Origin of the sequence: Leptospira haakeii (assembly GCF_002812045.1) — a bacterium.
Taxonomy (GTDB): Bacteria; Spirochaetota; Leptospiria; order Leptospirales; family Leptospiraceae; genus Leptospira_B; species Leptospira_B haakeii.
Genome location: NZ_NPEG01000001.1, coordinates 288,358 through 346,028, shown reverse-complemented (window position 1 = coordinate 346,028; position 57,671 = coordinate 288,358). Strand labels below are relative to the sequence as shown.

Here is a 57,671-nt window from a genome sequence, read left to right as displayed (position 1 = left end):
GCAAGAAGTGTCACACAAGAATAAATATAGGGACCTTTTATAAAATGTTTGGAGATTAACTCTATTTCATCAAGGTTAGCTTCTGGACTTCTGAGATATTCTTTTTTAACTCCATATCTCCAAACTAGATTAAAGGGAATTCCTCCCAATGCGATCCAACCGCCGTAGATTACAGCAGCAATTTTTGAATTCTCGTTTCCCAGAAGAATGTATTCTCCCAGCATTTCGGAACAAAAAGGGATAATGATTATATTCAATAAAAGTAAATTGTTTAGAATGGTTAAGTTATGATCCACATACTTGACGTATCTGAATATTGTGTGATGGTTTGTCCAGATAACGGTAATTATCATAAAGCTGATCAAAAAACTTAAGTAAGCCGGCCAAGCTTCTCCCAAGGCGATCAATAGATTTCTGGAGCCGATCTGTTCTGGAGTAGGGATCTTTATTTCAAGTGCCATTAGGGTTAATGCAATAGAAAAGATCGCGTCGCTATAAGCAACAGTCCGCCCTGATTCTGTCAAAACGGGTGCAGGTTGTGGAGTTTCGATCGTCTCCGTTTGTTTTTTCGGGTTATTTTTTTTAGCGCCCATCTTTTTCCTAAAAGCCGAGTCTCCTCGGCTTTGCTAAATTATTATTTAATGTAGGAACAGCAATAGTCGCTTAGTTTTTTAACGTTCAGTTTGAATTTGGAATTTGCAGGAACTTCAAAAGATTGTCCTCCTTTGATTTCCTTCCATTCAGGATTCCCAGGTAGTTGGACCAAAAGATCTCCGTCTAAAATTTCCATAATTTCTTTATCATCAGTTCCGAACTCGTATTCTCCAGGCATTAGGATACCTAGTGTCTTTTTTTCTCCATTCGAGAATAATACGGTTCTGCTAGTGACCTTGCCGTCAAAGTATACGTTCGCTTTTTTAACTACTGTTACATTATCGAATTGTTGCATTATTAGAATCAAGCTCCGAAACTAAAATTTAAAACGGAGCTTAGAACGATACCAAATAATTTCTTATTTAGAGGTCAACCAACGCATTCCTTCTTCTCTGGAAGGAGTGTTGATCAGGTCTATATTGCCTGCCTTCATTGATTTAGTATCTATAGAAAGTTCGGATAATACAGATTGAGGGATCACTATTGCGATCTTCTTTAAAGGAGAAGCAATTGCTTTAGGAAACCAGGTTTCGTTCACCCAGGTTTGTGCTTCTGCAGAAACGATTCCCATATTGGAAGTGTCCGCCATCCATTTGGTTACTTGTTTTTCCCTTACAAGTTCCAAACCCTTTTCCAACATCTCCCGATAACCTTCGTAACTGAAATTTTCGGTCCAGACAATCTCTACCAGATCATACTTCTTAACGTAATATAATTTTCCGATTGCAGCTGTGTACTTAAGTTCGTGAGTTTTGGAATCCAGTAACTTCTCGGTTACTTTTGCTTTCGTAGCTATCCGGAACATCTCCACAGTATTTCCAAGTTTATTTGCGGTATTAGAAATACCTAAAATTCTTTCGGCTAAAGTATCACTATTTTCCGAATTATTCACTGCCAAGGCGCTGATAGAAGAAACCGAATCCACAACTTCTCTGGTTGCAGTATTATGTTCTGTGACTGCATTTCTGATCTCGTCCGAACGTTTGAATACAAAGTCGGCTTCTTTTAAAACTGAGTTTCTGAGTTCTTGTTGGGAATTGACTGCGGCTCGGACTTCCGTAATTTGCGCGGACATTCTATCTATTGTTTCTATAATTTCTTGGATCTCTTTCGTGGTGATCTGGATCCTTTCCAAACCTTGGGTCATATCGTCCTGGTTTTTTTTCACCAATTCGTTGATACTTCTTACACTTAAAGCGGTTCTTTCCGCAAGTTTGGAAACCTCATCTGCAACTACAGCAAAACCTCTTCCTGCTTCTCCTGCTCTTGCAGCTTCGATAGAAGCGTTAAGTGCTAACATATTAATTTTTTCGCTGATATCGGCTATATTCCCGATAGTCTTAGTGATCTCTTTAGAACTTTTAGAAAGATTATCTATTGCCTGCCCCATATAATTTAAGGACTGGGAACCCTTCTCTGCACGTTTAGAAATATCTTCAAAAGAAACTAAGGTCTCATCTACTTGGCCTTTCGTTTTTTCGATCGCAGAAGAAAGTTTCTCCACTTCAGAAACTAAATTGCTCATGCTGTTCGCGTTCTCCCCTGCTATGGAAGAGATAGAAGTTGCGACACCTGAAATTTCTTCGATAGATGCGGAAACTTCTTCCGTGGCTGCAGATTGGGATTGTATATTGGAGCCGAAATCTAAAACAACAGTTCTCATTTCTCCAGATTCTGTAGAAAGATTTTCTGCTGTGCTTCGGATCAGGCCGATCAACTCGGATTGGCCTTGTAACATTCTATGAAAACTTTCGTAAAAATCAAAAAGTAGATCTTTTGAATTTGTTTCTATTCTAGCGGTTAGGTCTCCTTTGCTGACCTTCTTGAATGAATCTTGAATGATTTGGAATGTGCTAGCAAGCCAGGTACCAGAAAAAATTCCCATACACAAAGAAAAGAAAACTCCGACTCCAGCAGAGATGGAAGAAGCAAATCCTAATTTTTCAGTAGGAAGAATTCCTAAAATATAGAATAGCCCGAGTATGGATCCCAGGACCAGAGAAGTGAAAATGGAATAAGAGAAAAAATAATAAAGCCTGAGTTTGAATAACATTGAGATTCCTTTCTATATAGGACGGAGATCTTTTTTTGGAACCTATTCTAAGTCAGTCTTAAATTGAAAATAGATCCGAATCCTACAGGCCTTCTTCCTTTGTTTTGAAAGTATAATGGCAGAAGTTCCACTGGATGGAAATTCAAATTTTATCCCTTATGGGATAGTTCTTTGCATATTTTTTCTGTCAGACGAGCTCTAAGACTGCTTAAAATCCAAAATTCTTGACTTTTTTGGAATCTTACGGAAACTTGAGAGGTGCTTTAGCACTCTAACTTGCAGAGTGCCAATGAGAATAGATATGGAACTATCCCAAAGACATAGGATGATCCTGAAAGCCACCGTGGACGAGTTTATCCAAGAGAACCGTCCAGTTGGCTCTAAAACCTTATTCGACAAACATGATATAGGTTTGTCCCCGGCCTCTATACGTACAGTTCTTAAAGAACTAGAAGAGATGGGGTATCTTGCTTCTCGCCATACTTCTGGGGGAAGGATCCCGACAGAGATAGGATACCGATTCTATGTGGATTCATTGGTGGTTCTTTATGAGCTAACCATTAAGGAAAAGCAAAGGATCCAAGAAGAATATCTGAAGATGCAGTTCAAGCTGGATCAGATCCTGAAAGCTACTGCAAGTGTTCTGGCAAGTCTTTCTAATTCTGCTGGGGTTGTATTAGGACCAGCAAAAAGTTTGGATACTCTCAAACATGTGGAGTTGATCCACGTTCATGGGGACGAGGTCCTGATGATCATGGTAATGAGATCCGGTGCGGTACTAAACCGGAGCGTATTCTTGGATCGGAATTATAGCCAGGAAGAGTTGTATCAGATCTCAAAGTATCTGAACGATAACGCAAAAGGTTATGATATGTTCGAGATCCAGGAGAAGGTGATCCCTTCTCTATTACTGAGAAAAGACGGGCCATTAGATTTTTATAAAGTGTCAGGAGTGATCTCTTCTGCAATGACTCCGGATAACTCCGAAGTGTCTTTGTATATCGACGGCCTTAAAAATTTATACGGAAGATTTAAGGACGAAGAGGAAAAACTCAACCAGGTTCTCTCCCTACTGGATGATAAAAGATTCCTCACCGGGATGTTCGGAGATTATCCAGAACATGACGGAGTATATACCGTTATAGGAAAGGACGGAGACGGAAGAATGGGCGGTGTGAGTATCATTACTTCCGGATATAGAATGGGAGAAAAAAGGATAGGCGCCATGGGAATCATAGGTCCTCAAAGGATGGATTATCATAGAGCGCTTCCGCTTGTAGATTTTACTTCGAAACTGGTTTCGGAGATGATCACGCGTATTAGTAAGTAGTAATGAACCATGCAAGGAAATGATAGAGAGATGAGTCAAGAAGAAGCGGTCGCAACTCCTACCGGAGAAAATTCGGAAGATTCCAAAAAACCGGAAAGTGTAGAAGAAACTTTACGTAAGGAATTGGATATTGCGAAAAAAGAGATCGAATCTTTAAAAGATTCTTGGACAAGAGAAAGAGCCGAGTTTCAGAATTATAAGAGAAGATCTGCACAAGAATTTTCTAATATTAAAAGGGAAGCAGTCAAATCTTTGGTAACGGAGTTTTTGAACCCGATCGATAATTTGGATCGTGTAGGCTCGGGTGTAAATGTTACGGAAGAATTAAAACCTTTCGTGGACGGAGTCACAATGATCTTAAAGGAATTTTATTCCGTACTGGAAAGGTCCAACGTATTCAGACAATATCCTCAGGGTGAGGCATTTGATCCAACTTTGATGGAAGCATTGTCTTCTGAAGAAGGGGACCAATACAAAGAGGAAACCGTGATCGAAGTTTATCAAGCAGGGTTCTATATTAAGGAAAATGAAGATAAATTCTCCTTAAGACCTGCAAGGGTGAGAATTGGAAAACCTAAAGCTTAATCGCTTTGGGCCTTAGGCGCAATAACGCCTGAATAGAGAACGTATTAAATCATGAATAACCGCCGAGGGAAGGATCCAATGGCGGAAGGAGAACCAAAATGTCAAAAGAGAAGATTATCGGAATCGACTTAGGGACCACAAACTCTTGCGTTTCCGTTATGGAAGGTGGAGACCCGGTTGTAATCCAAAACTCCGAAGGTGCTAGAACTACTCCGTCTATCGTTGCTTTTACCGCTAAGGGAGAAACTTTGGTAGGCCAGTTTGCTAAGAACCAGGCAATTACGAACGCGGTAAATACTATTCGTTCCGCAAAAAGATTTATAGGACGCAGATTCAACGAGACCGAACAAGAGATGAAGCACGTTTCCTATAAAGTGATCCGCAGCGGTAACGACGGATTAAAATTTGAAACTGCTACCGGAGAATTCACTGCTCAAGAGATCTCCGCTCGAGTACTTCAAAAGATGAAACAAACTGCAGAAGATTATCTTGGTCAAAAAGTGACCAAGGCGGTCATCACTGTTCCTGCTTATTTTAATGACGAACAACGTCAGGCGACTAAGGATGCAGGTAGGATTGCTGGTCTAGAAGTAGAAAGGATCATCAACGAGCCTACCGCAGCTGCACTGGCTTACGGTTTCGATAAGAAAAAAAGTAACGCTAAGATCGCAGTTTATGACTTGGGAGGTGGAACCTTCGACGTTTCTATCCTTGAGTTAGGTGATGGAGTATTCGAAGTAAAATCCACTAACGGTGATACTCACTTAGGTGGGGATGATTTTGATATGGTCATCATGGAATGGATGATCGAAGAATTCAAAAAACAATACGGAATCGATATCTCTCAAGATAAAAATACCGTTCAACGTTTGAAAGAAGCTGCAGAGAAGGCGAAGATAGAACTTTCCGGAACCATGTCCACACAAGTGAATCTTCCGTTCATCACTGCCGATGCAACTGGACCAAAACACTTGGATATGAATCTTACTAGAGCTAAGTTCGATCAGTTGACTGGTCGTCTAGTGGACAGAACTCGTATTCCATGTGAGAACGCGTTACGTGATGCTGGACTGAAAGCTTCCGACATTGACGAAGTGATATTAGTGGGAGGATCCACTCGTATCCCTGCAGTTCAAGAACTTGTAAAAGGAATTTTCGGAAAAGAACCGAATCGTTCCGTAAACCCAGACGAAGTAGTAGCAATCGGTGCTGCTATCCAAGGTGGAGTTTTAGCGGGAGAAGTTTCAGACGTTCTTCTTTTGGATGTAACTCCACTTTCACTCGGTATCGAGACTTTGGGTGGTGTGATGACCAAATTGATCGAAAGAAACACTACGATCCCAACTAAAAAATCCCAGGTGTTCTCTACTGCTGCGGATAATCAAAATGCAGTGTCTATCCATGTTCTCCAAGGAGAAAGAGATATGGCTGCCGGTAACCGTACACTTGGAAGATTCGATCTGATCGGAATTGCACCTGCACCTAGAGGAGTTCCTCAAATCGAAGTTACATTCGATATTGATGCGAATGGTATCGTGCATGTTTCTGCAAAAGATCTGGGAACCGGTAAAGAGCAGAAGATACGTATTGAATCTTCTTCCGGACTAAGCGAAGACGAGATCTCTAAAATGGTAAAAGATGCAGAAGCTCATGCTGCTGCAGACAAAGCCGCTAGAGAACTTGTAGAAGCTAAGAACGAGCTGGATACGATCACTTATTCTTTGGAAAAAGCGGTTACTGACGCTGCGGATAAACTTTCTGACAGTGAAAAACAATTGGCGAATGACGAGATCAAACGTGCAAGAGAAGCGATCGAATCTGGTGATATCGGTCGTATCAACGCTGCGAAAGAGTCCATCACCAAGAGGGCTTCGGAAATAGGTACTAAAATTTATTCCCAAGGTGCTCCAGGTCAGGAAGAAGGTCCAGGACCTAACGGTGCAGGGCCAGGAGAAGGCGCAGACAATTCCCAAGCTAAGGGAGAAAAGGTCGTGGACGCCGACTATACCGTAGTGGACGATGAGAAAAAGTAACTAAGACATGAGTGACAAAAGTTACTACGATATCCTCGGAGTTTCCAAATCCGCGACTGATGAAGAGATCAAGTCCGCGTATCGGAAGTTAGCTATTAAATATCACCCTGATAAGAATCAGGGTGATAAAGCTGCTGAAGAGAAATTTAAGGAAGCTACCGAGGCCTACGAAGTTTTAAGAGACGCCAATAAACGTCGCATGTACGACCAGTACGGCAAGGCCGGAGTGGGTGCAGGCGCTCAAGGTGGATTTGGTGGAGGAGCATATACTGACTTCTCCGATATCTTCGGTGATTTCGGAGATATTTTCGGTGATTTCTTCGGAGGAGGAAGAGGAGCTGGTGGCGGTGCTCGCAGATCCGGTCCTCAACGCGGTTCAGATCTTCGTTATAATCTAGAAGTTTCCCTCGAAGATGCAGCTCTAGGCAGGGAATATAAAATCGAAATTCCAAGACTAGAAACCTGTACAGATTGTGGAGGCTCCGGTGCAAACAAGGGAAGTACTCCTGCTACTTGTCCGGACTGTGGAGGTTCAGGACAGATTCGTAGATCTCAAGGCTTCTTCTCCGTTGCAACTACCTGCGGTACTTGTCGTGGAAAAGGTACAATCATTTCCAATCCATGCAAGACCTGTCATGGACAAGGCCTAGTAGAAAAAAGACGTACTATCAATATTAAGATCCCACCTGGTATCGAATCCGGCAGCAGATTAAAAGTTTCCGGAGAAGGGGAAGCAGGACCTAACGGTGGTCCTCATGGAGATCTATATGTAGTAACACATATTAAGAAACATGAATTATTCGAACGCCAAGCAAACGACTTGATCTTGAATAAAAAGATCAGCCTTACGCAAGCTATCTTAGGTGGAGACATTGAAGTCCCAACCATAGACGGCAAAAAGGTGAAGATGAAAATTCCGGAAGGAACCGAGTCAGGCCAAGTGTTCCGTTTAAAAGGTCATGGTATTCCGTATCTAGGCGGATATGGAAAAGGGGACCAGCATGTGATCGTTCGCATTGAGATCCCTAAAAAACTGACTAGACGACAAAGAGAATTGATCGAAGAATTTGCCCGTGAGTCCGGAGAATCCGTTTCCGGTTCTAAGGGTAAAATTTTTACGAATAAGTAATATCCACAAAAAGGAAGTTTCATGACTAACAAAGTCAAGATCGGAGTAATCGGGACAGGCCATATGGGCCAATACCACGTAAACGTGGCGAAAACATTAAGCGATGCGGAGTTGATCGGTATTTACGACTCCGATTCCGAAAGAGCATCTCAGATGGCGGAAAAACATAAAACTTCCGCCTTCTCTACTGTAGACGATCTGATTAAACATACTGATTCTGTGATCATCGCAGTGCCTACATTCTTACATCATGAGATAGGTAAGAAGGCGCTTCTCGCAGGCAAACATGTTTTGGTAGAGAAACCGATTGCGGAAACTTTAGAGCAAGCAAAAGAGCTAGTGGATCTTGCTTCTAAAAACAATTTAGTTTTACAAGTAGGTCACGTTGAGCGTTTTAACGGAGCGGTTCTAGAACTTGGAAAGATAGTGACTGAGCCTCTGTTAATCGAATCCAGAAGATTAGCCCCTTTTAATCCTAGAATTAAGGATGTGGGAGTAGTTCTGGATATGATGATTCACGATATAGATATCGTTTTGAATCTTGTAAAATCTCCCGTCAAATATCTAAGTGCAGTAGGGACCAAAGTGGTTTCAGCTCACGAGGATATTGCTTCCGTTGTTCTTCATTTCGAGAACGGCGCGATCGCGAATATTTCCGCGAGTAGAAATACACAATCCAAAATTCGGACCCTGAATATCACTCAAAAAGACGTGTACATCACTTTGGACTTTAGCGACCAAGAGATCGAGCTTCATAGACAAGCGACTTCGGACATTCTACTTAGGACCGGAGAGATCAAATATCGCCAAGAATCCATCGTTGAGAAGATCTTTGTTCACAAGGATAACCCTTTAAAACAGGAACATGAACATTTTGTAAAATGTATCCTGAAAGAAACGGAACCTCTGGTAGATGGAAGATCCGATATCCAAACTTTGGAAATCGCGTACAAAATTTTGAAAGAGATACATAAAAACTGATCGGGTAGTATGGAAAACGGATTCAGCGGAAAAGTATTAATCTCTAATTCATCTATCGTTACGGATTATTTCAATCGTACAGTGATCCTAATGGTCGAACACGATCAATCAGGTGCGTTCGGACTTGTACTGAATAAGAAAATGGATGTTGCATTGAGCGAAGTGATCCAAGGAATTCCGGAAGGGATAGACGGTTCTTCACCGATCTATTCTGGAGGCCCGGTGGATCCTACATTTGTCTCCATTCTTCATGATAATCCTAAATTAAAACAACCAGGGATAGAAGTTATCCCTGGTGTGTTTCTCGCCAGAAGTTTCGAAGCCCTGGTGGAATTATTAGAACATCCTGATAAAACAAAGTTTAACGTATACCAAGGATATTCCGGTTGGGGAGCTGCCCAATTAGAAGGTGAGATGGAACGTAAATCTTGGGTGGTTCACGATCCGAATGCAGAGTGGATCTTTACTGAAGATCCTGAAGCAACTTGGCAAGAAGCCTTGAAAAGCAAAGGTGGATTGTATAAGTATTTCGTGGAACATACGAAAGATCCAATGTTAAACTAGAGCTATGCTTTCTTCTTTGATCGGAACGGAAATTTTAGCTGGCATGATCACACCGGCCGTTTTGATCTCGGCCAGTGCTAGTTTAATCTTTTCAACCGCGAATCGTTTGGGTAGAATATTCGATCGAGTTAATTTACTTAAAACTGAGATAGAAGGCGTCGTGGACGGAAGACTTTCTTTTCCGGAAGAACGACTTGCCTATCTCAGAAGACAATTAAAAGTCCAAAAGAAAAGAGCAAATCTGATCCAAAGATCTATGGCAGCACTTTATACTGCAACTTTGTTTTTTGTTTCTTCCAGTTTGAGTTTGGGGATTATTGTAGCGATATCAAGTCCTGCTTCTTGGATTGCTACCGGACTTGCATTGATAGGTGGAATTTTTTTGTTTATCGCAAGTAGTCTTTTGCTGTACGAAAGCCGTTATAATTTGAATTTTATCCAAGGTCAGATAGAATTTGCGGAATTTTTGGAAGATAAAGTGGAGAAGAAGTCCAACAATTTCCAGAAATAAATAAAAGACCGCCAGTGGTCTTGAATTCCGGGCCGAGGAGTTTCATTTGAAAAAAGTAATATATTCATTTTCTATCATGTTCTTTTTTGTGTTCTTGGGCTTTACTCAAAGCCTATCTGCGGACGGATGTTATCTTTGTTCCGTGAATAGTTCAGACGCTTGTAGAGATTATTGCAGGTTTTCCGGATCTGATTCCTTCGATACCAGGAAACGTTGTGAAACTAAAGGGTGTAAGATCACTGGGACTGCTGCATGTCCAACCGCTTCCAATTATAAGGTTTGTTCCGTGAGAGTTGATTTGAAACCGGCGGATCTGTTAGCGGGCCGTTCGAAATAATTTATTTCATCCTACAAGGGCGCCTTCTGATTTATCAGGCGCTCAAGCATTCTTCAGATTATATATATCGTCCCTAAACTTCTTTCAGATATAAAGTAGGACTTCTTTTCCATTCGTTCCTTAAGGCTCCGAAATACATTCCTACTACTGCAATATTCAGGGAAATATAAAAAATCCCTATTTCCAACCAAGGAACACTCGCCTGTATCTCGAATATGATCTCGGACATATAAGAAGAAACTCCCCAGACTAAAACAAAAGCCAATACGAAAGATAAATTAGCTAAAAGTAAAGACTCTGCCAAAAAGTATTTTCGTAAGAATGTTTTGGTTCCACCTATGATCCTGAGAAGAGAAGTTTCTTCCAATCTTTCCTTTCTACTTAGTTCTAGAGAAGAAAGTATCAATAATAAAGAAGATAAAACGATCAGCCCTGTCATCCAACGGATTGCGAAGGACATCTTTTCTAAAATCCCTAAGAAAGACTGAACCGCTTTTTCAGTATCTACGATCGTAAGGTTTGGGAATTCATTTGATAATTCTTTTTGGAGGGAGTACCTGGAATCAGAAGATTCTAACAAAAACGAACTTAAATAGAACTTAGGAGCCTTCTCTAAGATCCCTTTCGAAAATAGGACAACGAAGTTCGGCCTCATATCAGACCAGTTGACTGTCCTGAAATTTCGGATAGTTCCGGTAACTTCTACCCCGCCAATGGAGAAGGAAAGTTTATCACCTAAACCCACTTTTAAGTTTTTAGAAAATTCTTTTTCGACAGAGATCTGATCTTCTTCTCCTTTTCTCCAAAAATCTCCATCGGTGACTTTTTCAGTAGGGTATAAATTTTCTCTATAAGATAAGAAATATTCTCTGGTCCTTGCAGTGGATCTCCAATCTCTTCTAAGAGCGGAAAGTTCCATATCTTCTTTTTTAACAAGCTCTCCGTTTACATGAGTGAGTCTTGCTCCGATTACGGGTGCAGTTAAAAGTTTTTCCACTTTATACTTTTCCGCTGTTTGTTGGAAACTTTCCAGTTGTTCCGGTCGTATATCCAACACGAACATATTCGGTCTTCTTTCCTTATCTTTTGCGCCGCTATATTCTAATAAGCTATCACTTAAAAAAATACTAAGTAATAAAACGAAAACTGAAGAACCAAGTCCTACAGAAACCCATGAAAGTCCTGTTCTAGGTCTATCTAGTTTTCTTAATGCCATTCTTACGCTTGCGGAAAATTCAGATCTTTGTAATAAAAACCGGATCACAAAACGAATCCCTAAAATCCCAAGATACACGACCACAGGTAAGAAAAGTAGAGTCGCACATAATATCAATCCTTTGATCCAATCTCCGGTTTCCCACCAAGCTAACGCGAAAAATAATCCGAAGACCGCGATAAATGAGATCGACTGTTTTAATTTTAGCTTTGGAACAGAAGAAAGTTCATTCGCGAAATCTGACTTAAGAGCATACATCGGACTTAGGTTTCGAGTAGTCGAAAGACTTTCCCATGCAGAAACTAATGGGACTACCCAAGCCAAAACGAATGCCCAGAGAAATGCTTTTAGATCAGGAATTAGCTTCGGTTCAAAAAGGAATTCTTTATCCGCCATATTCGGGATCTGGGTTTGTAAAAAACTTCCGAATAAAAATCCTAATATAGCTCCGATCGTTGATAATATTAGAAGTTCAGAAAGTACGAGTCCCAAAACTAAGTTCGGCCCTGCTCCTAAACATTTATAAACGGCGAATGTAGTGGATTTTGATCTTACGACTGCTCTACTTGTGAGAAGGATGGAGATCCCGCCCAAGAAGAACGCACATAATGCCAATAAGGAAAAGAAATCCAATGTGTTTGTGAGGAATTTTTGGGATCCGGAGTTTGCTTCCGTGCTTTCGTATAAGATCAGGTCGTTTTTGGCGAATTCTGAAAATTTACTTTTTTTGAAAACATTTGCGTCCATTCCGTTAGGAAGAAGGATAGGTACCTGGTAACTGATCCGAGAACCTCTTTGTTCTAATCCCGTTTCTGCTAACGATCCCTTTTTTATAATAGAGCTAGGAGCCATGGAGAGAAAGTTTCCCGCCATTCCCGGTTCTTTTAAGATACTTCCCTTTAATACGAAATTACTTTCTCCTAATTGAACCTTTGAACCTATCTTAAGTTTTAAGTTTTTGATCAGTCCACTTTCTAAGAGTATTTCACCCGGTTTTAGTTTACGAAAAAGTCCTTTTGGTTCCGTTTCTAATTCACCAAAATAAGGATAATCCCCCTGGATTGCTTTAATTAAAGATAAGCTGGAATCCTGAGAATCAGGGTTTCGTAGCATAGAAGGGAATTGTACTAATTCGGATAATTTGCTTCCTTTTGGCAATTCCTTCAAAAGAAACGCTGTTTGTTCAGGGGTAAGTGGAGAAGGGCTCGTTACAACCAGATCCGAACCCATGATATTTTTGGCCTCTCTGATAATAGAAGAAGTAAATTGGTCCCTATAAGAATGAACTGCAAGAACTGCACCAGTTCCGATTGTGATCGCAAGAATGATTTGTAAGGAAGAAGTCTTTTTGGAAAAGATTTCTCTGAACATTACCCTTAGAAAGAATCTAATATTCATTTTTTCTTCCTAGATGCAGTCTTCTTCGCAGAGGTTTTAGGCTTTGCACCGCTTAAGATAACTCCATCTCTCATTTCCAAGATCCTATCCGCCATGGATGCAACCTTAGGATCATGAGTAACAACTAATAAAGTGGATTTACGGTCTCTATTTAGTTGTTTCAGAAGAGACATGATATTCTCACCATTCTTCTTATCTAAGTTAGCAGTAGGTTCATCTGCAAAAAGAAGTTTAGGTTCATGTATAAAAGAACGAGCTATAGCCACTCTTTGTTCTTCCCCGCCTGAAAGTTGGCTTGGGAAGTTATGTGCTCTATGCGCGATGCCAACCTTTTCCAACCAATACATAGCTTTTTCATGTATCACTTTTTCCGAAAGGTTTGTAGTCAAAGCAAGAGGAAGGGAAACATTCTCTAAAGCGTTTAATGTCTTGATCAGCTGGAAATTTTGGAATACAAAGCCTATTTGTTCTCCTCTGATCTTTGCTAATTCATCTTCTGACTTATCAAATAGGGAGATTCCATCCAAAAGTACTGTTCCTGAATCAGCTTTATCTAATCCAGCCGAAACGGCGAGTAACGTGGACTTTCCTGAACCGGAAGGACCAATCACAGCAACGAATTCGCCAGGCTTTACCTGGAATGAAACATCTTTTAATACATTAAATGTTTGGTCTGCAACTGTGTAAGACTTGTTTAAGCCTGATATAGATAACAAATTATCACCTTCCTTTCGTTTTGACTGACCTAAACTCGGCACTTGACAGGAAATTAATTTTTACCTGAAAAAAACTGCACTTGAAAATCTATTCCAAATAAAACCGCGCTAAGAATTTTTTTCAAAAAAATTGCAGTCATTTTCACAAACTTCCAACCTAATTTTTTTTGACTCTAGAGTGAGCCGATTTTATAAAGTAACTCTCGACGTACGGAGAGAAGTTCCGAAAGCAAGAATCAATCTTCGGACTTATTTACACTCCGTAAATAAAAAGACAATCGATGGAATTTTCTGGGAGCAAAATGCAATTATTAGCAGTGACGGATTTGAACGAAGAAGAAGCGGAACTTACACAAGCGCAAAGTAAGCAATATACGTGCAAAGGATGCGGTAAAGAAACACCGAATCTCTTTCAGTATGACCTCTGTCGAGATTGTTTAAACTTAACATTTCGTCGACTTATCAAGGTTATTGACTCAGTACGTAAATAAGTCAGAGTTTCATCCAATATTTTTGTCCGTTTTCTAAGCAAGAGCTTAGAATTTCACTCCCAGAGAAAGCCGGTATCCCTCCGGCTTTCTTCATTTCGGACCCGAATCTAACTCTTTGGTTCCCTATAATTTAAAAACACTTCTTCTAGTAACAATTTATAATGCCTTTTTTCTTCCTAAAAAGAAAGAAACCTCTCTTGTTCTAGAATTTCAGCTCTATAATCGCCTTCCAGTATAACAAAAAAGAATTGGATTCTAGGCCTGAGGAAAAAACTTCACGGTATGGACTATCCGTTTCGGAAAATTGAATCAAAATGGCAAGATTATTGGGAAAAGAATTCTTCCTTTCGAACGGATCTACGCTCTTCTAAACCAAAGTTCTATTGTTTAGATATGTTTCCTTATCCCTCGGGTGCGGGATTGCACGTCGGTCACCCTGAAGGTTATACAGCCACAGACATTATTTCTCGTTATAAAAGAATGAAAGGTTTCGAAGTTTTGCATCCAATGGGTTGGGATGCATTCGGTCTGCCTGCAGAAAGATACGCAATGCAGACTGGGATCCATCCAGCTATCACTACAAAGCAGAATGTGGACAATTTCAGAAGGCAGATCAAATTAATCGGTCTTTCCTATGATTGGGATAGGGAAATTTCGACCACAGACCCGAAATATTACAAATTTACCCAGTGGATCTTCCTGAAATTATACGATTCCTGGTATGATTTCCAGGCTTCTAAAGCAAAACCAATCTCTGAATTGATCCAAAAGTTAGAATCCAAAGGTTCAGAAGGTTTTGAGGACCTCGAGACCTTCTCCGCAAAAGATTGGAAAGAATTTTCAAACGTAAAGAAAGAAACCATCTTATCAGGATTTCGCTTAGTATATCAGGCAGAAATTCCAGTAAACTGGTGCCCGGGCCTTGGAACAGTTCTCGCAAATGAAGAAGTAGAGGAATGGGTCGGAAAAGGTTACGAAGTAGTTCGTAAACCAATGAGGCAGTATATGATGCGTATCACTGCATACGCGGAAAGACTTTTAGAAGATCTGTCTTTGGTTTCTTGGCCAGGTTCCACTCTCGAAATGCAGAAAAACTGGATCGGAAAGAGTGAAGGTTTAGAACTTATATTTCCTTTTGATAGTTCTTCTCCAGGGAACGGGATCAAAGTATATACTACTCGTCCTGATACCGTATTTGGGGTAAGTTATATGGTGCTTGCTCCGGAACATCCTTTGGTGGACTCGATTACTACTAAAGAACAATGGGAGAAGGTGCAGGAATACAAAAAGGTTTCCGCTTTAAAGAGTGATCTGGATAGAACCGAACTTTCCAAAGAGAAATCAGGTGTGTTCACAGGAGCTTATGTTTTGAATCCTGCTGATCCGTCTAAAAAGATCCCAGTGTGGATCGGTGATTATGTTTTATATGGTTATGGAACCGGTGCTATCATGGCGGTGCCTGCTCATGACCAAAGAGACTATGAATTTGCAAAAGCATTCGGGTTGGATATCCTACCGGTAATTGAAGGAGATCTCTCTCAAGGTGCTTTCGATTCTAAAGAATCAGTTTGTATTAATTCTTCTTCCTCCGAAGTTTCCATTAATGGTCTGAAATATAAGGAAGCTTTTGCTAAAACTGCTGATTGGGCGGAGAAAAAAGGGATCGGAAGAAGAAAAACCCAATTCAAACTTCGGGATTGGTTATTTGCTCGCCAAAGGTATTGGGGAGAACCTATTCCTTTAGTCCATTATCCTTCCGGAATTACAAAGGCAATTCCTGAGTCTGAACTTCCATTAGAACTTCCTAATTTATCAGAATTTAAACCTTCCGGAACCGGAGAATCTCCTCTTGCTTTAGCGGGAGATTGGTTGAAGTATAAAGATCCTGAAACAGGTGAGATCGGGACCAGAGAAACGAATACTATGCCTCAGTGGGCAGGTTCTTGTTGGTATTATCTACGTTATATCGACCCGGAAAACCCGGTCAAGTTTGTAGATTCGAATTTAGAAAAGGCTTGGATGCCGGTGGATCTATATGTAGGTGGAGCAGAACATGCAGTTCTTCACTTACTCTATTCACGCTTTTGGCATAAGGTATTATTCGATCTAGGTTATGTAACCACTCCCGAACCTTTCAAAAAATTGGTTCACCAAGGTTTGATCTTAGGTGAGGACAAAAGAAAAATGTCCAAGTCATTAGGGAACGTGATCAATCCAGACGAGGTAGTTACGAATTTCGGGGCGGATAGTTTACGTCTTTTTGAAATGTTTATGGGGCCGTTCGAAATGGTAAAACCTTGGAGCACCAGAGGTGTAGAAGGTGTGTTCCGTTTCTTAAATCGTGTTTGGAGATTATACCATTCAGGTGCAGAAGAATCTTTCCGTTTGGAAGATATTGAACCGAATGAAGATGAATTGAAGATACTTCATAGAACTATCAAAAAAGTGGATGATGATATTAATAATTTCTCATTCAACACTGCTATCTCTCAGTTAATGATCTTTGTAAATGAGTTAACTCCAAGCCAACGTAGGCCTCGCAAGATTTTGGAACCTTTCTTACTTTTGATCGCTCCATTTGCTCCTCACTTAGCAGAAGAACTTTGGTCTTTAGCAGGAAAATCCGACTCTTTAACTTACCAGGCTTTCCCAGGTTATGAGGAGAAGTATCTAACTGACGATGAGATAATGATCGTTGTCCAAGTAAACGGAAAGTTAAGAGCAGAATTCAAGGCGGCAAAAGAGATCGCTGGGGACGAAGCCATTAAGATTGCAAAATCCTTGGATAAGGTACAAGTCTTCTTGGATGGAAAACAGATCCGTAAAGAGATCTATGTTCCTGGAAAGCTGGTCAATCTAGTAGTCGGATAGACGTTCTTATTTCAAAAGAATAAACGCAAGCAGTCCAACTAGTAGAACTACTCCAACTAAAATCGCGTAGTTGAGGGTATTATTACCTTCGGATTGTTTTGCACCCATACCTGCAGGTCTAGGAGCATTTGCAGCTGTTTTAGGTCTAGCAAGACGAACTGGTCTTTCTTCGAATGCTTGTAAAAGAACTCCTGCAGGACCTTTTGCAAAAATATGATATTCATTTTTACCGGAAGCGATTGCTACGAAAGAACCTACCACAGGTTTTACGTTTCCGTCTTTGTCCATAGCGCCTAAAGTTTTAGCTAAAGCTTTTTCTTCAGGAGAAACGGAAGGAAGTTGTAGGAGGATCTTGTCTCCTTCGTTTAGATCATCGAAATCTATTCCGTTTACTGGGGATAAAATTGTTTTAGCTAATACCACTCTTCCGAAACCTTTTCGGATAGTTTCAATTTGGCGCATGACCGCAGCTTTTTCTGGGTCTAAATTTTCTACCGGAGCGCCTGCTCCTTCTGCAGGTTCTTCCGGCGGTTTAGGAATAGATTGGATGATACCTGCAAAAAAACTTTTGCCTCTACATTTTAAACTAGATACGTATTCCACGTCTGCTTGTACACGTATCATATTGATCTTCATAGTAGTCTTGATCTGATTCTCCAGCATATTTACTAGAGCTGCAGTATCATTACGATCCCACATTGGATAATATTGTTCTAATATTTGTTTTGTTAATTTAGTATGAAGAATTCTTCCTATCGCGTCGGACAGACCCGGATCAGGAGCTTCTTGTCTCGCAGCTTCTGCGATATCATGGGAGATTTGACCGAAATCTTCGAAGGTTCTGATCTTTCTGATCACAGAAGAGTTGGAGAATAAGGAATATAATTCTAGAAATTCGTTCTTATATCTGGATAATAATCCTAAAACAACACCCGCTTTGTTTTCTACATCGATCCTTAATTTTAGAAGATAGGCGTCTTTGATTTTTCCTTGGATAAGTTCGATTGCTTGTTCTTCGGTATGAACGGATTCCAAGGCAAGGTTCATTTGGTTTGCTTGTTCTTGGAGTTTACTTGTCTGAGGATTCTGTTCCATATTGCTAAAGACCTAACTGAAGTAAGGAGAACTTTAGGTCATGTTAAGCCGCTAGCCTTTTCTTGTAACCATTTTTGGTATCTTTGCCTTCTGGGTACATAATTCTGATCCAAAGGGATTTCGACTCTAGCAACTGTTCTATTTTCGGCCTGGCGACTATAGATCGTAAACAAATGGCGGTCATAGCCGCTTTGGGCTACCAAAATTTCCACCATTGTGATACCCATACCTGCACCTTCTGTGGTATCACCATATTTCATATAGTATTCGAATAAATTGTCAAATTCTTTAGAATGAACGAACTTCTCCCGGATCCGTTTCTCTTCACGGACTGCGAGAGTGAAATTATTTTGTACGAATAGAATGATGCGATCCGAACTAAAACTCAGAGTAACTTTTACAAATAGACCGTGCTCTTTCATTTTCCTACGATAGTAGGGAAACTTTCTGCTGACTAGATTTTCCTTAAAAGACTCCATTCCTAGATCGTATTGGGAAGGATCCGCGATATTCAGACCTAGTTCCTTAAATAGAACTCGTTTAATGGCTGCTTTGGTCGCATTTACGATCAGCTCTTTTGCGGAAGTAAATATAAGTTCAGTCAAATCCTCTCTTTTGTATTTAAAAAGGACAGTTTGGATGATATGTTTGAGCTTATTTTCGCCCCGGGTACTCAGGACGTAGGTAATGATAGAAATTGGCTCTTCTTTTTTTACGGCCGTCTCGACCTCGAAGAGGAATTCTTGAGGAAGTTCCTCGATTCCCTCGTACATTTGGATTCTCGATTATATGGACCCCGGCGGGCTTACGAGAAAAAAACGAAAAACGCCCGGGAAAAAAGAACGGGAATTTCCAGTCGAAAGTGAAAAATTTTAACCTTTCAATTGTAGGAAACCGCTAATTTCGTCCATGACGGCTCCTACTTCAGGCTTACAGGATCGAATAACGTTAACCAGTTTCTGATCGGTTCCAGGGATTTTTCCTTCATGGAACTTGAGTTTAAATTCAGTGAATTTTAAACCGTGAGCAGTGGAGATTACGACCACTTGATCACCTTTTGCAATAGTTCCCTTGCCCATAAGTTTGTATAAAGCGGCAAGAGCTACTCCTGTATGAGGGTCATTATACAATCCGAATAGATCGGTTTTGGCAGAAGCTTCTGAAAGTTCGGCTTCGCTTGCCTGTTCCACAACCCCATTGAATTTTCTTAATGTACGAATTGCCTTTTGGACTGATACAGGATTTCCGATCTGTATTGCAGAAGCAAGAGTAGGCTTCGCATCAACAGGACTGAACTCTTCGAAATTTTTCAGATAAGAAAGATAGAGTGGATTTGCATTCTCTGCTTGAGCCAAAACGATCCTAGGAAGTTTATCTATCAGTCCTAATTCTTTTGCCATCTCGAAACCCGCTCCGAGTGCGGAAACGTTTCCTAAATTTCCTCCTGGAATAATGATCCAGTCAGGAACTTTCCATTCCAATTGTTGAACGATTTCAGGTGCGATCGTTTTTTGACCTTCGATACGAAGACTGTTCATCGAGTTTGCAAGATAGATACCTGCTTCTTTGGTAACTTCTTTAACAATCTTCATACAACCATCAAAGTCTGTTTCCAGCGCGATTACTTTTGCACCGTTTGAAACAGGTTGGATCAATTGTGCTTGGGAAACTTTTCCAGCAGGAAGGAAAATGATCGCAGGGATCCCTGCTTTAGCAGCATAAGAAGCAAGAGCAGCAGAAGTATCTCCAGAGCTTGCACATGCTACCGCTCTGATCTTGGCTCCCTTATTCAACATATGTTTTACTTGAGAGAGAAGAACGGTCATCCCTAGGTCCTTAAATGAACCTGTGTGGGAGATCCCACATTGTTTGATCCAAAGACCGCCTAGGCCAAAATGTTTTGTAAGTCTTTCTGAATTGAATAGATGAGAAAGACCTTCGCCTGAGCTTATTATCTCCGAGTCTTCTACATGAGGAAGAACCCATTCTCTTTTGTTCCAGATACCTGAACTGTTCGGAAATTTTACCGAACCCAATCTGGAATCGAATAGGTCCTTCCAATCCTTACCTGATTTTTCTTTAAGAGCTCCCATATCATGGGAAACCTGGAGAAGGCTTCCACATTTACGACATTCGTATACGATATCATTCAGATCGTAAGTTGCTCCGCAAGAATCGTTGATACAGCGGAATTCCGCTTTCAACTTGGTGAAGGTAAGGCTCATACTTTAGATAGAATTTAGAATGTCCTTTTTTTTGGCATCAAATTCTTCCTGAGAAATCAGGCCCTGGTCCAACATACTCTTGAGTTTTGTGAGTCTCGCGGTTGCATCATTCTGGTTGGAATTCCCACCGGCATTGTTTTGTCCCATCATACCGGCCATCATATTCCCCATATTCATTCCCATTCCGAGTCCCATACCTGCGGACATACCTTGGCCTGCGTTTCCACCTTCGTTTTTGGCCGCAGCTTCTCCTATATCCAACATTCTTTTTTGTTGGTACATTCCACCCAGAGCATCGATCTCGAATTTGTCTGTGAGGATTTTCTGGATCTTTTGGAAGTTCGGATCGTTTTGATCGAAGTTGATCGATTGAACAAAAAAATCTAAAACTTCTATCCCGTATTTGGAGAAGTCAGGTTGGATCTTTGTCTTTCCTGCAGAAGAAGCTTCTTCCAAATGCTGGTTGAGACGAGTAATCGGTTCCCCGGATTTTAAAACAACTTCCGCCAAAAAATCGCTTAGTCTTGTTATGATCATCGGTCTTAAAAAACTATCCACTTCATCTTGTGAATAAGCGCCTCTTGCACCGACTACCCCGACTGCAAATGCTTTGGAGTCCACGATCTTGATATTATAAGCACCGTTTGCTCTTACTCCTAGAGTGATCGTGTATTTAGGATCTTCTACTTGGATGGGTGCAGGAGTTCCCCATTTTAATTGGATAAGAGCCTTATTGATATAAACTATTTCCGCAGTAAAAGGAGTTTGGCCTCCAAAAGGAAGGTTCACTAAGTTTTCTAAGATAGGAACGTTTCCTGTTTTTAAAGTATGAGTTCCAGGTCCGAAAATATCCAGAGCCTTACCTTCTTTAAAAAAGATAGCTTCCTGGCTTTCGTTCACTACCAACTGACCGAAGGTACTGATATCGTTACGGGGAAACTTCCATACGATCTCTCCCGGTTTTCCTTCGTATTTTATTACGTCTATTAATGCCATAAGAACTCCTTGGAAATATATTATTCACTACTCAACATTCGGCAAATCAAAAATTCGATTATCGTTTTAAGAAGACATCCTTTCTGCTTTTTAAGGCAGAATCGAACTCATCCAATTCGGACCTAAAACTACTAACCCAGCTTCGCACAGTGTCTACTGAAACTTCTGGAGGGAAATTAGGAGATTTTACTTTTGTGGATAATTCTTCCGCATGATGGATCAATGAATAATCCCATTCTGCCAAAGCTTCTAACTCCGATTCGGTTGCTTTAAATCCGGTGCCTAAACCGTTTAAACCGTAACTTGCTCCAATAATTTCGTTTTTAAGCCTTTCTATGATAGAAAGTAAGACCTCTGTAGAACCGATTAGGTCCATTCTTCTTTCTCGGACGAAATTTTCTTCGATCCTGCGAACAGGTTCTTTGAGAGAATCCAATTTTTTGGATAATTCATTTCGGGCCATTCTATCCGTTTCGTAATATTGATGGTTCTTTAAGACTTCTCCATAAAAAGGGAACGCAGAGAGAAAGGATAAGATCTTTCCTTTCTCCGCTTTAAATCTGGAAACATATTGTGAGATCGGGCTGTTCGAAGTCATGGACAGAAGAATGATCCGGATTTTCTCCCCACGCAAGACAAATACTTATCTTTTCGTATCATATCCATGAAATCGTGATTTGAGGTCTTTAGGTTCTCCGGATTTATTTCTTGCTAGCAGATACCTGGATAGTTTTTAATTCAATTCAGGAAATAGAATCTTCTCGTTATGAAATCCTATATACTGTCCATCTTTGCTTCTAAAAAAGGGGAAATAGAATCATTAAATGGAATCAGAGCCATCGGGATTTTAATGGTAATGACCAACCATCTCTGGGTTTTCTCGCGGAAAGCTATGGGAGAAATGCCTTTCTTGCTATCTTGGTTTGCGGAAAACCAAACTACCATCGTGGATGTATTTTTTGTATTGGGAGGTTTTCTGAATTACGGAGGTATACTCCAATTTTATAAAAAGGAAAATAGTTTTCCTTATCGAAAGTTTATCATCAACCGTTCTTTACGAATACTTCCGGCTTATTACGTAGCATTAGCTTTTTCTTATTATTATTTTTATAAACAAGGTGAAAACCTGAAACATATACAAAACCCTAGTCCGGATTTGCTTTGGCTGATAACTAAAGGGCAGAAGGCGTTAGATTATGTTTGGGCGGACGGTATCTTCCTTTCCAACTTCTTTCCTAGGGTTTTGGATGTTGGTTGGTACATTTCCGTGGAGCAGCAGGTCTACTTTTTGATGGTGGTTTTGGGCCCCTTCTTCTTATTCTCTAAAACTAGAAAAGTTAGAGTGATCCTATTATCTACGATATATATTATTCCTTTCTTATCTAGATGTTATCTATATTCTAAGGGTTCCATGAATGCAGAGGCACTTTTTTGGACCGAGAACAGATTCGATTCTATGATAGCTGGAATGCTTTTGGCGGAATATGTGGATTATAAACCGGTAGGAGAAAGTTTAGGAAAACTTAAATATTCTATAATAGGAATCACTGCGATCATATTCATATTGATCTCTTATTCTTTCGATTGGAATCATATCATTCGATTGACCCTGGCTAATAATTTTTTCAATATTGCCTTGGCTTTAATTATCTTTCTTGCAATCCAGAAAGAAGGTATATTTAAAACTATATTGGGATTACCGATCTTCCGTCCATTATCCAGGATAACATTTACAGTATATCTTTGGAATATACCTCTAATGGGAGTTGCGACCGGATGGGCCCTCAGAGGGGAAACGATAATTACCTTGAGTGTGCTGCCTAAACTTTATCTCATCTGTTTTGGGTTTGCGATTTTGGCTTCTTGGCCGATCTTTTTACTGATAGAACAACCTTTTATCTGGTGGAAAGAAAAACCAAAAGTTTTGGAAAATAAGAACGAGGCTAAGACTGCATAGTCTCGTCCAATAAAGACGAAATAGCATTATGAAATTTGATTCAGAAATAATCCGTTCGATCAGACATTCTGTATTTCACTGGATTAAACTTTCTTTTCCGATCTTATTTGCAATATTCTTCATATTATATTTTAGGATTTTCGTGATCCAATTCTACCTGATCAGCGGCACAAGTATGATGCCTAGTTATAAAGAAAACGATTGGGTCTTAGTCAAAAAATGGGGCTTCCCTGCGCAGCTTGGTCCTTGGGTTTTATATATTTTAGAACCGGATGTAGATAGATTTGATGTATTAGTTTTGGATGGGATTGGGGCAGAACTAAGTTTAAAAAGAGTAGTAGGACTTCCCGGAGATTTTTTCAGATTTTCAGAAGGTAGAATTTTGATAAATGACTCTTCTTTAGAAGAACCTTTCTTGAATTCAGGATATAAGACCCAAGCGCCTTCTGCATCTATTCTACCCGTGATCGGAGTCTCTGGAAATATAGGTATAGGAGATTCAGGTAGGATTCCACCGGGTTACGTTTTAGTCTTGGGAGATAACCGAGAATTCTCCACAGATTCCAGAAATTATGGCCTAATTCCTTTCAAAAAGTTGAGAGGGAAGGTAATCTCCAGCTTTTAAACTATTATTCCAACTCGGATTTCACTTGTACTAGAAAAGCTCTTTAATCATTCTGAAAAAGACCGAAATTTATAAAAGCGGCTCATTCATTGATGGATTATAACCTTCTCAATCGAAAAAGATTTACCATCTTATTCGTTCTACTATGTGTATTCTTCTCCGGACTTTTGGTCAGAGTAGGTTATCTAGTATTTTTTAACGATAGAGAGATAGCATTCAAGAATGGAGAAAGGATCTTAAGAGGGGCTATCTACGATAGAAGAGGGATTGAATTGGCATTGTCCATCGATTCTTCTACCATCGGGATCTATCCTGGAAATGTTTATGATCCGAATTTCACTGCGGTTCAGATTTCCCCTTATCTAGATATTCCTCCTGAGAAGATAGAGTCGCTGATCAGAGAAAAAAGCAGATATTTCCTTTTGAAAAGGGAGATAGATGATACAACTGCAAGTCGTATCATGGAGATGGCCCTTCCCGGAGTGAGAAGGGAAAGAGAATTTAAAAGAGTTTATCCTCACGGAAGTTTAGCCGCAAGTCTTGTTGGCTTTACTGGGATGGACGATGATAAGGCTCTCTCCGGTCTAGAATATTATTATAATCAAGAATTGATGACACCTACTGAAGCAGATTCTGCAAGAGGTGCGAATGTACATTTGACTCTGGATGGACTTATCCAATTCAAATTAGAAAAATCTCTAGGAAAAAGATTCGAAGAAGCAGGAGCAAAAAGAGCAGTAGGACTTCTGATGGAGATCCATACCGGAAGAATATTGGCAATGGCCAGTTTCCCTTCTTTTGATCCGAATCGTTATTCATCATTTGAAGAATATTCTCATACAAACTGGGCAATCCGGCATGTATACGAGCCTGGATCAACAATGAAAATTTTCCTGGCAAGTATTCTTCTTAATGAAAACTTAATACATCCCAATGAAAAATTCGATTGCCCGGGATATGTGGATTATGGAAAAACAAGGATCAAATGTACACATATTCACGGAAAAGTGAATCTCGAAGAGATATTACAATATTCTTGTAATGCAGGAATTATTAAAGCGGCTGCAAAAATCCCGAACGACGTACTTTATGAATATATGAAACGATTCCGTTTTGGAGATAGAGCCGGACTTTTGCCCAATGAATCCGTCGGTTATATGCCTATCTTAAATAAATGGACCCCGACTACTCCGATGTTCATGGCGATCGGGCAAGGAATTTCAGTAACTCCGATTCAGTTAGTAGCATCTGCAGCTTCTATCGTAAATGGAGGAAGGTTCATTACACCTAGAGTAGTTTCACATATCACCGATTCCTATGGAGAAGTCCTACACGAATTTCAATCCGAAGAAACTCCAGTGGGCATCAAAGAATATTCCACCGAAAGATTATTGAAAGCAATGACTAGAGTGGTCCAAGCCGGAACAGGAAAAAACGCATACATACAAGAATATTCCATCGCGGGAAAAACAGGAACAGGACAAAAGGCCGTTTCTGGTCGAGGTTACCAAGATGGATTGTGGTCAGCTTCCTTTTTAGGATTTTTTCCTGCAGACAAACCTAAAGTAGTGGGGTTAATCCTTTTTGATGAACCTAAAGGAGACAGCCATACTGGAGGAGGGCTCGCCGCTCCGGTATTCAGAGAAGTGGTGGAGAATATCATACCAATCATAGAGCAGGGAGAAAGAACAGTTAATGTTAATCTCCCTAAATTAGAACGAAAACCTCTTACAGGAAGATCAGAACGTATACCTGATCTAGTCGGAAGAAGTAAAAGAGAAGTAGTCGAATTATTAGCTCCTTTGGGTGTTCCTTATAAACTTCACGGAAGTGGTTTCTGCTATGAACAAGATCCTTCTCCTGGTTCATCTTATGAAGGCAAAAGGATAAACGTATTCTTCCAATGAAAGAATTCAGGTCGGATTTACTCGAAAAAAATTTGGCCTCACTTCGTAGCTTCGCGCCGGAAGCCTCTGAGAGAATTAGATCTGCGCAGATCGATTTTGAGATCGTTCCTACAAAAACAGAAGATCCTAGTTTAAAGATCGGTAATGTTCTTTTACATAGTTCTATGGATCCGCGTAAAGAAGCTGAAAGGCAACTTGCGGATCTGAAAAAAGGGGATGAAGAAAGGGCATTTCTGTTTTTCGGAGCAGGTCTCGGTTACTCCATACAATATACATTAGGATTTGATAAAATAATCTGCGTATGGATGGAACCTTTTCCGGAGATTATCAAGGCAGCATTTTCACTTTTCGATTTCTCTCCTATGATCCTTTCCGGGAAGTTAAGAATATTTCTCCCTCCATACGAGGAATCCGCGTTTTACGAGGGTTTTAAGGGGATCTCAGGTTACCCTGTAAGTTTTATCCCTCATAGGGGAAGTTTACAATGGAAGAAGGAAGAATACCAGGAACTTAGATTTTTAGCTGAGACATTCTTCCATAAAAAAGATGTAAACACTGCTACATTAACAAGATTCGAGAAGGTCTGGACCGGTAATTTTATCCGGAATCTTCCAGAACTTGTGGATATGCAGCCTATAAACGAATTATTCGGTTTATGTAAATCCAAAGTGGATATCGTTGTCTGTGGGGCCGGACCTTCTCTCTATCTATCTTTGCAAGAACTGAAAGAATATAGAGAAAACTTTCTATTAATCGCAGTAGATACTGCACTTCTTATTCTGCAAAGATCAGGAATAGACCCGGATATCGTATTTAGTGTGGATCCCCAGCCTCTAAATTCAAAATATCTAGAAGGATATTCTGGAAACGCAAAATTCATATTTGATCCTACTACGTCCTATCATTCATTAAGAATGCCTTATATAGGTAAAAATCATTTTCTGACTTCTTCTCCTTTTCCCTGGATAAAACTTTTAGAGAATGCTTCTGAGAGTGGGTTGGGAGCAGTGGATTTCGGAGGTTCTGTTTCTACAAATGCGACTAGTCTTGCGGAGAAGATGGATGCGAGATCCATTTTACTTTTGGGGCAAGACCTTTCTTTTCCAGGCTCACAGGCTCATTGTAAGGGAGCTATCTTAGAAGAAAGATTGAACTTCTTGGAATCCAGGACCCATAGAAGAGAACACCATAATTATAAACAAATGACCGCTTTACCCCCTAAGTGGATCGAATCTGTAGAAGGAAAAAAAATAAGGACCAATGAAAAACTTCTAATTTTCAAAAAATGGTTCGAAGAAAGAGCCAAGGATCGTCCTTGGGCCAATTTGGGAAAAGACGGAGCCAAGTTAGAAGGTATCAAGAATATTACATTTAAAGAATGGTTTAAACAAAATCCTTCGAATACAAAAGAGGTTTCTGAGATCAAAGAGAAGATCCGGCTACTTCTTTCCTCCAAGATTAATGGAAAAAAAGTCTCAGACGAATTAAACAAGATCCGTAGAGAGTTAAAAGAATTCGGAGTACAAGTTTCCGCAGGAGAAGTTCTTTCCGAAAAAATTTACGACCTCATCCAAAATGGCGAGAAGGATAAAGAATCCATTCGAAAATCATTACATGAAATTTCTGTAATAGATGATCGAATTAGTTCTAAAAAAGGGCTCACAGAATTTTTAGGGATCAGCTTACAAAGAGTGATCTTAGCGATTACAGAAGGATACGATACAGAACTTACATTAGAAGAGAAGAAGAATGAAAGACTTGCAGTCGCGAAAAAGAGCCTTCTTCTTTATTCCGGACTAAAAAAAAGTACAGAAATGAATTTGCAGCTGATCAGTAAGGCTGCGAGGCGTTTTTCAAATGTGCATAACCTGTAAATAAGGCCGTTCGAATCCGCGTTGCCCAGCAGATTTCAGCTAAATAATAATAAAAATCTGTCATAATTGCGTCGCATTTCCTAAATAAGGTAAAAATCCACCTTTGAAACTTTTTTTCGTTTTTTGGTTGACTCTATTTGTGCTACGCACTACAAATGGATTGTGCGCCGCACAACGGTGTGCCAAGGAGCTAAAAATGGAAAAACAAATTCTAGATGTACTGAACGCAGGTCTTGGTTTGGTTAAAAGTGGACAAGAAGGTCTGGATAAAGCGAAAGCAGAATTTACTAAGAGTTTTGAACAACTCGCAGCTAAAGGCGCTTCCGACAATTCTGAAGCATCTGTTCGTGTTCGCGAGTTCGTAGACAAATTCTTAAACGAAGCAAAAGAATTATCTACTGCTGCTACTAAAACCTACGAAGATTCTCGCGCTAAGGCACTTGAAGTTTATAACCAGATTGCAGAAGAAGCTAAGAAATTAGTTCCTGCTGAACAAATCGAAGCTATCAAGGCAAAATTTAGCGAAGTTACTGAGACAGTTAAAAAGACTGCTGCTCCAACTAAAAAAACTGCTTAATAAAAGCCTTTTGAACCTCCATATCGGCGGGGGATTCCTCCCGCCGAAAATTTTTTCCTCTTCTTTCTTTTTTGATCTCAATCAACGATTTAAAACCATCTCCGCTAATTTCTTAGGTGCGAGCTGACAATAACTTTCCTTTAATAAAATTTCTAACTCATCCCAATCGATTGAATCATCGATTACTATTCCGATGATATCTTCCCACCAGACTGGCTTAAAGAAAGGATAATGTTTGAAACGAGATACATCCATCTTTTTGGGTGAAAAACGAAAAGTTAATAAACAAGCGACTCCCTCTAATCCCGAAGCTTTTGCGTAAGCGGGAGGATATCCATTTTGCAGCATAAGAACATGTGCAAAGTTTTTCTTTTTGATACACCAACGGGTTCCGATCCAAGCCTGCTCCTCGTATGCTTCCGGAAGATCCAAACAGATAAGTCTGAGTTTGGATAGGATTGTTTCTGGGACTGAAATATGATCCGACATTTTAACATCCGGGGAGAAGGATTATATATCCTTGGATGCAATTTCGCAATCTAAATTCAGAAGCGGGTTACTAAGAAGGAATCTATTATAATTTGGTCATTTCTTTATAAACACCGAATAATCTTTCTATTCCTAATTTTGTTTCTTCTTCCGTAGCATTTGAGAAATTCCAGCGAAGATGATTTCTTTCCGGTTTACCTACAAAAAAGGAAGATCCTGGAACTGCAGCGAGTCCCTTCTCTAAACATTTTTGAAAAAGAAGATCTGTATCGATCTCTTGTGGAAATTCCAACCAATAAAACAGTCCTCCTTTAGAAATTTGTAAAGGAATAGAGTCTCCGAAATTGTTCTGTAAACAATCGAATGTATGCTTGGATTTCTTTTGGTAAGTTTTTCGGATCAAAGACAAATGTTCTTCATATTTGGAAGAAGATACGAACCCGTAAACTAATTCTTGGTTTAAACTAGGTGAATGCAGATCCATGGATTGTTTTTGAACGATCAGATCTTTTACGATCTTCTTAGATGCCTTGATCCATCCTACTCTCAATCCAGGTGCAAGTGTTTTGGAGAATGTTCCAATAGAGATTGTGTGATCCGGACCTAGTTCACATAAGGAAGTCGGAAGCTGCTCCTCAAAATACAATTCTCTATAAGCGGTATCTTCTAAGATTGGAACCCCATTGTCTAAGAGTAGTTTTGAAATAGAATTTCTGATCTCTAAAGAATAGGAATACGCGGAAGGATTTTGAAAATCAGGAATGCAGTAAAAAAATTTAGGTTTTATTAAAGAAGTTTGAAGCGCGTACTTTAGTTCTTCAATATCCGGACCTTCTTCTCCATAATTTATTCCTATGAAAGAAGGAGCATATGAAGAGAAAACTTGTATAGCCCCTAAATAACTTGGTCTTTCTAAAAGAATAGGAGAACCTTCTTCTATAAAATATCGACTGAGTAGATCCAATGCTTGTTGGGATCCTGAGGTCAAAAGGATTTCCTCGGCAGAAGAGCCCGGATAATATCGATCTGAAATCCAAGCACGTAAGTCGGAATGTCCCTGAGTGTCCGTGTATTGGAATAATTTTGCACCTTTTTTAGAAACGGAAGTTTCGAAAATATTTTTTAGATCTTCGATTGGGAACAAAGTATCATCAGGTAACCCACCTGCGAATGAGATCATTCCGGGTGTATCGATGACTTTTAATATATCCCTGGTCACGGATGCAGGGGTCCTTTCGATCCTTGCTGAAGGTTTGAAAATTTCGGATCTATTTTCTAGAATTAACTTGCCCATCTTCTTATTTGGTTTATACATTAAATTGAGATTACCATACAGATACAGAAATCGTTTTTATGACCGATACAGATAGGCTTATTACTAAATATTCTAAGATTGCAAATTCTTTGATAAGCAGAATAGAATCTGGAGAATTTCCTCCGGGTTCAAAATTACCTTCTCTTCGAAAGGTCTGTTTATTTGAAGAGTGTAATCTTTCTACTGCTGTGGAGGCTTTTGGCATTCTCCAAGAAAGAGGCTTTATCAACGGAAGAGAAAGATCGGGATACTTCGTTATTCCTCGACCGGAACTTTATCCTAAATACAAATTGGAAAAACCAGTGAGAGTTCCAAATCCTTCTGTTCCGGAAGAGGTGAGTTCTTTGATGTCTGAACTTGCAGATCCTGGTTTTATTCCTTTTGGAGCAGCGGTCCCTGATCCTCAATTTTTGCCATATTCGTCTTTGCAAAAATCATATAAGAAATCCTTAAAGGACTCTCAGGTTTATAAATATTCTGACGCTGCCGGTATTTTGGAACTAAGAAAAAAGATTGCGATCCGTTCTTCCGGTAAAGAAAGAAGAGTTCGTCCTGAGGAAGTTTTTATCACCTTAGGTTGTTCGGAGGCCGCGTTTTTAGCGCTGAATCTTTCTACAAAACCTGGTGATAAGGTCGCAGTGGAAAGTCCTCTTCATTTTGTTTTGTATCAAATTCTTTCAGAATTAAAACTAAAGGCGATTGAGATTCCTACGGATCCTATTACCGGGTTGGATCTCCAATCTTATATTTCCGTAATAAAGAAAGAATTTCCTAAGTTTTTGATCACCATTCCTACTTTTTCGAATCCTACAGGAAGTCTTATGCCTTTGGAATCTAAAAAAGAACTTCTGAAAATTTCTTCGAACTATGGTGTGAAAATTCTTGAGGACGATATTTATGGGGACTTACAGCATAATGGAGGAATTCGTCCTTCTTCTTTATTGTCTTTAGATACAGAAGGAATTGTAACTCAGGTTTCTTCTCTCTCTAAGTCCGTAAATCCAGGTCTCAGGATCGGTTGGATGATCAGTGATCAAACCAAAGTGGAGAATGCTCGGAGGCTTCGTTTAGCAGAGGCAATTTCTTTGCCTGCAATCCCTCAACTTGCTTCTTCCTACTTTATAGGATCTCTTGCGCATGAAAGACATTTGAGAGAATTTAGACGAAGGTTGGGAGGTCTGGTACTTTCTTACGCGGATTCTTTTTTGGAATATTTTCCGAAAGGAACCAAGGTCGCTATTCCGAAAGGAGGTTTTCTTCTTTGGATAGAACTTCCTAAAGGAAAAGATTCCAGAGTTCTTAGATTCCAAGCCGCTAAGAAGAAGATTAGTTTGGTTCCGGGAAATCTTTTCTCTCTTTCGGGCAAGTATGTGAATAATTTTAGAATTAATGCAGGAGTTCTAATGGGACCTAAGGTGATTTCTGCCATCCAGACCCTCGGAAAAATTGCAAAAGAAATTTAGATTGTGAGTCCGTACAGGCTTCCGGTATTGTCCATTGAGAGCATGAACTTAGAAACAGAAATCCAACAACCTACCATTTTATGTGATCCTTCCGGTAAAGTGAATCGGAATGCGATCGGCTGGTCCAAAACTCCCTTACATAGATGTAATGTAAAAGGCCATTGGCTTCGTAAGAAAAAATGGAATTACTGGTGCTTTTATGATGAGAACTTTTTAGCTTCTTTCACTGTTTCGGATATAGATTACGCGGGTGTGATCTTTTGTTATTGGTTGGATAGAAGGACTGGAGAATTTCAGGAAGCGACTGTAATCACTCCTTTTGGTAAAGGAACTTTACTCGGGCAAACCGTTTCTAGCAATGCTCGTTACGAAGGTAAAGAAGGATTTTTAGATTTCCAAATCGACGAAGATGGAAATTACAAGATCAAAGTAGATTTCTTAAAAGGCACAAACAAATCGATCCAAGCTAATCTTACATTAGAAGTCCCTAATCAATGGGAAAGTTTGAATGTTGTAGTTCCTTGGAATAGAAATCGTTTTCAATTCACTCATAAATTATTCGGATTAGGGGCAAAAGGAAATATTACTACTGCTTCTAAATCGTATGAATTCCAACCTAAGACTTCATTTGGAGTTCTGGATTATGGAAGAGGAGTTTGGCCTTATTTCAGTAAATGGAATTGGGCTTCTATGTCCTATCGCCCTGGCGGAAATGAAGTTTATGGAATGAATTTAGGTGGGGGCTGGACAGATGGAACCGGAACCACTGAAAATGCTCTTCTGATCAACGGTAGAATTTATAAAATTCCTTCCGTGATTGCTTTTGAATTCGATAAAAAAGATCCTAAAAAACCTTGGATGATCTATTCCAAGGAAAGTAAAGCAGTCGAGCTTGTATTCACTCCAGATTTTCACAGAAAGGCGTATTCCAATATGGGTTTAATCGCCTCTAAAGTGAACCAGATGATCGGAAGTTTTGATGGGGTTTTCCGGATTGGCAAAAGTGAATTTAGGATTGAAAGTGGACAAGGCTGGGCAGAAGATCATATCGCTCGCTGGTAGTACAGAATGATCAAACTTTCCGAATATTCCACAGAACCCGATGAGGATCTTTCCAAAGAAAAGGCGGAAGAACTTCGCCTTAGGGAATTAGAAAGAATCGAAGAACTGCAAATCCGTCTATTTGCAGGCAAAAAGAAATCATTACTCATCATTCTACAGGGAGTGGACGCTTCCGGAAAAGATGGAACTGTCAAAAAACTTTTCTCCGCTTTAAATCCGTTGGGTTGTACATGCAAGGCCTGGAAGGCCCCAACGCCTGAAGAATTAAGCCGTGACTTCTTATGGAGAATTCATAAAGAACTTCCCGGGAAAGGTTGGATACAGATTTTCAATCGTTCTCATTACGAAGATATTTTGGTTCCTTTCGTTTACGAAAGTTTATCGAAGGATACTCTGAAAGAAAGATTGGAGTTCATCGATTCTTTCGAGGAATTTGTATCCAAGGAAAACCATACTCATATCCTAAAATTTTTCTTACATATCTCCCAAGAAGAGCAGATTAAAAGGATAGAAGAGAGATTATCTAATCCTGAAAAGAATTGGAAGTTCGATCCAAGCGATCTAGAAGCTCATAAAAATTTCAAAAAGTATCTGAATGCCTATGAGTGGATATTTTCCCATTCTAAAGATCGTTTTCCTTGGGTGGTCGTTCCGTCTGACAAAAAATGGTATAGGGATTACCTAATTGCGAAGGCAGTTCGCAAGGAATTGGAAGATATGGATCTCAAATATCCAAAATTGGAAGTCCAACCAGGCAAAACCTGATCTCATTTTCTTTTTCAATTTTTTCTAAATTTTTGTAATTTAGAGGTTGACCTCTATAGTGCGGTGCAATATGAATGGATTGTGCGCTGCACCAAAAATGCGGCGGAAAAGGAGAGAAAAATGGAAAAACAACTGTTGGACATTCTTAATGCTGGAATCGGACTTTTGAAATCTGGACAAGAAGGATTAGACAAAGCGAAAGTGGATTTAGAAAAAACCTACGGAGAATTAGTAGCTAAAGGTGCTGCAGACAATTCTGAAGGCTCTGTAAAAATTCGCGAGTCTGTGGACAAACTTTTGAATGAAATCAAAGAAGTTTCCACTGTTGCTGGCAAAAACTACGAAGAAACTCGTGGTAAGATCGTTGAGAAGTACAACCAAATCTCCGAAGAGATCAAAAAACGCGTTCCAGAAGGCCAATTAGAAGCTGTTAAAGCTAAATTGACTGAAGTAGCTGAAACAATCAAAGCTACTGCAAAAGGAAAAGCTTAATTTCCGATCGAGCGGGCGAAGGGAAACCTCGCCTGCTAATTTCTTCCCCTTCCTCATTTTCCACTGCTTGACATTTTCTTTTTTCAGGTGTCTTTGCTAGGGATGTTCTCCCGTCCAAAATCGGCGTCGCTTTTTTTTCAGATCTTATCTATTCTTATTCTATGTATCGTTTCTTCTCAGGGATGGTCCCAAACTACGGAACCTTCTCCAGATAAAACTATTGAACAGAAGCCCAGTCCTATGAATGGACTTCCTCCCGAAAAAATTCCTTCCGGACCAAGCCAGGCGGAACTCCGGGAAAAATTTAAGAACCAGATCAGTGGTTTTGGATTTGGACGCTCCGAAAAGTATTATTCATTCCAGATCGCCAGGATGTTGGATTCCCAATGGGCGATCGGGCTTAACGGTTATACCAACACTTATGTGAATCGTTTTGATAACGATACGGCTTATTCTTATTTTCTGCCCCCTCATGCTTTTTATGGAAGGTTGAGAAACCACCAAGAGAAGTATTGGGGTGGAGCGCTCTTCGTCCAAAGGTTTATTGCAGATTCTCCTTTTTTTGTTTCGCTTTGGTTAGGAAGAGAACATTACCAAAAGAATCAAACTGCTCTTTATTGGGAATCTGCAGGCAATACATATCGTTTTGAAAAAAATTCTTATAGTTCCGGTCCAAGGAATTATGCAGGATTTGGTGTCGGATTCAGATTTCAAACTACATCCGGCTTCTTTTTCGGATGGGAAGGTGTATGGAGTTGGTATTCTCCTTATCATAATTCATTTTCTGTTTCGGATCTATATTACTCTGATAGGACTGCCAGTATAGGAGATCTATTATATAGAAAGTATGCTTACCAGAATTCGGAAAGATTGCCCGGTTCTAGCTTCGGTTTGAATCTTTTTGTGGGCTGGGCCTTCTAATGAATTCGGATCCTTTCCTTCTTCCTAAACCTTGGGTAATTGCTCATAGAGGAGATAGCGGAGAATATCCTGAAAATACAATGAGTTCTTTCCGAAATGCCTGGGAGCTTAAGGCGGATTGGATAGAGCTGGACATTATCCATTCTGCTGACGGAAAAATAGTAGTCATTCACGATGATACGTTAGATAGAACCACAGATCATAAAGGAGAGGTTAAACTACTTCCATTTGATATGATCCGTAAGGCGGATGCAGGCTCTTGGAAAGACCCAAGATTTAAAGGGGAGAAGATTCCGGATCTTTGGGAAGTCTGGGAATATCTAAAGTCCAAAAATATCGGCTTAAATGTGGAGATCAAATCAGGCGCTTATGAAGAAATCCCGATCGAAACTCCTATCGAACAAGAACTGATCGATTATACAAAACGGAATTCTCTCTTTTATAAAACATTATTCTCTTCCTTCTGTTGGGATTCGTTGGTAAGGCTCAGAGAATTATCCATAGAGGCAAAACTTGGCATCTTGATCGGAGAAGAAACTTCCTCTTGGGTGGAAGCACTGGAGCTAGGTTTTAGATTGAATGCATTCAGTTTGAATCTTTCTGCAAAGGGTTTGGATAAGGAAACGGTTTCCAAGATCCAGAAAGAAGGTTTTAAGGTTTTAGTTTATACTTTGAATACGGAAGAAGAATTGAAGTTCGGAATTGATTTGGGAGTGGATGGGATTTTTACGAATTACCCCAAAAGAATGAGATCCTTGCTTACTTGATCTCTACTCTTGCAAATTGGTCCAATTCCACTTGCCAATGATCTATCATATTTTTTAAAACTGTTACTACCTTTTCAGAAGGTACATCGTAATTATCAGAAGAGAATGCGTCAGTCTCTTTGAAACCCGCTACATTTTTTAGATCTTCTCCTTCTGCTCGGAATCTATAGATCTCGAATTCTTCTGCGCCTCTTGCTTCTCCATTTTTAATGAAGAATGGTTTGATCAGGCTCATTCTATATTTTCCGAAACGAAATCCTTGCAACGATTGTAGGAATTTATATGCCCCAAGCGCTAATTCCAATTTCATATGATCTGAATATTTTTCCGAACCTAGGAATGTAAGTGCAGACGTTCCTCCGAATCCTAAATAGACTTCGAATTTGGCTCCTTTCTCGTCTTGGACTTTGACTAGATCGATTTCTTTCAATCTTTCGCCGAATAATGCGAATGCAGCCATTTTGATCTTTTCTTCTTCGCTTAATTGCGCATCTGAAAGTATAGTTTTTACTTTTTCCTGAGGCGATTTGGAACAATAAGTTAGTTGGAAGAAGGCCAGAAAGATCATCAATATATGAACATTTGTTTTCATAATAATTTTAAAACCGATCTGCCATATAATATGACTTATTTTCCGAAAAAAATCTATCGTTAAAAAATGTAATTTTGGCGTTCGAGCCTTCAGGTAACGATTTTTTATCTAGTTATAAAAGCCCTTTCTTTATCCCTTAAGGCTCGGCTTTCTATCGTTAGTTTAAGTATTTTTATTTTGCTACGATCGTCTAATGAAACATCCGTTATATGTCAGAGCTTTGGAAATAAATTTCCATATTTATTGAGAATTGATGTAAAACGACTTAACGTTGCCCCGGGCGAAATAATCGAATATTTTAATTGTTAATCGTTAGCCGAAACAGAGGCTCCCTAAGACGAAGAAATTTATTAAAAAAACAGTAACCTAATACAAGTTTTGTCAAAAAATTTTATGCAGTGTTATGCGGAAAATTAAAAACACTTTACTATCTTTGTAAGAATATAACTGTTGTTACGTCAGTTAACATTTATGAAACCAAAGAAAGTCACTAACGATGATTTAGAAAAAATCATCGCCGGGGTAAAAACTCAAGCTGTTGAAGCGATCGGTAATTACCTCTACAAAGGATTTCGCATTCAGGTTAGTAAATACAACCTGTCTGGGGCAGAGAGGGTTCAGCTCCTTTACCAAAGGAGAAGGAAAGAAGGTCTTTGTATCGTCTGCGGCACTAAAGTAGGTAAAAAAAATCCGTCTACTGGCAGGTTGTATCGCCTCTGCGAATTCCACCGGAAGAAAATAGATAAAAAAAAGTAATTCATAAAATCCGGAAAACGACTGATAATCTATATAGAGCTTAGCTCTGGTAGGTACTCTTGTTTTCCGGATTTTATTTTAAGGGCATACGTTTTGCCTTTTTCTCGAACACTTCTTCGAAAGTGTTTTGTTTCTCCCGAATCCTAGTCTTATTCCTTCTTATTTTTTCATTCTCCTTCTCTGCATTTGGGCAAGGGGAAAATCCTTCCAAGCAAGGACCTTCTGATCCCGACATTTTGTTTAGGATTGCTGAAGAAGCATATAAGGACCGTCGTTTTTACAAGGCAGCGGAAAGTCTTCGTAACTTTCTGGTCCTCTATCCAGGAAATCCTAAAAAAAACAGGGTACTCGGGCTTCTCAAAGATTGTTTTCTAAAGTTAGATCGTCCTGAGAAAGCTTTAGAAGTCAGTCTGGACCTTTATAAAATGGAGCCAACTGGAGAATTCGGGTTAGAATCCTACTTGGAAGCCGGGCGGCTACTGGCCAAGATGGGAGAAATCGACCAGGCGAAGCAGATTTTCTCCTCTATTTGCAGGCAATCTTACTCCAGAGCTATGGCAGAAAAAGCCGCCCTGGAATTCTCCGGTATCGATCTACTTTCGGATGGGGAAGAATCTTCTCCGGAAGGGGAATCTTGTCGCGAAAAATAAGGAAATACTCGGATTTCAGTCCGAATTCCCTCATCTCGAGCCGATACTAGTTTATAGTTGAATTCCCACGGAAGAATTTTTTAATCTCTGGTAAGTATGTCCAACGGCTTCTTTCAAATCGTGAATTACCCGAAAGGGTCCTATGTCATCGTCGAAGGCAAGAAAGAAGCCCATAATTTCTTTATCATCCGACAAGGCAAGGTTAGGGTCACCCGCGAGAACCAAGTAGTAGGTGAGGATCCAAACCAACTTTTGGGACCTGGAGATTTTTTCGGAGTAGTAGCTGCGATGAGCCAGCATGCTCAGATCGAATCCGCGATCGCTTTAACTGATGTTTCCTTAATTCAGGTAAGTTACGATCAGTTCGGAACTCTAATCCAAAAAAATACTCCGGTAGCAATGAAGATCATTCGCTACTTCTCCATGAAACTCAGACAGTTCGATTCTACGATTACTCGTCTGTCTTTCCGTACAGCCATAGAAGAAGATCCGAACCAATTATTTGCGATCGGAGAATATTATTTCAACCAGAAGAACACTCTTCACGCTGCTTACGCTTTCCAAAAATATCTGCAATATCTTCCTAATGGTCAATATGCGACTCAGGCAAAATTAAAATTACAAACAGTCAATCAGCCTGTTGCTCCTCCTCCGATCGATTATACAAAGTTTAACCGTGCTTACGGTGATAATGAGATGATCTTCTGCGAGCACGAGCCTGGCAGAGAATTGTATATCATCCAACATGGAAGAGTAAAGATCACTAAGATTGTAGACTCTAACGAAGTGCTTCTCGCTGTTTTACAAAGCGGGGACATTTTTGGAGAGATGGCACTCTTAGATAATAAACCTAGATCCGCTTCTGCGATCGCATGGGGAGAAGTTCAACTTCTCGCGATCAATAAAGCCAACTTTGAAGGAATGGTTAAGGCTCAGCCTCAGTTGGCAACTAGATTGATTACCCTTCTTTCGGAAAGGATTTGGACGGCATATAAACAGCTTGCTAACTTGCTTATTTCCGATCCTCAAGGAAGGGTAGCGGATACGTTACTCACTCTTGTTGAGAAAAACAGAGTTAAAGTCATTCCTAAATCCACCTATAATTTCGAGATTGGTACTAAAGATTTAATCAAGATGGTCGGATTGACTTATCCTAAGGATGAGAATCTAGTTCTGGATCTAATCTCTAAAAATAAATTTATCAAATTGGATCAGGGAAAAATCTCCTGCACGGATCTTGTAGAATTAGAAAAATTAGTACAAGCCTTCCGCAAAAAATCACAGATAGACGCTAAGATTAAAAAGAGAGCTTAGTCTAGGCGCTTATGGATCGCGAAGCGAGATTACGCAAGGCCGTACTCTGGCTCAAGAAGAAGGATCCGAAACTCAAACATATTATTGAGAATGTTGGCCCCTGCACCTTGGAGATGATGGGGAAACCTTATGCGGTTCTTCTCAGAGCGGTGATCAGCCAGCAGCTTTCCGGCAAGGCTGCAGCTACCATGGAAGCCAGAGTCAAAGAATATTATGGAAATGGAAAGAAATTCCCGGACCCGAAAATACTTGCAGGTTTATCAGTTGCGAAACTTCGCAAAGCAGGCCTTTCAGTTGCAAAGAGCGAAACGATTAAAAGGATCGCGGAGGCTTATTTGGATGGAACGATCTCGGATCGTAAGCTTGTTAAATTGAACGATCAAGAAGTTTTGGAATTGCTTTGTAGTTTGAAAGGAGTCGGACCATGGACTGCGGAAATGGTCTTGATGTTCTCTTTGGATCGCTGGGATCATTTTTCTCTCAACGATCTTATCTTAAGAAAGGCAATCCAAAGGAATTTCGGAATTGATGAGAATTCTAAGAAGGAGATCTTAAAATTTACAGCGGGGTTTTCTCCGTATAGGACAATCTTATCTTGGTATCTTTGGAGGGACCACGGGCCCTGGATGTGAGTGAGCAGAGCCCCTCTTAGATATTAATTCCTGCGGCTTTACAATCCGCTTTGATCATGATCTCTACTAGTTCTTTGAACTTAACCTTAGGTTCCCAACCAAGTTTTGCTTTTGCTTTTGCCGGATCTCCGATCAAAAGTTCCACTTCGGTTGGTCTATAGAAAGAAGGATCTACTACGATTAAAAGTTTTCCGTCCTTCTTATTATAACCTTTCTCTTGGTCTCCTTTTCCTTTCCATTCCACTTGGACGTCTAGGTGTCTAAAGGATTCTTCGATAAATTCTCTTACTGTATGTGTTTCGTTGGTTGCAACTACGTAATCATCCGGTTCTGATTGTTGTAACATCATCCACATCATGTTTACGTAATCCGGCGCGTATCCCCAGTCTCTTTTTGCATCCAGGTTCCCTAAATGGATAGGGCCACCTTTTCCTGAAACAAGCCCCGCAACTCCCAGAGTGATTTTTCTAGTTACGAAACCTTCTCCCCTTCTTGGAGATTCATGATTAAATAAAATTCCGTTGGAGGCATGTAATCCGAATGCTTCTCTATAATTTACTACCGCCCAGTATGCATATAATTTTGCGACTGCGTAAGGTGATCTTGGATAGAATGGAGTTTTTTCGTCTTGAGGAACTGCCTGAACTTTTCCGTACAATTCTGAAGTAGAAGCTTGGTAAAATCTGGACTTTACTCCAGTTTGTTTGATCGCATCTAAAATTCTCAAAGTTCCGACTGCATCAACTTCTGCAGTGTATTCAGGAACTTCGAAAGAAACTCCTACGTGAGATTGAGCTGCTAGATTATAAATTTCATCCGGTTGGACTTTTTCCAAAACCCTGTTTAGGTTACTGGAATCGGTTAAGTCTCCATAATGCAGAAAAAGGTGAGGGTTTCCTCTTAAATGTTCGATCCGATCCCGGTTTAAAGAGCTGGTTCTACGGACTATCCCGTGTACTTCGTATTTTTTTTCCAAAAGAAGTTCGGTAAGATAGGATCCGTCTTGTCCAGTGATCCCTGTAATTAGCGCCTTTTTCATTCTGGAACCAAAAACCCCGGCTTTGTTATTGGGGCAAGAAGGATTAGATTATCAAACTGGTCTGAAATTCCAATATTTGTAGGACTTACAATAAGAGATCTAAACTGTCCCTTTTACCCAATTTTTCTTTCTGAATTCATAGATGAAAATCAGAGAAAGTGAAGCGATCCAAACGAATATAGCTGCCCAGATCCCAAGGGTCCCACCTTTCCATACGATCCCGAAAAGATAAGACAATGGAAGCATTACTAGATAGGTGAGAAAAATATAGACCCTAAAGACATAGTTCTGCAAACCTGCTCCTCTCAAGGCAGCGCCGATCACCATATGATATGCGTCTCCGATTTGGATGACTCCTAGTAATAAGAGTACAGGATAACATTCTTCTACTAATGCTTGGTCTCTGGTCATAGCATACACGATTATTTTTCCTAAGAAGATAAAACATAAACCTATGAATCCCATTACATGTGCAGAAATAAATGCGGAGCGAAATGCAGAATGATAAGCTAGTTTGTATTTTTTAGCTCCCATCGCCTGTCCTAAGATTGTTGTGGCCGCCACTCCGAATGCGTATCCGGGCAAGAATGCAAAACTTAATGTAGAAAATAGAACATTGGATGCGGCAACTGCAAGTATAGAGACCAATCCTTGTATTTTGGAGAAGATCACAAATGCAACATTGACTAATCCTTCTTCAAAACCCGGGGGGATTCCTACTTTGAAAATTTCTATCATATGTTCTTTGCTTGGAAGAAGGTTTACTCCTTCAAAATATTTTCCTAATTTATAATAAAAAAAGAATATAGGAAATACTAAAAGTCCTGCGAATCCTGCGATAGAAGATGCAAGTCCGGCACCTCCGATCCCCATGGGAGAAAATCCCATATTCCCGTAGATCAGTATCCAGTTAAAAATTATGTTTGCGATAGTGGTCACAGCCATGGAGACAAAACCTGCCTTGGTTAATCCAAGACCGTCCATAAATCCTCTAAAACAGAATCCTAAAAAATAAAACCCGCTGCCTATAAATCTAAAATATAAATAATCGGTACCGAGCGCATTGACTGTTTTTTCCGGACCGATCCAAAACATAATCCATTCTGAAATCAAAGGTCCGGATATAGATAAGAAACTTCCTAACAATACGGAAAGATAAAGTGTAGAAATTCCTACTTTTCCTATCTCGGATCTTTTACCTTCTCCAAATCTTCTCGCGACTATGATCTGCACTCCCATTGAAAATCCGATTAGGAATGCAACAAGAGTGTAATAACTGGTCCCACCTATACCTATTGCCGCGATCGCATTTTGGCCAAGATATCCGACCATAACTGTATCAGTAATCCAAACCAAAGATTGGCTAAGCATTCCGAAAACAACAGGTAATGCTAAGGAAAGGATTTTAACGTTCAATCGGCTAGGGCGATATAGTTTGAGTATTTTTTTATATAAAGAAGCCAAGTAGTTTCCAGCTTTGAGAGAAGGGTTGTGCAAACAACATTTTTTCCATGAAAAACGGTTTATCCTGGTAACGTTAGAGTTAGGATGACTCAAAAGCGTAGAAGAATATATGGATTCTAATTTAGGATTTGCAGACCTTCATAATCATCTATACGGTAGTCTTAAGCCTGAACTTCTTAGGCAGATGGGAATGAGCAATCCATCTCCTCGTTGGGAAATTTTTACAAAACCTTTCCAAGAGCTTTATGGAAAGTCCATCAATACCGAAACCTTCTTCGAAGATTATAAATCTTTGGAGGATTTTAAAAAAATCTATTTATTCAATCATCAAGGTCCTTTTCCTGAATTCCAAGCAAAGTTCAATCTTATCATTGCACTTTCTAAATTCGATCCACAAGAGATCAAATTTGTATCTAAACATATCACTAAGGATCAATATGAAGAAGGCGTAGTATTCGGAGAATATCGTATCATGTATTCTCCGCTCGATACTTATGAAGGGATTTATTCTAAAACTTTAGCTGCCTGCGAGGGTTTTGAAGAAGCTGAATTGGAACTTTCCGGAAAGGCAAAATCCCGCTTAGTAGTTTCCTTACATAGAGATGGGGAAGTTTTTAAAGAATACGAGATGTTAAAAGAGATGATGGAGAAAGATTCCATCATTAAAAAGTACCTAGTCGGATTAGATTTTTGTTATATTGAAGAAGGTTTTCCTCCTAAAGATAAAAGGGAATTTTTGAAAGAAATACAAAAAGATAATATCGCAGAAACTTCTACAGCGCTTACCGTTCTTTATCATGTAGGGGAGTCTTTCTTAGACAAAACTCTTTTATCTGCCTCTCGTTGGGTTTTAGAGGCGGCTGAATGGGGGGCACATAGACTTGGGCATGCGATTGCAGTAGGTTTAGATCCGAACGCTTATCTTGGTAAAAAAGTTATAGAGCCAGTTTCTGAGAGAGAAGATACTCTCAAATTCCAATTAGATCATTGGGAAGAAATTTCCAAATACGGAGAATTGCCTTCTAAAAAAAGACTCGAATCGGAATTGGATTCGATCCGACATAAGGAGAAGATAGAAATTTCCGTTACTGAAAACCTGGTTTCTGAAACAAAGGCATTTCAAGAGTATTGTATGGATCGGATCAAAAAAACGAATGCAGTCATAGAATCCTGCCCTAGTTCCAATGAGTATATTGGAATGGTCCGAGATAAAGCTCATCATCCTTTAGTTAGATTTGCTCGTAATGATCTGAAATTTACAATCTCGACTGATGATCCCGGAATTTTCGGGACTAACATCAAAGAAGAATATTATAAGGCAGAAAGTTTAGGATTGGATACTGAATATTTAGAAAAGATTAGAAAGAATTCTTTTCAATATACATCTGAAATTCTTTCCGGAAGGATAGAATTAAGACAAGGAGCAATTCTCTAAAGATGAGATCTTTTTCCGGACTAAATAAGTTCTTCGCACTTCATATACTTTTTGTATTTTCTTTTCCGATATATTCCCAAAACCAAAGCGATTTCTCGGATCCATACGATTATAATTTAAGAAATTATAAAGATGAAAAATCTCCGGATGGATTTAGAGAGTATTCTCTTCCGCCTAAAATGGATAAACCGACATTAGTAAGTCCGAAGAACGTGCAGGTTCCTTTCCAAACAGGTTTACCAACCTCTTCCGGAAGCCAAGGAACTAGGAGAACTACTAACCCGGTGCAAGGAAGGGGAGATGATGGGCTTTTTAATCCTGTCACTGGAGAAGTGAATGTCGAAGCATTACAAAGACAGCAGGATCAAGCAAGAGATCGCAAAAGAAAATTAGAAGAGTTCGGTAGTGATCCTCAGCCTTACACTGAATCTAGATTTCGTCGCTTTTCGATTATATTCTTTATGACATTACCGATTGCTGCCGGTGTGACTTATGGTGCGTTATCCGCTGCGGAACCAGGTTATCAAAAAACATTCGAGGGTGGATGGATCGTATTCGGTGTAGCTTCTACCCTGGCTCTTACAAATGCCTGGTTGGATTTAAGAGATTACGATCGTATGAAGTTGGAAAACCAACCACAAAGTCCTACTCCGAATCCGACTGTGCCTGATAAACTTTCCGAAACGATACATCCTAGAGCGATCCCAGGATATGGATTGTATTCCAGAAATTTCGAATATAGAATGGAATTCGAATTTTTCAACACTCGTTTCTGATAGAACATGAATCCTTTTCTTGGTCCTGCTTTACAGGAAAAATTAGTTTCCGAATGGGGAAGGATCTCACTCTTCTTCGAAGAGAATATCAAGCCTACTTTAAGATTTATATTCGGTGTTTTGGGGGTTATCTCTCTTTTTATACTGATCTTTCTATACGGATTTTATTATCCTCCTGAATGGATCCATTCTCTTCGTTTACTCACAATGACGATAGTTTGGTATTTAGTAATTTATGAATGTTTAAGCTTTTTATTTACATTAACTCCGTATAAGGCTTATTTAAAATTTCATAAGATAGAAACATTCGTAGTTTTCTTAGTTATTTTGCAGTTCTTCTTTGAAGAAAAAATAGAATCCATCCTTTCCCAACAAAGAACAGAAGAAGTTGTACTTTTATTTTTATCCTTAAGCCAATTGACTTTGGCATTCGGTGGGTTTGCGCATTTTTTAAGAAGGGCCAGACTTTCTCTCGGAAAAATTTCTCCTTCTTTGGTGATGACAGGAAGTTTTGCGATCCTGATCTTTTTGGGAACAGCTGCATTATGCCTTCCTAGAGCGGAGGCAAAACCGCTCCAATTAGTGGATCTCTTTTTTACTGCGGTAAGTGCAGTATGTGTCACTGGTTTAAGTACTATAGATGTTTCTCAGGATTTAACCGGAACTGGACAGGTGATCTTGATGGTTCTTGTCCAGCTTGGCGGTTTAGGGCTAATGACATTGACCGTATTTTTTGCATTAGTTTTAGAAGGTCAGGTTTCCGTTACGGAAAAGTTGATCGTTAAGGATTTGTTTAGCCAAGAATCTATAGGAAGAGCGGGCTCCATCTTAAAACAAGTTGCCTACCAAACATTCGCGATAGAAGGGATCGGTTCTGTCTGCCTATACTTAACATTCCCTAAAGAGCTTGGATTTTCCCAAAAAGAACTAATTTTTCAATCCGTGTTTCATTCTATAACAGGATTTTGTAATGCTGGATTTGCACTTTTTCCAAAAGGTCTAGCGGAACCTTATTTTAGGGAATCTTATTCATTTCTCTCTATATTGATGATCCTGATCGTGTTTGGCGGTTTAGGTTTTCCTACAGTAAATCAGCTTTTAAAAAAGATCAGATTTGATGGAGAATCTTTTAGACATCGTTTTTCTCTAGGCTCTAAACTGATCCTGATCACTACTTTATTCTTATTACTTTTTGGTTGGATATCCTACTGGATACTTGAAAGTAATTTTAGTTTGAAGGGTTTGAGTTGGTATGACCAAGCATTTCATTCCTTATTCTATTCAGTTACAACAAGGACCGCCGGGTTTAATACTTTGGATATTTCTTCGATGGGAATCCCGATGGTATTCGTAAGTTTGTTTTTGATGTGGGTGGGTGCTTCTCCTAATTCAACAGGAGGAGGGATTAAAACTTCTACATTGGCACTTTCAGTTTTACAGTTTTATCAATTTTTCACAGGAAAAGAAAGAGTGGATGTTTTTGGAAGAACAGTCGCAGAAAATTCTCTTTCTAGAGCATCTGTTGCGATTGTACTTTCTATGTTTATAATATTTATGGGGATCTTGTTTTTGGTCTGCTTTGAGAAACCTTTACCTTTTTTAGATATTTGTTATGAAGTAGTCTCCGCTTATGGAACCACAGGTCTTTCTAGAGGAATTACTTCTAAATTTGAGACTCCTGGAAAATTACTTTTATGCGTTGTAATGTTTGTGGGAAGGGTCGGGGTTTTAACGGTATTATTGGCTTTTGTTCCAAAACCAAAGCCGAGAAGATATTGGTATCCTGAAGAATATGTCGTGGTCGGTTAAAGGAAGGTTCGAATGAGAAAGAAAAGGATCGCAGTCATTGGCCTCGGGGATTTCGGGATCGAACTCGTAAAAAGATTATATGAAGACGGACAAGAAGTCACAGCTATCGATCAGGACAAAAATAAGATAGATCGTATCAGGGAATTTTCCACTTATTGTGTGGCAATAGATTCTACGGACGAATCAGAATTGAAAGAACATGGTTTGGATGAGATGGATGCAGTTGTTTTAGCGATCGGAGACAATTTTGAAAATCTAATCGTGACTGCGGACTCATTAAAAAAGATCGGAGCAATTAATATATTCGCTCGCTATCAATCTGATCTGAACAAAAGAGTTCTGCAAATGTTGGGGATCGAGAACTTATTCAACCCAGAAGAACAAGCTGCACATTCTATGGCGGAACAACTTGCGAATAGCAGCGTTAAAGGTGTTACCTTACTTGGGCAAGATTATAGAATTTTGGAAGCTACGGTTCCAAAACAAATGCAAGGCAAAACGGTCCAAGGTGCTAAACTTAGAGAAGACTGGAATTTAAATTTGATCACAGTCAAAAGACCCAAAAAAAACAGAAGAAAATCGGATCGGAAAGATGAAGAAGTTTTAGGAATTCCTTCGCCGAATCTAGTATTGTCGGAAGGAGATATTTTAGTTTTGTTCGGGAAAGTAGAAGATCTCGAACATATGATTGGGAATCGTTAAGCAAGTTTTCTAAAACTTTTATACTAAACGATCGATTTTTAAATGAAAACGATCCGATTTGGGAGTAAAATATAATTCGATCCGGTCGAATGAATATAATGCCATGAGAGTTCTGATCCTTTTGCTATTATTAGTCTATAATTTTTGCTCTCCTCTCCAGGTAAAATCACAGGTGGAGGTAGAAAAATCGGATCATATTCGCTACTACGAAAAAACCTATGCGTTTCTTCCATTTTTCGGCCAAGCTCCTCCTATTATAATCCGTGAAAATGAGGACCTGATCCGGGAAAAACTAGCGGAGAAGGGTTACAAAGAGGTGGATATCGCCAGGGCCGATCAATTAATACATTATGATATATTAATATTTCCAAGAGGAAGCGTAATCGATCATAAAACTGACCTTGGAGCTTTCGGGGGATGGACCAGTGCAAGAGGGATGAGATATCATTCTTATGGCGGGACTTCCAGTAGATTAGCTGCGGTGCCTATTTTAGGAAGTGTAGGAGGATATTCTCCTTTCGCATTTATGGGAAATTTCGGAAATTCTCGGATTTCAGGTGGAAGCCCATATTACGAAAACTTTTATGATGTGATCTTTAAACTAGTGATCTACGATGGAAAACGTTATAGAGGACTTCCTTCCAGCGTACTTTTAAAAGCAAACGTGGAAGGAGAAGGTAGATCCGGCCCGATGTTCGATGTGATTCCTTATCTAATCACAGGTTTTTTTAAATCATTTCCTAATTTCGCAGGAGAAAAAAACGAGATTATCTCCGAAGAAGAAGTTTGGAGAGGGCATTGATCATCCCATTGGATAAGGGATTTTTTTAGAAACCTCATCTATCTTTTTCAAAACATCTTCAGACAAAATTAGATCTGTTGCCTTTAAACTTTCTTCCAATTGTTCCACTGTATTTGCTCCAATAATGGTAGAAGCAACATAATCATGTTGTTTGGACCAAGCTACCGAAAGAGCAGTTACGCTGATTCCAGCTTCCTTTGCGATCTCTATCAATTCTTTTGTAGAAGCGAGCGTTCCTTCATTCAAAAAACGATGCGCCATTCTTCTTTGTCTTTCTGTGGGAAGTTTCGAATAACGTGTGAACCTTGCGTTTTCAGGTGGGGTAGGTCCGTTATATTTTCCGGTCAATACTCCGCCAGCTAAAGGAGAATAAGGAAGAAGGCTGATCTGCTCTCTTCTGCAAATATCAGAAAGAGCATCTTCGAATCTTCTGTTTAAAATACTAAAATTATTTTGGATGGATTCGTATCTTGCAAGTTTGTTCGTGCGGGAAACTTCTAAACTTTTCATGGTCCCCCAAGCAGTTTCGTTACTACTTCCTATATATCTGACCTTTCCTTCGTCGATCAATTCGGTCAAAGCTTCTAATGTTTCTTCGAATCCGAAATCATGATCAGGCCAATGAGTTTGGTATAAGTCTATATAATCTGTCCCAAGCCTTTTTAAACTTCCTTCGATCGCTACTTTGATATTCCTGCGATCTAATGCAGTCTTACTTTCTCTTACTGGGGGAGTGAACCAACCGTGTCCAGGGCCGCATACTTTTGTAGCGATGAGGATGGATTCTCTTTTTTTCGTCTTTAACCAATTGCCAAAAATTTTTTCTGTAGCGTGAACATACTCCGCTTCAGGAGGAACCGGATAGATCTCAGCAGTATCATAAAAATCTATTCCTGAATCGAAGGCTTTGTTTAAAATTCGATGTGCTTCCTTCTCGTCACAACTGGAGCCGAAAGTCATTGTCCCCATACAAATTTCGGAGACAACCATCCCTGTTTTTCCAAGCCTTCTTTTTTTCATTCTTACCTCTTTTATTTTCCTTCCGCCCAGGATTCTTTTCTTGGGTCGGCTCCGCCATATAAAATCCCTGTTTTAGGATCTTTTAAAGAAATACAAGGAGCCCCGAAATCATATTCCCATTTTTCTCTTTCTTTGACTTCATAACCGAGAGCTTCGAGTGCTTTTCCTTCTTTTTTATAGATATCTTCTTCTAATTCTATTCTTCCAGGATAATATTTATGAGGGGAGAATGCGTCTGGCCAGTTCAAAGAACGGAACCTCGGAGCACTAACTGCCTCTTGTGGATCCATTCCAAAAACGACTAAATTCAAGAATACCTGGACCACTGCCTGAGTTTGCATGTCTCCACCCGGAGTTCCGAAACTCATCCAGAATTTTCCATCTTTAAATACCATTGACGCGTTAGGCGTAATTGTTGGTCTTTTTCCTGGAACCAAAGCGGATGGATGGTTCGGGTCCAAACGGAATTGGGTCATTCTAATCCCTAATGTGATGTCGCCCTCTACGATTGGGGACTGAGGAAAATCGCTCGGAGTTAAGGATAAAGAATTTCCTTTGGAATCGATAATACTTAGATAAGTTGTATCTCTTCCTATTTTTCCGGATTCTGTTCTTTCCCAAAAACTTGGAGTAAAGTCGAAGTAAGATCCCTCATTACTAGCAAGAGTATCTTCTTTTTGATATGCGATCTTTTTAGCGTTTGCAGGAGATTCAAATAAGAACGGATTTCCTGACGGAGGGGTTTTTCCAAAAGCTTTAGATTGTAGAAGTTTTCTTCTTTCCGCAGCATATTCTTTACTGAGTAATCCCTTTTCCGGAACGGAAACATAAGCTGGATCTCCAAAATATTTTTCACGATCCGCCATCGCCAATTCGATTGCCTGGATCACTGTGTGAACATATTCTTTAGAGTTATGGCCCATTGATTTTAGATCTATACCATCTAAAATTTGTAAAACGATGGGAACAACTGCACCTTGATTCCAAGTTCGATTGGAGAAGATCGTATAAGGCCCATAATTTCCTTGTAATGGAATTTCCCAGTCAGCGCTGTATCTAACTAGATCTGACTTAGCCATGGTGCCGTCATGTTCTTCGTGAGCTTTTGCGATTTTATCTGCAATCGGCCCTTTATAAAAATAATCTCTTAACGTGTCCAGGGACTCTGCACGATTTTTTCCGGAAGAAGAAGCGGCCTTCTCCGCTTCCGCCAACTCTTTCAGTGTTGCGGATAATGCAGGCCTCTTGAATTTTTCCCCTGCGTGAAGCGGCTTCCACCATTTATCCCCCACATAAATTTTTGCATTATACGGGAGTAAAAATTTAAGTCCTAATCTTTTGAAAACTCCTATATTCAGATTTCTCATTAGGATCCTATGAACAGGAAAACCTTCTTCAGCGATTTGGATTGCCGGTCTACTTACTTCTTCAAAAGATTTTGTGCCGTACTTTTTAAGTAATGCAACGATCACATCAGGGGAAGCAGGAACCAATTGGGAAGAATATTTTAGCATTGGGATGGATTCATGTCCTCTCGACTTAAAATATTCTATCGTAGCTTTTGCAGGCGCAGTCCCTACTCCGATATAACTATGAACTTTTTTATCAGTTTGGTCATAATAAAGTAAAGGAGCCACGCCGGGAAAAGATGCCTCTTCTCCTTGGGTCACATTCAAAACTAAAAGTGCTGCCACTCCTGCATCCGCAGCGTTTCCACCCCTCTCCAAAATTTCCAAAGCAGCTTTGGTCGCCAATGGATGACCGCTTGCTACCATTAATTTAGAACCTTGGGCCGTAGGCCTTTCCGTATGATACGGATCTTGGAAACTCATCGTTTCTCCAGGCCCTGAAGTTGCGTAATAGAATATTACAAGAACTAGAACGACTACTAAGATACCCGATAAAGAATACGTTAGGATTTTTTTCATGATTTCCTCTTCACTGCGAGAGGATCTTTCTAAATCTTTCGAAAGAACGAGCAAGATTTTTTTATACTGGAAAGCCTCGAAAGGAATGAACGTAATTTTTAACTTTTAAATAGTGGAATAGTCCAATCATAGATAGGGAATTCGAAAGAATCTCCCCGTCCGGATTATAGAGGCCCAGTTTGAGCAAACGTTTTTCTTTTCATTATGCTTGGATCGTTCTGATCGTTACATTCTTTACTTTAATTGTTGCTGCTGGAGTAAGATCCATGCCTGGGATTCTCATCGTTCCTCTCGAAAAAGAATTCGGTTGGGATAGATCCGCCATCTCCTTTGCGGTTTCGGTGAACTTATTATTATACGGACTTGTAGGGCCATTTGCTGCAGGGCTCATGAATCGTTTTGGTATAAAACGAATTATGGTATTCGCACTCGGGCTATTGATCTCAGGAATTCTGCTAACAACGATTATGCGGACAAATTGGGAATTGGTAGTTCTTTGGGGAGTGATGGTTGGATTTGGGTCCGGAATGGCTGCTTTGGTTTTAGGAGCCACAGTGGTCAATCGTTGGTTTGTTTCTCATAGAGGACTTCTTATGGGAATTCTAACTGCGAGTACTGCAACAGGACAGATCATCTTTCTTCCATTTTTAGCTTCTCTTACGGAACAAGAAGGATGGAGAAACGCAGTTTATGCGGTGGCTTCTATATTAGGGATACTTCTTCCCACAGTATTCTTCTTAATGAAAGATTCTCCTAAACAATCCGGACTCTTACCTTATGGGGCAAAAAGTGAAGAAGAGGGGATCATACCTGCTTCCGGAAATCCATTTACGGAAGCGATCTCCGCATTAAAAGTCGGATTAAGATTCAGGAACTTCTGGCTTCTTGCAGGAAGTTTTTTTGTATGTGGAGCAAGCACAAACGGTCTTGTCGGAACTCATTTAGTTCCGGCATGTTCCGATCATGGAATTCCTGAAGTAAGAGCGGCAGGGCTTTTGGCATTGATGGGAATTTTTGATCTGATCGGAACAGTTGGATCAGGTTGGTTATCAGATAGAGTGAATAATAAAATTCTGTTATTTATGTATTATGGATTAAGAGGGATTTCCTTACTATTATTACCTCAAGCATTTGATCCTGAATCAAACAAACTTTCTATATTCGCAGTGTTTTACGGATTAGATTGGATTGCTACTGTTCCGCCTACGGTTGCATTGACCGCTAAAATATTCGGAAGAGAAAGAGTAGGGTTGATGTTTGGTTGGGTGGTTGCTTTTCACCAGATTGGAGCTGCGGTTGCTGCGTTCGGAGCGGGTTATATAAGAACAGTGCAAGGAGAATATGATCTTGCATTTATATTTGCAGGAGCGCTATGTGTGATTACTGCACTTGGGATATTTGCGGTATCAACTGAAAGGGAAGACGGAAAACTTTCCGAGACACCTGAGTTTGCATCGTAATCATAATACAAACGTAGAAAGTTCTAAGGACACTTATTCTAAAAGTTCTACTTTTCCAGAAATAGGAGTGATAGAGCGGATCTTATCTTTTTTATAATCTAATTCGTATAAGGTATAATTATTATAAGGTCTGTATTCCTGATCTTTCGATTGTTTTACAAATTCAGGATCTCCTAAAAAGTAAACGGATCCGTTTTTAACCACAGGGAAACAACCAACAAAGGAAGAATCATATCTTTGTTTTGTTTTTAGATCAACTACTACGATGTTTCCCAATTTTCCGTCAGCTCTTTCAGTGAAGGATAATACTTTTCCATCGGGACTAAAACTGATATTTACTTGTTCTTTGTTTTCTCTTGGCTCTTTGGATTGAGGGTTTACCGGGAAAGGGTAAAATGGATCCGAGAATTTGATCAATTCCCCGGTTAAAGAAGGAAGTTTATACAGTCTATTCTCCTTCTCCGTTGCTACACGTACTAAAACCAGATCCTCTGTAATGGTATATACATCAGTAATTTGTAATTTTCCACTTTCTATCCATGCTAGAGTTTTTAATTCTGAAGTTTCGAGAGAATATTTATGGATTGGAACTCTGAGAGAATCCTCTCCGTGTTCAGAGTAACGCACTTCGTTACCGATCAATACCAGATTTTTTTGATCAGGAGAAACGTAGGGTTGATAACCTGGGAGAGATTTTATCTCCTTCTCCTTTTCGTAATCATATAAAACAGTTTCCCATCGATCTCCATTTTTTCTGGAGAAGATCACAATGGATTTATCTTTTAAAAATCCGCTATTACCCGGAAATGCATCTCTTGTTCCTTGGATCGTCTTCACTTTAGAGTTCGTTAGATTCAATAAATTCAGATCTTTGGAAGTTTTAAAAAGAATATAGTTCTGTTTTCTAAAAACAGGAATTCCTTTTTCTTGTGTACCTGTATAAACTAGCCCTGTTTTTCCATTGATAGAAGAAATTGTGATGAGTCTTAAGATTCCTTTGTCTTCTTGAACGGCATATACCGGACTCATAAAAGAAACAGGAGTAGGAGTGACTGAGAAGATCGGGTTTTGTAAAACAGTTATGATTAAGATAGATCCGAGAATTCGGAAGAGAGCAAGTTTCAGAAATTTATTTTTATATGTATCCTTCGCTCGCATACAGTCATTCTCCGAAAAAATCCAGGTTTCGTCAGTAAAATTTATCCGACCGGCCCGGATTGCTTTCCCAAAGGGGATATTAGGTTAACGTTTAATCTCGAAAGTCCTAAACGTACCTTTAGCATCTTCCCATTGGATTGTGGCTTCCGTTACTTTTGCTTTAGAAGGGCCTCTTTGAACTGCTTTGTACAAATCTTCGATAAAAATTTTGTCTCCTTCTACAACTACTTCTACTTCACCAGTAGGAAGATTCATAGTGTAACCTTTGAGTCGGCATTCTTGTGCTCTTTGTAGCACAAAATATCTAAAACCAACTCCTTGTACGGTTCCTCGGATCCTAATTTTTGCTCTAGACTCGTTTTTTGCAGCCATTCAGTTATTGGAACTCCTACAACTAAATTATACTCCCTCATTCTTGAGAAGAAGCCTTATTTACCATCCACGAGGAGAAATCCTGCAAAAACTGCCAAAGTATCTCTTTAGATTCTTCATCTGCTTCCCAGTCTTTTATCGCCTTACGATAACAGGAAAGCCAGACCCTTCTAGCTTTTTCATCGATCGGAAAAGGAAGATGCCTGGCTCTCATTTTTGGAGGCCCATATTTTTGAACATAATAGGGCGGGCCGCCAAGGACTTGCACCATAAAGTCGGCTGACTTTACTTTGCTCTCTTCTAGATCTTCCGGAAACATCCAACGAATTTCGCTGACAGCTATTTGATCATAGAAGACGGAAACAAGTTCCCTAATGGGATCTTCTCCAACTTTTGAGAATAATTCTCTAAGACGGGGGCTGGGAGGAGGAGGTCCGCCAGGTGGAGTATAAAATGTTGCACTCATCTAGAAGATCCCTTCTTCATATAATCCAAGATCTTAGGCTCAAACTCTTGGACTAATTTTTGGTACACATCTTTTTTAAAGGATACTACGGTCGAAAGGCATTGTTGGAATGGAATGAATCTAACTCTTTCAAACTCTTGCTCATGAGCCGTTAGATCACAGTCTTCTGCTTTACCATTCCAGTATAGAAGATACCATTTTTGGGTTTGGCCTTTATATTTTTTTAGATTAGAGCTTAAATGTAAGGACTCAGGGAAATCATAATTGATCCAACTAGGATATTCGTAGATGATCTCAGCGTCTTGGATACCTACTTCTTCAAAAAGTTCCCTATGAGCAGCAGCGTTAGGATCTTCTCCATCATCTATTCCACCTTGAGGAAACTGCCAAGAGCCTTTAAAATTCAGTCTTTCTCCTACTAAAACCTCTCCTTTAGAGTTGAAGACTACCATTCCCACGTTCTTTCTATACGGTTTGTCCATCTTAGTAGAGATTTACATCATATATTCGATAGACAAGCCTATAAAAAATTTGGACCTAAAGTAATATACATTTAGTAGAAAAATATGATAAATCAATTGCGGATGGACAAAGAGAGGCCATAAGATTCTTTGGATTAATATTCCGATTCCAATAGGTGGATGTGTTGCTTACGATGTCGGTCAGATATAAAATTCGCAGACCTCAAGTATTTTCAGAGAAGGATTTCGAAATTAGGGAATCCGAGATACCCGGAATCGGAATGGGACTATTCTCCAAACAAGACTTAGTCAAAGGAGATACTATCGGATTTTATACCGGTAGGGTGCTTAACGATAAGTCTGCAAACTCCGCTAAATATTGTGAGTCCAAATATTTACTTTGGATCTGCAAAGATCATTGGATCTATGGAGAAGGTAAAGAGTCCAATTATACTCGTTATATTAATCATAGTTCTAAGCCGAATGTAAAATTAGTGGTATCCACTCGTTGGAAGACCGCAAGATTCGAAGCAATGCGTAAGATCAAAGCTGGCGAAGAATTATTCTTCGATTATGGAGACGAATACTGGATCCATATAGACATCTCTCCTGTAGAGCAAAACTAAGTTCTGCTTTGACGCTATCAATATCCGTTTAACAACGAATAGTGCAGTTTTTTTCCCTCAAGAAACAAAAAGTTTCAAGGATCATAACTGTTAATTTTAACTCTATTTCCCGCAAAGAGTGGATTCCTTTTAAACGATAAGGAAAATTGGAACCTGGGGCGCGGTTCTGAATTTATTATCCGACATAAAGAACGGCGGAAGAACTCCCTATTTAGAAAATAAGGCCTTACCTTATTGGACTTGGATCCTTCCGTTAATCCTGTTTCATTTCGCTTCCAAGGCATCCTTAGCCTTCCAAGTGGATACGGGGATCTCCATATCTTATCTTCCTATTCCTATAGGTATCATATTATGTTTTTGGTGGGGACCGGCGCGCACGTTACCCGCAATGTATGCCAACGCATTATTCAGTGCCAACCTTTGGGGACTTCATGATGTGGATAAGTATCCTATCTATTGTCTCTGGGAAGTTTTGGCGGTTGGGATTTCGTGGCTCTTTTTTATTAAATTGAGAAAAGGTAAACCTTGGTTGCCCGACCTAAGAGAAACAGTAAGATTCGTGCTCTGGGTAGCTTTCCCAGCCGCAATATGTAACGGATTTTTGGTGGCAGAAGGTCTCGTATTATTTGGAGATCTTGCTCAGGATAAGTTACTCATATCCTCTTTGCAGGGAATGAGCGCCACGTTATTCGACACATTGAGCGTTTCGGTTCCGATCCTGTTATGGGCAACTCCTTGGATGGAGTTGAGAGGTTGGGCAAGAACAGAAGGAGCTTGGGAAAATAGGGAAACAAGCTGGGATAGAAGCAGACTCAGAAACCTAAAACCCAGAAAGATCGCAGAAATTATCTCCGTATTTTTACTTTGTGGAGTTTTCGGCGCAATTATCCCTACTTTAGAATACTGGTTCGTATTTGCGTTATTTGTCCTTTGGGCCGCATTAAGATACGGGATTACAATGGCTTTGACTGCAAATATTTGGGTGCAGATAGTCACTTTGGTGTTTCCGGTATTATTCGGTCGTTCTGAACATTACCAATGGTTTAAGGATGATAAGGAACTTACCTTCTTGGTAAACTTGGGAATATTATGTGTAGTTGCTTTGATCACTGGAAGAGCAACAAGCGATTCCAGAAGGGAGCTGCAAAAAAGAAGAAGGATAGAAGGTAAACTTTTACAGAGCCGAGAACAATACCGAAAATTTTTCGAAGAAAATCTTTCTGCAAATTTTATCACTGATAATTCAGGGAATATTCTGGCCGCCAATACTTCTTTCCTGAAGATGTTTGGGTTTGAAACCCAAACGGAAGTTTCTCTTAAAAATTTTGCGGATCTTTTTCCTTCTTACGATGATTATTCCTTTTTCTTACAGAAAATACAGATCAGTTCCAGATTAGAAACTCATGAAGAATTTTTTCAGGAGAAGAATGGGCTACCTATCCATACAACTGGAAATTATTTCGCTACATTCAATAAATCCGGAAGTATAGATTCTATCAGAGGATATCTACTGGATGATACTCTTCGTCGTAAGCTCGAAGACCAATTAATTGAATCTAAAAAATTAGAAACAATCGGGACTTTGGCGGGGGGGATTGCTCACGACTTTAATAATATTCTCCAGATCATTTCAGGGTACGCGACTAAAATGCAATTGGAGTCTTCCAAATTTGCTTCTCTTATGGACATGTCCCGTTCTATCAATGCTGCGGCCGCAAGAGGAGCGATTATAGTTCGCAGACTTCTTTCTTTAGCGCGAAAAGGAGGAGGGGGATTTAAAACAATCCAAGCCGATCAATTAGTAAATGAAACAATAGATCTCTTAGTCCCTACATTCTCCGAAAAAATAAAATTCAAAAAAGAATGTAAAGAAGGACTTCCTACAATTGTAGGAGATTATTCTAAGTTGGAACAAGTGCTTATCAATCTTTGTTTGAATGCGAGAGACGCGCTTCCTGAAGGAGGAGAAATCTCTATACGTGCATTTGAAGTACAAGGTGCAAATATCAGAGAATCTTTCCCACTTTCTGAACCTGCAGAATATCTTTGTATAGAAGTCTCGGATAATGGAGAAGGAATGAGCGAAGAGACCAGAAAAAGGATCTTTGAACCATTCTTTAGCACAAAGACCAAAACCCAAGGAAGTGGACTTGGAATGTCCATGGTTTACGGGATCATGCAAAACCATGAAGGAATGGTGCAGGTTAGTTCTCAATTAGGAATGGGCACTAGTATCCGTTTATTCTTCCCGGTAGCAAAAACTAAAACTTCTCGATTTACAGAAAGTACGGGAAACGTTTCTCAAACCTCTACCGGCATCATGTTGGTAGTGGAAGAATCTCCTTATTTGTCGGAAATCCTGCAAGATCAAATGTCGGCTTTAGGATTCAGATTGATCAGCGCGGATAGTACTAAAAAGGCCCGTGAAATATTAAACAAATTCAAATCAACTGCGGTTTTAACAGTGATCGATCTGGATTTTGAAGATCTTTCTTCCTTGGAATTTTTGGAAACCACCAAGAAAGAATGCCCGGAATTGAAAATTTTTGTCTCTGGAACAGATTTTGGAAATGAAATTAAAGAAAAACTTTCCGCACTCGGAATTAACGATCTTCTCGAAAAACCATATAAGATCCGAGACCTAATCGAGTTCTTTTATACCAAAAGTTTTTAGATTAAGCTGCTTTTTCTTTTACTTTTGCATTCTTAAAGAAGAATGCAAAACCCTGTACTAGATCATAGATCGCAGGCAATTGAGCTAAAGAAATCCCAACATCTCCGTGAGAGATCAAAGGTGTTAATACCAGTTT

General features: G+C 39.7%; 55 protein-coding genes (2 of these 55 only partly in view). 33 read left to right on the top strand and 22 right to left on the bottom strand.

Annotated elements, in window-relative coordinates; genetic code table 11:
* The 3 genes from CH377_RS01720 to CH377_RS01710 form a co-directional block, all read right to left on the bottom strand.
* Positions 1-593, bottom strand: partial view of a TMEM175 family protein gene (locus CH377_RS01720; RefSeq protein ID WP_100722108.1) — the 5' portion only. The gene continues 100 nt to the left of window position 1, outside the view; the window shows 593 of its 693 coding nt (coding positions 1-593); it begins with the start codon at positions 591-593; the stop codon falls past the left edge of the window.
* Positions 594-634: 41 nt separating this feature from the next.
* On the bottom strand, positions 635-949 hold the full coding sequence (gene ppnP, locus CH377_RS01715; RefSeq protein WP_100722107.1) for a pyrimidine/purine nucleoside phosphorylase: 315 nt from the start codon (positions 947-949) through the stop codon (positions 635-637).
* Between the two features lie 63 nt (positions 950-1,012).
* Entirely contained in the window at positions 1,013-2,707 is a 1,695-nt protein-coding gene (locus tag CH377_RS01710; RefSeq protein WP_100722106.1) for a methyl-accepting chemotaxis protein, read from the bottom strand.
* Between the two features lie 301 nt (positions 2,708-3,008).
* Between CH377_RS01710 and hrcA the strand changes: the two genes are divergently transcribed.
* The 8 genes from hrcA to CH377_RS01670 all read left to right on the top strand — a co-directional run bounded on the left by hrcA (position 3,009) and on the right by CH377_RS01670 (position 10,177).
* Positions 3,009-4,037 (top strand): heat-inducible transcriptional repressor HrcA, encoded by a 1,029-nt coding sequence (gene hrcA / locus CH377_RS01705; protein WP_086448592.1) that lies wholly within the window; start codon positions 3,009-3,011, stop codon positions 4,035-4,037.
* Between the two features lie 30 nt (positions 4,038-4,067).
* Positions 4,068-4,622 (top strand): nucleotide exchange factor GrpE, encoded by a 555-nt coding sequence (gene grpE / locus CH377_RS01700; protein ID WP_100722782.1) that lies wholly within the window; start codon positions 4,068-4,070, stop codon positions 4,620-4,622.
* Between the two features lie 98 nt (positions 4,623-4,720).
* Positions 4,721-6,655, top strand: coding sequence for a molecular chaperone DnaK (dnaK, locus tag CH377_RS01695; protein WP_100722105.1), 1,935 nt, complete (start codon positions 4,721-4,723; stop codon positions 6,653-6,655).
* Between the two features lie 7 nt (positions 6,656-6,662).
* Entirely contained in the window at positions 6,663-7,784 is a 1,122-nt protein-coding gene (gene dnaJ, locus CH377_RS01690; RefSeq protein ID WP_100722104.1) for a molecular chaperone DnaJ, read from the top strand.
* 21 nt (positions 7,785-7,805) lie between these two features.
* Entirely contained in the window at positions 7,806-8,765 is a 960-nt protein-coding gene (locus CH377_RS01685; RefSeq protein ID WP_100722103.1) for a Gfo/Idh/MocA family protein, read from the top strand.
* Positions 8,766-8,774: 9 nt separating this feature from the next.
* Positions 8,775-9,329: a YqgE/AlgH family protein gene (locus CH377_RS01680; protein ID WP_100722102.1), complete on the top strand. Its 555-nt coding sequence runs from the start codon at positions 8,775-8,777 to the stop codon at positions 9,327-9,329.
* A 4-nt stretch (positions 9,330-9,333) separates the two neighbouring features.
* Positions 9,334-9,840 carry a DUF2721 domain-containing protein gene (locus CH377_RS01675; RefSeq protein ID WP_100722101.1) on the top strand — a complete coding sequence of 169 codons (507 nt, stop codon included), beginning with the start codon at positions 9,334-9,336 and terminating at the stop codon, positions 9,838-9,840.
* Between the two features lie 46 nt (positions 9,841-9,886).
* A complete protein-coding gene (locus CH377_RS01670) occupies positions 9,887-10,177 on the top strand; it encodes a hypothetical protein (RefSeq protein WP_100722100.1) in 291 nt (96 codons plus the stop codon).
* Between the two features lie 73 nt (positions 10,178-10,250).
* Here CH377_RS01670 and CH377_RS01665 read toward each other — a convergent pair whose 3' ends face one another.
* On the bottom strand, positions 10,251-12,791 hold the full coding sequence (locus CH377_RS01665) for an ABC transporter permease (protein ID WP_100722099.1): 2,541 nt from the start codon (positions 12,789-12,791) through the stop codon (positions 10,251-10,253).
* Positions 12,788-13,507: an ABC transporter ATP-binding protein gene (locus CH377_RS01660; RefSeq protein WP_100722098.1), complete on the bottom strand. Its 720-nt coding sequence runs from the start codon at positions 13,505-13,507 to the stop codon at positions 12,788-12,790. The genes CH377_RS01665 and CH377_RS01660 overlap by 4 nt, the downstream gene beginning before the upstream one ends.
* Before the next feature lie 302 nt (positions 13,508-13,809).
* On the opposite strand from CH377_RS01660, the gene CH377_RS01655 reads away from it, so the two are divergent.
* Both CH377_RS01655 and leuS read left to right on the top strand, forming a co-directional pair.
* Complete coding sequence (locus tag CH377_RS01655) at positions 13,810-13,998, top strand: PIN domain-containing protein (protein WP_423789901.1); 189 nt, start codon at positions 13,810-13,812, stop codon at positions 13,996-13,998.
* Positions 13,999-14,280: 282 nt separating this feature from the next.
* A complete protein-coding gene (gene leuS / locus CH377_RS01650; RefSeq protein WP_100722096.1) occupies positions 14,281-16,869 on the top strand; it encodes a leucine--tRNA ligase in 2,589 nt (862 codons plus the stop codon).
* A gap of 6 nt (positions 16,870-16,875) precedes the next feature.
* Here the strand turns inward: leuS and CH377_RS01645 are convergent, their stop codons facing one another.
* From CH377_RS01645 to CH377_RS01625, 5 genes are all read right to left on the bottom strand, one after another.
* Complete coding sequence (locus tag CH377_RS01645) at positions 16,876-17,964, bottom strand: LIC10486 family protein (RefSeq protein ID WP_100722095.1); 1,089 nt, start codon at positions 17,962-17,964, stop codon at positions 16,876-16,878.
* A 38-nt stretch (positions 17,965-18,002) separates the two neighbouring features.
* Positions 18,003-18,737, bottom strand: a complete 735-nt coding sequence (locus CH377_RS01640) for a hypothetical protein (RefSeq protein WP_100722094.1) — start codon at positions 18,735-18,737, stop codon at positions 18,003-18,005.
* A 99-nt stretch (positions 18,738-18,836) separates the two neighbouring features.
* A complete protein-coding gene (thrC, locus tag CH377_RS01635) occupies positions 18,837-20,189 on the bottom strand; it encodes a threonine synthase (protein ID WP_100722093.1) in 1,353 nt (450 codons plus the stop codon).
* A 3-nt stretch (positions 20,190-20,192) separates the two neighbouring features.
* Positions 20,193-21,185, bottom strand: a complete 993-nt coding sequence (locus CH377_RS01630) for an SPFH domain-containing protein (RefSeq protein WP_100722092.1) — start codon at positions 21,183-21,185, stop codon at positions 20,193-20,195.
* Positions 21,186-21,243: 58 nt separating this feature from the next.
* Positions 21,244-21,783, bottom strand: coding sequence for an LIMLP_15305 family protein (locus CH377_RS01625; RefSeq protein ID WP_100722091.1), 540 nt, complete (start codon positions 21,781-21,783; stop codon positions 21,244-21,246).
* Positions 21,784-21,951: 168 nt separating this feature from the next.
* Here CH377_RS01625 and CH377_RS01620 point away from each other — a divergent pair, with 168 nt between their 5' ends.
* The 5 genes from CH377_RS01620 to CH377_RS01600 all read left to right on the top strand — a co-directional run bounded on the left by CH377_RS01620 (position 21,952) and on the right by CH377_RS01600 (position 28,125).
* Positions 21,952-23,142 (top strand): acyltransferase family protein, encoded by a 1,191-nt coding sequence (locus tag CH377_RS01620; RefSeq protein ID WP_100722090.1) that lies wholly within the window; start codon positions 21,952-21,954, stop codon positions 23,140-23,142.
* Positions 23,143-23,170: 28 nt separating this feature from the next.
* A complete protein-coding gene (lepB, locus tag CH377_RS01615) occupies positions 23,171-23,767 on the top strand; it encodes a signal peptidase I (protein ID WP_100722089.1) in 597 nt (198 codons plus the stop codon).
* Between the two features lie 92 nt (positions 23,768-23,859).
* Complete coding sequence (locus CH377_RS01610; protein ID WP_100722088.1) at positions 23,860-25,674, top strand: penicillin-binding protein; 1,815 nt, start codon at positions 23,860-23,862, stop codon at positions 25,672-25,674.
* Positions 25,671-27,548, top strand: a complete 1,878-nt coding sequence (locus CH377_RS01605) for a motility associated factor glycosyltransferase family protein (protein WP_100722087.1) — start codon at positions 25,671-25,673, stop codon at positions 27,546-27,548. The genes CH377_RS01610 and CH377_RS01605 overlap by 4 nt, the downstream gene beginning before the upstream one ends.
* A gap of 196 nt (positions 27,549-27,744) precedes the next feature.
* Positions 27,745-28,125 carry a phasin-related domain-containing protein gene (locus CH377_RS01600; RefSeq protein ID WP_100708913.1) on the top strand — a complete coding sequence of 127 codons (381 nt, stop codon included), beginning with the start codon at positions 27,745-27,747 and terminating at the stop codon, positions 28,123-28,125.
* A gap of 81 nt (positions 28,126-28,206) precedes the next feature.
* Here CH377_RS01600 and CH377_RS01595 read toward each other — a convergent pair whose 3' ends face one another.
* Positions 28,207-28,614, bottom strand: a complete 408-nt coding sequence (locus tag CH377_RS01595; RefSeq protein WP_100722086.1) for an MmcQ/YjbR family DNA-binding protein — start codon at positions 28,612-28,614, stop codon at positions 28,207-28,209.
* Positions 28,615-28,699: 85 nt separating this feature from the next.
* Positions 28,700-29,908: an aminotransferase-like domain-containing protein gene (locus tag CH377_RS01590; RefSeq protein ID WP_243401928.1), complete on the bottom strand. Its 1,209-nt coding sequence runs from the start codon at positions 29,906-29,908 to the stop codon at positions 28,700-28,702.
* A 59-nt stretch (positions 29,909-29,967) separates the two neighbouring features.
* Here CH377_RS01590 and CH377_RS01585 point away from each other — a divergent pair, with 59 nt between their 5' ends.
* The 6 genes from CH377_RS01585 (at position 29,968) to CH377_RS01560 (ending at position 35,399) form a co-directional block, all read left to right on the top strand.
* Positions 29,968-31,392 carry an aminotransferase-like domain-containing protein gene (locus CH377_RS01585; protein WP_100722084.1) on the top strand — a complete coding sequence of 475 codons (1,425 nt, stop codon included), beginning with the start codon at positions 29,968-29,970 and terminating at the stop codon, positions 31,390-31,392.
* A gap of 42 nt (positions 31,393-31,434) precedes the next feature.
* Entirely contained in the window at positions 31,435-32,454 is a 1,020-nt protein-coding gene (locus tag CH377_RS01580) for a DUF2804 domain-containing protein (protein ID WP_100722083.1), read from the top strand.
* A gap of 6 nt (positions 32,455-32,460) precedes the next feature.
* Positions 32,461-33,219 carry a PPK2 family polyphosphate kinase gene (locus CH377_RS01575; protein ID WP_100722082.1) on the top strand — a complete coding sequence of 253 codons (759 nt, stop codon included), beginning with the start codon at positions 32,461-32,463 and terminating at the stop codon, positions 33,217-33,219.
* A gap of 120 nt (positions 33,220-33,339) precedes the next feature.
* Complete coding sequence (locus tag CH377_RS01570; RefSeq protein WP_086447879.1) at positions 33,340-33,711, top strand: phasin-related domain-containing protein; 372 nt, start codon at positions 33,340-33,342, stop codon at positions 33,709-33,711.
* Between the two features lie 102 nt (positions 33,712-33,813).
* Positions 33,814-34,632 carry a hypothetical protein gene (locus CH377_RS01565; RefSeq protein ID WP_100722081.1) on the top strand — a complete coding sequence of 273 codons (819 nt, stop codon included), beginning with the start codon at positions 33,814-33,816 and terminating at the stop codon, positions 34,630-34,632.
* Positions 34,632-35,399 (top strand): glycerophosphodiester phosphodiesterase, encoded by a 768-nt coding sequence (locus CH377_RS01560; protein ID WP_100722080.1) that lies wholly within the window; start codon positions 34,632-34,634, stop codon positions 35,397-35,399. The genes CH377_RS01565 and CH377_RS01560 overlap by 1 nt, the downstream gene beginning before the upstream one ends.
* Here CH377_RS01560 and CH377_RS01555 read toward each other — a convergent pair.
* Positions 35,392-35,991: a hypothetical protein gene (locus CH377_RS01555; protein WP_100722079.1), complete on the bottom strand. Its 600-nt coding sequence runs from the start codon at positions 35,989-35,991 to the stop codon at positions 35,392-35,394. The genes CH377_RS01560 and CH377_RS01555 overlap by 8 nt on opposite strands.
* A gap of 471 nt (positions 35,992-36,462) precedes the next feature.
* On the opposite strand from CH377_RS01555, the gene CH377_RS01550 reads away from it, so the two are divergent.
* The 4 genes from CH377_RS01550 (at position 36,463) to CH377_RS01535 (ending at position 39,343) form a co-directional block, all read left to right on the top strand.
* Positions 36,463-36,747, top strand: a complete 285-nt coding sequence (locus CH377_RS01550; RefSeq protein WP_010513869.1) for an LIC10235 family protein — start codon at positions 36,463-36,465, stop codon at positions 36,745-36,747.
* A gap of 122 nt (positions 36,748-36,869) precedes the next feature.
* Entirely contained in the window at positions 36,870-37,397 is a 528-nt protein-coding gene (locus tag CH377_RS01545; protein ID WP_243401927.1) for a tetratricopeptide repeat protein, read from the top strand.
* Positions 37,398-37,493: 96 nt separating this feature from the next.
* Positions 37,494-38,711 (top strand): Crp/Fnr family transcriptional regulator, encoded by a 1,218-nt coding sequence (locus tag CH377_RS01540; RefSeq protein WP_100722077.1) that lies wholly within the window; start codon positions 37,494-37,496, stop codon positions 38,709-38,711.
* 11 nt (positions 38,712-38,722) lie between these two features.
* Positions 38,723-39,343 (top strand): DNA-3-methyladenine glycosylase family protein, encoded by a 621-nt coding sequence (locus tag CH377_RS01535; RefSeq protein ID WP_100722076.1) that lies wholly within the window; start codon positions 38,723-38,725, stop codon positions 39,341-39,343.
* 16 nt (positions 39,344-39,359) lie between these two features.
* Here CH377_RS01535 and gmd read toward each other — a convergent pair whose 3' ends face one another.
* Positions 39,360-40,382, bottom strand: a complete 1,023-nt coding sequence (gene gmd, locus CH377_RS01530; protein WP_100722075.1) for a GDP-mannose 4,6-dehydratase — start codon at positions 40,380-40,382, stop codon at positions 39,360-39,362.
* A gap of 99 nt (positions 40,383-40,481) precedes the next feature.
* Positions 40,482-41,846, bottom strand: a complete 1,365-nt coding sequence (locus tag CH377_RS01525) for an MATE family efflux transporter (protein ID WP_243401926.1) — start codon at positions 41,844-41,846, stop codon at positions 40,482-40,484.
* Between the two features lie 109 nt (positions 41,847-41,955).
* Here CH377_RS01525 and CH377_RS01520 point away from each other — a divergent pair, with 109 nt between their 5' ends.
* The 5 genes from CH377_RS01520 to CH377_RS01500 all read left to right on the top strand — a co-directional run bounded on the left by CH377_RS01520 (position 41,956) and on the right by CH377_RS01500 (position 47,370).
* The gene (locus CH377_RS01520; protein WP_100722073.1) at positions 41,956-43,281 is read left to right on the top strand and encodes an amidohydrolase family protein; all 1,326 of its coding nucleotides are present in this window, start codon (positions 41,956-41,958) and stop codon (positions 43,279-43,281) included.
* A 2-nt stretch (positions 43,282-43,283) separates the two neighbouring features.
* Entirely contained in the window at positions 43,284-44,057 is a 774-nt protein-coding gene (locus CH377_RS01515) for a hypothetical protein (RefSeq protein ID WP_100722072.1), read from the top strand.
* A gap of 6 nt (positions 44,058-44,063) precedes the next feature.
* Positions 44,064-45,866 (top strand): TrkH family potassium uptake protein, encoded by a 1,803-nt coding sequence (locus tag CH377_RS01510; RefSeq protein ID WP_100722071.1) that lies wholly within the window; start codon positions 44,064-44,066, stop codon positions 45,864-45,866.
* A gap of 12 nt (positions 45,867-45,878) precedes the next feature.
* Positions 45,879-46,568 (top strand): potassium channel family protein, encoded by a 690-nt coding sequence (locus tag CH377_RS01505; protein WP_100722070.1) that lies wholly within the window; start codon positions 45,879-45,881, stop codon positions 46,566-46,568.
* A gap of 103 nt (positions 46,569-46,671) precedes the next feature.
* Positions 46,672-47,370, top strand: a complete 699-nt coding sequence (locus tag CH377_RS01500; protein WP_100722069.1) for a DUF4136 domain-containing protein — start codon at positions 46,672-46,674, stop codon at positions 47,368-47,370.
* On the opposite strand, the gene CH377_RS01495 is transcribed toward CH377_RS01500, so the two are convergent.
* Together CH377_RS01495 and CH377_RS01490 are read right to left on the bottom strand one after the other, a co-directional pair.
* Complete coding sequence (locus CH377_RS01495; protein ID WP_100722068.1) at positions 47,371-48,390, bottom strand: aldo/keto reductase; 1,020 nt, start codon at positions 48,388-48,390, stop codon at positions 47,371-47,373.
* 11 nt (positions 48,391-48,401) lie between these two features.
* Complete coding sequence (locus CH377_RS01490; protein ID WP_100722781.1) at positions 48,402-50,318, bottom strand: gamma-glutamyltransferase family protein; 1,917 nt, start codon at positions 50,316-50,318, stop codon at positions 48,402-48,404.
* 179 nt (positions 50,319-50,497) lie between these two features.
* Between CH377_RS01490 and CH377_RS01485 the strand changes: the two genes are divergently transcribed.
* Entirely contained in the window at positions 50,498-51,778 is a 1,281-nt protein-coding gene (locus tag CH377_RS01485; RefSeq protein WP_100722067.1) for an MFS transporter, read from the top strand.
* Between the two features lie 33 nt (positions 51,779-51,811).
* On the opposite strand, the gene CH377_RS01480 is transcribed toward CH377_RS01485, so the two are convergent.
* The 4 genes from CH377_RS01480 to CH377_RS01465 form a co-directional block, all read right to left on the bottom strand.
* Positions 51,812-52,936, bottom strand: coding sequence for a TolB-like translocation protein (locus tag CH377_RS01480; RefSeq protein ID WP_100722066.1), 1,125 nt, complete (start codon positions 52,934-52,936; stop codon positions 51,812-51,814).
* An 84-nt stretch (positions 52,937-53,020) separates the two neighbouring features.
* Positions 53,021-53,308 carry an acylphosphatase gene (locus CH377_RS01475; RefSeq protein WP_100722065.1) on the bottom strand — a complete coding sequence of 96 codons (288 nt, stop codon included), beginning with the start codon at positions 53,306-53,308 and terminating at the stop codon, positions 53,021-53,023.
* 37 nt (positions 53,309-53,345) lie between these two features.
* Positions 53,346-53,774 carry a globin domain-containing protein gene (locus tag CH377_RS01470; protein ID WP_100722064.1) on the bottom strand — a complete coding sequence of 143 codons (429 nt, stop codon included), beginning with the start codon at positions 53,772-53,774 and terminating at the stop codon, positions 53,346-53,348.
* Complete coding sequence (locus tag CH377_RS01465) at positions 53,771-54,256, bottom strand: RNA pyrophosphohydrolase (protein ID WP_100722063.1); 486 nt, start codon at positions 54,254-54,256, stop codon at positions 53,771-53,773. Before CH377_RS01465 ends, CH377_RS01470 begins: the two co-directional genes overlap by 4 nt.
* Positions 54,257-54,429: 173 nt before the next feature.
* Between CH377_RS01465 and CH377_RS01460 the strand changes: the two genes are divergently transcribed.
* Positions 54,430-54,861, top strand: a complete 432-nt coding sequence (locus CH377_RS01460) for an SET domain-containing protein (RefSeq protein WP_100722062.1) — start codon at positions 54,430-54,432, stop codon at positions 54,859-54,861.
* A gap of 298 nt (positions 54,862-55,159) precedes the next feature.
* Complete coding sequence (locus CH377_RS01455) at positions 55,160-57,535, top strand: ATP-binding protein (protein WP_243401925.1); 2,376 nt, start codon at positions 55,160-55,162, stop codon at positions 57,533-57,535.
* A 1-nt stretch (position 57,536) separates the two neighbouring features.
* On the opposite strand, the gene CH377_RS01450 is transcribed toward CH377_RS01455, so the two are convergent.
* Positions 57,537-57,671: the 3' portion of an alpha/beta hydrolase gene (locus tag CH377_RS01450; protein ID WP_100722060.1), read on the bottom strand. 906 nt of this gene lie beyond the right edge of the window; the window shows 135 of its 1,041 coding nt (coding positions 907-1,041); its start codon lies beyond the right edge, outside the window — the gene reads right to left on this strand; it ends in the stop codon at positions 57,537-57,539.

What these genes read in the sequence shown, in the direction of transcription:
- CH377_RS01505 (WP_100722070.1), top strand. Translation starts at nt 45,879, where the DNA reads ATGAGAAAGAAAAGGATCGCAGTCATTGGCCTCGGGGATTTCGGGATC.
- dnaJ (WP_100722104.1), top strand. Translation starts at nt 6,663, where the DNA reads ATGAGTGACAAAAGTTACTACGATATCCTCGGAGTTTCCAAATCCGCG.
- CH377_RS01495 (WP_100722068.1), bottom strand. Translation starts at nt 48,390, where the DNA reads ATGAAAAAAAGAAGGCTTGGAAAAACAGGGATGGTTGTCTCCGAAATT.
- CH377_RS01555 (WP_100722079.1), bottom strand. Translation starts at nt 35,991, where the DNA reads ATGAAAACAAATGTTCATATATTGATGATCTTTCTGGCCTTCTTCCAA.
- CH377_RS01580 (WP_100722083.1), top strand. Translation starts at nt 31,435, where the DNA reads ATGAACTTAGAAACAGAAATCCAACAACCTACCATTTTATGTGATCCT.
- grpE (WP_100722782.1), top strand. Translation starts at nt 4,068, where the DNA reads ATGAGTCAAGAAGAAGCGGTCGCAACTCCTACCGGAGAAAATTCGGAA.
- CH377_RS01565 (WP_100722081.1), top strand. Translation starts at nt 33,814, where the DNA reads ATGTTCTCCCGTCCAAAATCGGCGTCGCTTTTTTTTCAGATCTTATCT.
- CH377_RS01540 (WP_100722077.1), top strand. Translation starts at nt 37,494, where the DNA reads ATGTCCAACGGCTTCTTTCAAATCGTGAATTACCCGAAAGGGTCCTAT.
- CH377_RS01490 (WP_100722781.1), bottom strand. Translation starts at nt 50,318, where the DNA reads ATGAAAAAAATCCTAACGTATTCTTTATCGGGTATCTTAGTAGTCGTT.
- thrC (WP_100722093.1), bottom strand. Translation starts at nt 20,189, where the DNA reads ATGAGCCTTACCTTCACCAAGTTGAAAGCGGAATTCCGCTGTATCAAC.
- CH377_RS01680 (WP_100722102.1), top strand. Translation starts at nt 8,775, where the DNA reads ATGGAAAACGGATTCAGCGGAAAAGTATTAATCTCTAATTCATCTATC.
- CH377_RS01465 (WP_100722063.1), bottom strand. Translation starts at nt 54,256, where the DNA reads ATGGACAAACCGTATAGAAAGAACGTGGGAATGGTAGTCTTCAACTCT.
- ppnP (WP_100722107.1), bottom strand. Translation starts at nt 949, where the DNA reads ATGCAACAATTCGATAATGTAACAGTAGTTAAAAAAGCGAACGTATAC.
- hrcA (WP_086448592.1), top strand. Translation starts at nt 3,009, where the DNA reads ATGGAACTATCCCAAAGACATAGGATGATCCTGAAAGCCACCGTGGAC.
- CH377_RS01500 (WP_100722069.1), top strand. Translation starts at nt 46,672, where the DNA reads ATGAGAGTTCTGATCCTTTTGCTATTATTAGTCTATAATTTTTGCTCT.
- CH377_RS01585 (WP_100722084.1), top strand. Translation starts at nt 29,968, where the DNA reads ATGACCGATACAGATAGGCTTATTACTAAATATTCTAAGATTGCAAAT.
- CH377_RS01470 (WP_100722064.1), bottom strand. Translation starts at nt 53,774, where the DNA reads ATGAGTGCAACATTTTATACTCCACCTGGCGGACCTCCTCCTCCCAGC.
- CH377_RS01655 (WP_423789901.1), top strand. Translation starts at nt 13,810, where the DNA reads ATGCAATTATTAGCAGTGACGGATTTGAACGAAGAAGAAGCGGAACTT.
- CH377_RS01710 (WP_100722106.1), bottom strand. Translation starts at nt 2,707, where the DNA reads ATGTTATTCAAACTCAGGCTTTATTATTTTTTCTCTTATTCCATTTTC.
- gmd (WP_100722075.1), bottom strand. Translation starts at nt 40,382, where the DNA reads ATGAAAAAGGCGCTAATTACAGGGATCACTGGACAAGACGGATCCTAT.
- CH377_RS01460 (WP_100722062.1), top strand. Translation starts at nt 54,430, where the DNA reads ATGTCGGTCAGATATAAAATTCGCAGACCTCAAGTATTTTCAGAGAAG.
- CH377_RS01575 (WP_100722082.1), top strand. Translation starts at nt 32,461, where the DNA reads ATGATCAAACTTTCCGAATATTCCACAGAACCCGATGAGGATCTTTCC.
- leuS (WP_100722096.1), top strand. Translation starts at nt 14,281, where the DNA reads ATGGACTATCCGTTTCGGAAAATTGAATCAAAATGGCAAGATTATTGG.
- CH377_RS01510 (WP_100722071.1), top strand. Translation starts at nt 44,064, where the DNA reads ATGAATCCTTTTCTTGGTCCTGCTTTACAGGAAAAATTAGTTTCCGAA.
- CH377_RS01480 (WP_100722066.1), bottom strand. Translation starts at nt 52,936, where the DNA reads ATGCGAGCGAAGGATACATATAAAAATAAATTTCTGAAACTTGCTCTC.
- CH377_RS01610 (WP_100722088.1), top strand. Translation starts at nt 23,860, where the DNA reads ATGGATTATAACCTTCTCAATCGAAAAAGATTTACCATCTTATTCGTT.
- CH377_RS01535 (WP_100722076.1), top strand. Translation starts at nt 38,723, where the DNA reads ATGGATCGCGAAGCGAGATTACGCAAGGCCGTACTCTGGCTCAAGAAG.
- CH377_RS01625 (WP_100722091.1), bottom strand. Translation starts at nt 21,783, where the DNA reads ATGACTTCGAACAGCCCGATCTCACAATATGTTTCCAGATTTAAAGCG.
- CH377_RS01685 (WP_100722103.1), top strand. Translation starts at nt 7,806, where the DNA reads ATGACTAACAAAGTCAAGATCGGAGTAATCGGGACAGGCCATATGGGC.
- CH377_RS01550 (WP_010513869.1), top strand. Translation starts at nt 36,463, where the DNA reads ATGAAACCAAAGAAAGTCACTAACGATGATTTAGAAAAAATCATCGCC.
- dnaK (WP_100722105.1), top strand. Translation starts at nt 4,721, where the DNA reads ATGTCAAAAGAGAAGATTATCGGAATCGACTTAGGGACCACAAACTCT.
- CH377_RS01645 (WP_100722095.1), bottom strand. Translation starts at nt 17,964, where the DNA reads ATGGAACAGAATCCTCAGACAAGTAAACTCCAAGAACAAGCAAACCAA.
- CH377_RS01560 (WP_100722080.1), top strand. Translation starts at nt 34,632, where the DNA reads ATGAATTCGGATCCTTTCCTTCTTCCTAAACCTTGGGTAATTGCTCAT.
- CH377_RS01590 (WP_243401928.1), bottom strand. Translation starts at nt 29,908, where the DNA reads ATGGGCAAGTTAATTCTAGAAAATAGATCCGAAATTTTCAAACCTTCA.
- CH377_RS01515 (WP_100722072.1), top strand. Translation starts at nt 43,284, where the DNA reads ATGAGATCTTTTTCCGGACTAAATAAGTTCTTCGCACTTCATATACTT.
- CH377_RS01605 (WP_100722087.1), top strand. Translation starts at nt 25,671, where the DNA reads ATGAAAGAATTCAGGTCGGATTTACTCGAAAAAAATTTGGCCTCACTT.
- CH377_RS01640 (WP_100722094.1), bottom strand. Translation starts at nt 18,737, where the DNA reads ATGTACGAGGGAATCGAGGAACTTCCTCAAGAATTCCTCTTCGAGGTC.
- CH377_RS01600 (WP_100708913.1), top strand. Translation starts at nt 27,745, where the DNA reads ATGGAAAAACAAATTCTAGATGTACTGAACGCAGGTCTTGGTTTGGTT.
- CH377_RS01475 (WP_100722065.1), bottom strand. Translation starts at nt 53,308, where the DNA reads ATGGCTGCAAAAAACGAGTCTAGAGCAAAAATTAGGATCCGAGGAACC.
- CH377_RS01570 (WP_086447879.1), top strand. Translation starts at nt 33,340, where the DNA reads ATGGAAAAACAACTGTTGGACATTCTTAATGCTGGAATCGGACTTTTG.
- CH377_RS01665 (WP_100722099.1), bottom strand. Translation starts at nt 12,791, where the DNA reads ATGAATATTAGATTCTTTCTAAGGGTAATGTTCAGAGAAATCTTTTCC.
- CH377_RS01675 (WP_100722101.1), top strand. Translation starts at nt 9,334, where the DNA reads ATGCTTTCTTCTTTGATCGGAACGGAAATTTTAGCTGGCATGATCACA.
- CH377_RS01595 (WP_100722086.1), bottom strand. Translation starts at nt 28,614, where the DNA reads ATGTCGGATCATATTTCAGTCCCAGAAACAATCCTATCCAAACTCAGA.
- CH377_RS01620 (WP_100722090.1), top strand. Translation starts at nt 21,952, where the DNA reads ATGAAATCCTATATACTGTCCATCTTTGCTTCTAAAAAAGGGGAAATA.
- lepB (WP_100722089.1), top strand. Translation starts at nt 23,171, where the DNA reads ATGAAATTTGATTCAGAAATAATCCGTTCGATCAGACATTCTGTATTT.
- CH377_RS01520 (WP_100722073.1), top strand. Translation starts at nt 41,956, where the DNA reads ATGGATTCTAATTTAGGATTTGCAGACCTTCATAATCATCTATACGGT.
- CH377_RS01630 (WP_100722092.1), bottom strand. Translation starts at nt 21,185, where the DNA reads ATGGCATTAATAGACGTAATAAAATACGAAGGAAAACCGGGAGAGATC.